We start from the raw sequence: 55344 nt of genomic DNA, 5'->3' as shown, positions 1-55344 counted from the left end.
CAGGGCGCGGTCCAGGTCGAGCCCGCTGCGGGTGCCCGACAGCGTGTCATCGAGCAGCCCGCGCAGCGGCATCGGCACCTGCTGGCTGGCGGTCTGGAAGGACATCTGCAGGCTGTTGCCGAGTCCGGTCAGCCGCACCAGGTTGTCCAGGAAGTCGGGAAGCTGGCGCAGCAGGCGGCGCTGCAGGGCCAGGATGCGGCGCGAGATCCACAGCCCCAGCAGCAACGCGCACAGCCCCAGGGTGATCGGCCACATCCACGCGGTGCCGATGCGCGCGGCCGCGGCCCAGCCCAGCAGTGTCGCGCCCAGCAGCCACAGGATCGGCAGGCGCCAGCCAGTGCGCAGCGCGGCGCGTTGCAGCAGCGCATCCCACGGCAGGCCATCGGCGCGGCGGGTGCCGGTGGGCAGTGCAGCCGGTGCCGTGGGCCGCGTGGGCATGCCGGCCAGTTGCGGCGTGGCGGGTGTGGCGGCCAGCCGTTGTTCGGTGTGCTGCAGCGAGGCGCGCAGGCGTTCGCGCCGGGCCGCGCCCATCCACAGCTCGATGGCCACGGCCACCAGCACCAGGATCGCACTGCATAGCAGCAGCACCGTGGTCATGCTCAGTAGCCTCCGTCCAGTGCCTCGCGCAGCTGCCGCCGGAACGGCTCGAGCTTGTGCGAATGCGGGTGGAAGCCGAGCCCGATCCAGCGGTCGATCTCCTTGCCGTCGGCATCGATCTGGATTTCGTGGCGGAACATTTCCTGGGTGCTGATCAGGTTGTCGCTGACCCCGGTGATTTCCGTGATGGACACCAGCACGCGGCGACCACTGCCAAGGCGCGAGATCTGCACGATGAAGTCGATCGCGCTGGCAATCTGCCGGCGCAGGCTGTCTTCGCTGCCCTGGAAACCGGCGAAGCCGGCCAGCATCTCGATCCGGTACAGGCAGTCACGTGGCGAGTTGGCGTGGATGGTGGCCATCGAGCCGTCGTGGCCGGTGTTCATGGCCTGCAGCATTTCCAGCACTTCGGCGCCGCGCACCTCGCCCACCACGATGCGGTCCGGACGCATGCGCAGGCTGTTGCGGACCAGGTCGCGGATGCTCACCGCGCCCTGGCCGTCGGCGCCGCCGATGCGGCTTTCCAGGCGCACCACGTGCGGATGGTTGAGCGAGAGCTCGGCGGTGTCTTCCACGGTGATGACGCGTTCGTCGGCCGGGATGTAGCTGGCCAGCGCATTGAGCAGCGAGGTCTTGCCCGAACTGGTGCCGCCCGAGACCAGGATGTTGCAGCGGCCCAGCACCAGTGCATGCAGCAGCGCCTGCATGGGGCGGTCGAAGGTGCCCATGCGCAGCAGTTCATCGGGGGTGAACGGGTCCTTGCGGAACTTGCGGATGGACACCATGGGACCATCCACCGCCAGCGGGGAGATGATCGCGTTGAGGCGCCCGCCGTTGGGCAGGCGCGCATCCACCATCGGGTTGGACTCGTCCAGCCGGCGCCCCAGCGGTGCCAGGATCCGCCGCAGGATCCGCAGCAGGTGGCTGTCGTCGCTGAAGCGCTGTGGCGCGCGCAGCAGGCGGCCGCCCTGGGACACGTGGATGTCCTTGTAGCCGTTGATCAGGATGTCTTCGATGCTGGGATCGTGCAGCAGGTCGTCGAGCGGGCCGAACCCGGTCAGTTCCTTGACCAGCGCCGCGGCCACCACCTCCATCTCGGACTCGTTGACCGGGATGCGCCACTCCTGCACGAAGAGGGCGGTCTGGGTGTGCACGTAGCGCGCCACCGTGTCCGGCGCCCAGGCATCGATGTCGATGCGTTCGTCTTCGATGCTGTTGAGCAGGTGCTCATGGGCGGCGACCAGTACCTTCTGGTACTCGTCGGACTGGGCAAACGGGGAGACCACGGCATCGTCCATCGTGCCGGCATCGGCACGGGCATGCGGCGGCGCGAACGGCATCACTTTGTCTTCCATGGGAGACCACTCAGGCGGAGGACGAGTTTTTCCCGCCAGCCACGCGGCAGGACGCCGGCGAGTGCCGGGTCCAGTCGCGCCAGCAGCGGGGTGAGGGCACGCAGGTACGGGTCGCGCGGGGCATCCTGCAGCAACAGATGGCCGTGGTTGGCGCTGGCGCGCAGGCGGTTGCAGTCGGGCAGGGTGGCGAGCAGCGGCAGGCTGAAGCGCGCGGCGATCTGCTGGGGTGCCAGGCCACCGGCTTCGTCGTGGCGGTTGACCACCAGCTGCAGGCGACCGTCGCGCACGCCCAGTGCCTCCAGCTGTTTCAAGGCCAGGTCCAGCGATACCAGTGTGCCGATGGCCTGGTCGGCCACCAGCCAGATCTCATCGGCGCTGTTGAGCAGCGAGCGTGGGATCTGCCGGATGGGCGCGCCACCGAGATCGCACAACACGCTTTCGAACACGCCGCGCAGGCGCTGCACGAGCACGGCCGGGTCGGGGATCGGGCTGGCTTCGCTGCCCGCCGGCTGGCCGAGCAGGGCCAGGCCACCGGGGTGGCGGGTCATGGCGGTGCGGACGAAGGTGGCATCGATGCGGGTGGCGTTGCGCAGCGCATCGGTGTAGTGGAACTGGCTGTCCAGGTTGAGGTACAGCGCGGCGTCGCCGGCCGGCAGGCCGAGGTCGAGCAACAGCAGGCTGTTGTCGGGCGGGACCGGGTCCGCGTTCGCGGTGGTCGGGGCCACCGGATGGCCCAGCTGCTGGGCCAGCACGCCCACGTGCGCGGCCAGGGTGCTGCTGCCGACCCCGGCGCGGACGCCCAGCACCAGCACCAGGTGCGCCTTGCGGGCCGTCTCGGGCGCCACGCTGCGCATGCCTGGCGTGCCGCCGGCGCGGCGCAGCACGGCGTCGATGTCGGCGGTGGGCGCGTCCAGGTCGAGGATGTCGCGGATGCCCGCGCGCAGCGCGGCGACCACGCCGTCAAGTTGATCGTTGGCGGTGGAGCCGACCGCCACCAGCGGCAGGTCGGGCAGGGCGCGCTGCAGGTGGCGGGTCAGGTCGCTGGTGGCGCTGGCCTGTTCGTGCCGGAAGTCGAGCAGCACCACGCAGGCCCCGGTGCGCCGGTGCACCTCCAGCGCTGCGATCGACTCGCGGCTGTCCTCCCAGTGCACGCGGGTACCGGCCGGCAGCTTGGCGCCGAGCACGTCCAGCAGGCTGCGGTCAGGCGCGACCAGTACCAGGCTCATCGGCGGCGCCATCGGTTGCAGCAGGTGGAGGGTGGCGGTGGACATGCGGGCTGGTCTCCTGGCATCGGGTCAGCGCGAGAAGCCGGGCAGCTGGTCCGACGAGGCCGGGCTGAGCAGCCACGCGCCCCAGACCGGCAGGTTGGGCTTGGCCTCGCGGTCGCCCGGCAGCGGCACCACCGTGTTGCGGGCCAGCGGCTGCACCAGTCGTGGGGTGACGATGATCACCAGTTCCTTTTCCTCGCGCTTGTAGTTCAGGCTCCGGAAGAATGCGCCGATGATCGGCAGGTCGCCCAGCAGCGGAATCTTGTCGACGCTGGAGCTGACCGTGTTGCTGACCAGTCCGCCGATGATGAAGGTTTCGCCGTCGCCCAGCTCGACCGTGGTATCGGCACGACGGGTGGTGATCGAGGGGATCTGCACGCCGTTGTAGGAGATGCCCGCGGCGTAGTTCAGATCGCTGGCTTCGGGGGCCACCTTGAGCGCGATGCGGTCGGGGCCGAGCACCGTCGGTGTAACCGTGAGGCCGATACCGAACGGCTTGAAGGTGACCGTGGTGGTACCCAGGCCCTGCGGTTCCAGGATCGGCAGTTCGCCACCGGCCAGGAAGCTGGCGCTCTGCCCGGACAGGGCCACCAGGGTGGGCTCGGCCAGCACGCGGGCCATGCCGTTGTTCTGCAGCAGGTCGATGTTGGCGTCCCAACCGTGGGTGAGCGACTTGAACACCAGGCCGAACGCGGACGACAGCGGATTGGTGACCACCACGTTGTCCGGGCCGGTGCCCGGATCGGTGGCCGGCGGTACGCCCGGCAGCGTGCCGCCCGGCCGGGTGATGCCGTAGAAGAAGCCGTTGCTGCCGCTGAAATTCTTGTTGGCAAAGCTCATGCCGATCTGGCGCAGCACCGACTTGTTGAACTCCACCACCTTCACGTCCACCTGCACCACGCCGCCGCTGGCGATGGTGGACACATCGGCGAGCTGGCCTTCTTTGCCCAGTGCCATGGTCGCTGCCTTGCGGCGCTGCTCATGGTCCAACAGGCCGGCCGCACTCCCTTGCAGCAGGCCCTGGCCATCCTGCAGCGTGAGCTGCAGGTCCCCCGACGGTGGCAGCGCCCCCTGGATTGCGCTGCGCACTTCGATCTGCATCCGCTGCGGCTCGCTCTGCTGGCGCCGCCACAGCAACAACGTGGTGGTCCCTGGCGCCTTGCCCACCAGCAGCGCCTGGCGCGGTCCCCGCAGCATCACCACATCGGCGACCCCCGGATCGGCGATGGCGACCCGGTCCAGGTCGGCCGGCAACGTCCACGGGCGCTGTTCGCGCGTCTGCAGCACCACATCGGCGTTGGCCATGCCCACCACCGGGCAGAGGCCCAGCACCAGCAACAGCAGCAGGCGGGTCGGCCAGTGGCGGGAACGGTGCAGGCGGGCAGGGCGTTGGGTCATGGAAAGTCTCGGCATGGCTCAACGCGAGCCGCTGTGGGAGGAAACATCGCCGCGGATGATTTCGACACCGCGGTCCAGGCGCGGTGCCTGGCGCGGTGCACTGGCGCGTACCGGCGCGGGCGACCGGGCCGGGCTGCGGGTGCTGCGGCCGGCCAGTGCGTCGCTGTCGATGCCGGCGTAGGCGTCGTTTTCGGGAGACTGCAGCGCGAGCCGCTGTTCCGGGCTCAGCTCGCGCCGTGCATCCAGCACGCCGCCGGGCTGGGCGAACAATTCCTGGTCGGGTTGGCCCACATCGGCCGGGTTGCGCAGCGCCAGGAACAGGCGGCCCTGCTGTGCGCCCAGCAACAGGCGGTTGGCCTCGGCGACCGGCACCGCCAGCACCGCGCTGCGCACCGGTGCGCTGGTGCTGGTGCTGGTGCTGCTGGTGGACGATGCGCTGCCCTGGATGTCCTGCGCGCGTGCGTCGGTGCTGGCTTCGCCGGCGGTGTCGGTGGGCGCGGCCTGGCCCGGTGCGGTGTCTGCGGCGCCGTAGCTGAGCACCCGCATCCGCGACAACAACAGGCGTGCCTGCGCCTGGCCTTCGGTGCCCATGCCCTGGGGCGCGCGCAGGTTGAGGAACACGTCGACGTAGTCGCCCGGCAGGATCCGGTTGCCCGCGGCCACCAGCTCATCCACCGGCACGGCAAGGGCGCGCTCGCCCGGATTGAGCCGCAGCGCGTAGCCGCGTGCCATCAGGGCACTGTTGAGTGGGGTACCTGCGGCAATGGTGTGCACGGGTACGGCGCCGGTGGCCTCGGCGATGCTGGCGTAGCCGCCCTGCGGTGCCTGCGGCGCGCTGCCGATGCGCAGGTCGGCGGCGCTAATCGGTCGGCCGGCGGGCAGCTCGCCCGCGGCTTCCACCACCGGCCACTGTTGCGGCTGGCCAGCCACCTGCGGCGCGGCCACCACGGTGGGGGCGGCACGCCGACTGACCAGGAAGGCCACCACGGCCAGCAGCAGGGCCAGCGCGATCAGTGCGACGGCGGCAATGCGGGTCAGCTTGAGCATGCAACAGCCTCCATGGTGTCGGTGCGGCCCATCACGGTGTACCCAGGTCGAGCTGGGCCACGGCGGTGCTGCGGATGGGTTCGGTGATCAGCCAGCCATACACCCGGCCGGTACCCGGCAGAAACGGCTTGCTGCGGTAGTCATAGCTGACCGACACCTGCATGCACTGCGCGCTGGCCAGGCCCGCGCAGGGCGCAGGTGCACTGACCACGATGGGCGGCGCGCCGGCGGTAGTGCAGTTGGCCTGTTGCCCGGCGAAGTTCAACAGCCATTGCATCGAGCGCTGCGCCGCCTGGCAGGCGGCCACACGGCGTTCATTGGGGCTGGCATAACGCAGCGAGGCGCGCGCGCCTTCGGCCGATGCCTGGGAAAGGGTCTGCTGGGCGGCCATGATCATCACCCCGGTGTAGGTCAACAGCAGCAGCGGGACCACGCCGAGGATCAGCATGAACGCAAATTCGAGGGTCACCACGCCGCGTTGCCGTGTGCGTTGGCGGTGCAACCGTGCGTACGCGGTCATGACGATGCTCCATAGGTGCCGTAGGCAATGAAACCCACGGTGGCAAAGGCCAGGTACGCGGCATAGGGAATCCCGGCGCGGCCCTGGCGCGATGCGTGGATCTGGCGCACGAACGGCCGTGCCTGCCACTGCTCCTGTGCACGTGCGTGCAGCCATTGCACGCGCAGCGGCAGTGCGGTGCGCAGGCCGGGCGCCAGCAGCACGCAGCCCGCGTGCGCGCCGGCCAGCAGGCTGCTTGCCACCCAGATCGGCAGCAGGGCCGGCATCCCCAGCAGCAGGCCCAGTACCGCGAAGTACTTCACGTCCCCGGCACCCATCCAGCCGAGCGCATAGAACGGCAGCAGGGCTGCCAGTCCCACCACCGCGCCGGCCAGATGCATACCGGGGAACGGTGCCCCGCGCACCGCCCACATCCACAGCAACCCGCCCAGGGCCACCATGCCCACGCACAGCAACCAGCGGTTGGACACGCGCCGGGCGTACAGGTCGCTGATGGCGACCTGTGCACTCAACAACACGGCCAGTACGGGCAGCAGTGACATCCGAGGGCTCCTCCATGGCGCATCGAATACGGGGTGCGGGGCACGCCGTTGGCGTTGCCGCAGGTGCGGGCCTGCGGTCGTCCATTAACCGGGTGAAGCGACTATCAGCCGGTAGGCGGGGTGGGCGTGGTGCCGCCGCCAGCGCTGTCCACCAGCGTCTTGAGCTTGTCGAACAGCGCGGTGAACATCTCGTTGAGGCCGGTTCGCGCGGCAACCACGAGTACGCCGGCGATCACGGCGGCGAGAATGCCGTACTCGAGCGCGGTGACACCATCTTCTTCAGTGAGAAACGTGCGGATTGAGCCTTTCATGACGGTCTACTCCCTGTTCCGTTCAATCGATTGGACTGCCTGCATGTGGATGGTGCGTCCCGGCTCCGCCGGTTCCATCCCGTAATCTGCGCGATCCCTGCGCAGGGGGCGGCTGCCGAAGCAGCCGCCGGCCTACCTGGATGCGTCCAGGGCGGCCGGGTTCGGATGGCGGGGAGCAGGCGGCAACGACAGGCGCGGCGTGATCGCCTGCGCATGCGGGGAAGAGAACAGCCACGTAGCAATGAGCGTCTGCATCGGTATCCCCCCTGTCGTACATTCCCGGTTTCCGCCACGGAGCTGCCGGGTGATGCCTGCCATAATGATCGGCGCCAACAAAGTCCTTCAATACACATAAACGGCAGACGTCGTTCCAACTTGAGCGCCTGCACTTTCACCCGTTATTCGAGCCGGGTGTTTTGACAACCATTTAATGTTTATAAAGTGAAGGTGGCGTGTTTATAGGGTGAAGCCCGGGTGATGACGGTTTTTTGACGCATTCGCGGCGCAATCACAGCGGTTTGCAGGCATTGCGCGCGCACGTGGATTCAATTGTTGGCGACGGGTTTACCGCGCGCCCAGTTCATGCATACTTGCCGAAAATGCGCATCGATAATCCGGGGGTAATCAGCTCCGGTCGCGCGGATAAACTGTTCATGTAGATGCTGTGTCCAGCGCACCTGCGCGGGCCAGAAAGTTCAGACGCCGTGTGGCGTTGATTGGCAGCAACAGGAAGTAGCACGGGTGGCGGCAATGGGCTGCCCGCATCCAGGCCAACGGGGGCATCACTGTCATGGTGGATGGTGCAGTGGACGGAAAAGCAGGCGAGCACGGCGCGCTACGGTCCCATGACCTGGCCACGCTGAGCGCGGTGCTGCGCGTCTGCGATCTGGAAACCGTGCTGCTGGATGGCAACGGCCCGCGGGCGGCACTGCACTCGCGCGTGCATGACGAAGCCCTGTTCCTTGCCGCGCACTGTGGCTTCCACTTCCGCGGCCGCTTCATGCTGCCGCAGGACTGGTGCCTGCTTGGGTTCATCCACGCCACCGACGAGGCGCAGAGCTGGTGCCACGGCATTCCGCTCAGTGCCGGCATGGTGGTGACCGTGCTGCCGGAAGGCATCAGCGAGTTCACCTTGAGCGCGGGCACGCGGCTGAGCCTGCTGCTGGCACCCATGCAGCGCGTGCAGCGCAAGCTGACGGCACTGAGCCTGCGCAGCACGCTGCCGTCCGGCCAGGCGTTGTCGCTGTTCAATCCCGACGTCTCGCGCGCCGGCGCCAGCCTGGTCGAGCGCTACGCGGGGCTGCACGCCACGCTTGCCGACCCCGGCGCGTCGCTGGCCGCAGACGCGGTCGAATCGCTGCTGCACGACCACATACAGGCCTTGCTGGGGGCGGGCAATGAAGATCGCCCGTCCAACAGCCGGGCACGGCGCGCGCACTACCTGATCGCGCAGCGTGCGGAGAATTTCATGCGGCTCAATCTGCGTCGCTATATCTACATGCATGAAATCTGTGACGCGGCCGGCGTAAGCGAGCGCGCACTGCGCTATGCGTTTGAAGACCTGTTTGGCACCTCGCCGAACCGGTATCTGTCGATGCTGCGGCTATGCGCGGCGTGCCGTGGGCTGTCCATGGCCGACTCCAGCCGCAAGTCGGTCAAGGCGGTGGCGTTGAGCTGCGGCCTGTGGGATCTGTCCCGTTTTGCCGACAATTATCGTCGTGTATTTGGTGAGCTGCCGCGCGACACCCTGATGCGTGCGCCGGCGCAGATCGGCAGCCCGGCCTGACCACGGCGGCCATCGCCGCTTCCTGCAGCCCCCCCTGAAATGCACGTTTCCGGCAATCTGCCGGAATTGCGCATGCCACTGCCGGTTTTCGTTCTTGTCTTGCCGGAACGCACGCAGGTGCTGCCGGAATGAAGTGCCCCAGCGACGACGTGGCGACTGTAATGACCTCCAAGTGCCAACAGGCATGGATGCAGTCCACATCGTTCGTACACGGGGGAATACCTGATGAACCGTATCTTTCGACTCGTATGGAGCCACCGGCTGAATGCCCTGGTGGTCGTCTCGGAAGTGGCCACCTCGCGTGGCAGCCTGGTGGCCGGCCCGGTGGTGGTGCACCTGAAGGTGCCGCTGTCGATGCTGTCGATGGGCCTGGCACTGGCCCTGTGCAGCGGAACGGCGTGGGCAGGTGAGAGCCAGACCCGCAGCGATCTGGATGCGCTGACCAACAAGTACGCGCCGCTGCCGGTCAAGGTGGACGCCGAGGCCGCGCTGGCCGCGATGGTGCGCACGGGCGACAGCACGCCGGCGTTGAGCGCGGCCGCCAACGTCAACCTCAACCTGGGGCTCGGCAAGCCCGCCGCCGCCACGTCGGCGCAGGCGGCCGTGGACGTGGGGGTCAAGATCAAGGCGGCGCTGCCGCGGCAGCTGGCGGCGCCGGAGCGCGCAACGCCGGTGGCAGCGCATGCGGCCGTGCACGCCGACGTTGGCGCGGCCGTGGCTGTCGCCGCGCCGAAGCTGGCCGCCAGCGTGGGGGCCGATGCCACGGTGGCGCTGGGCAGCAATGAAACGGTCAGCGAGGGTATCGACGATGCCATCACCTCCACGTTGGCCACCGGCGTCGCCGGCGGGGTCAAGGTGGATGCGCTGGCCCATGCCGTCGTGGTGGCCGACCGCAACCAGAAGCTGGTGGATGCCAATGCCGCGGTGTCGCAGACCAGTTCCCTGGCGCTGTCACCGACCGCCGCGTCCGGCGGGTTGCTGGGCGGCGTGGGCGATCTGCTCGGCGGCGTCGGCAATACGCTGGGCAACGTGGTCGGCGGCGTGAGCAACACCGTCGGCAACGTGGTCGGCGGGGTCAGCGATACGCTCGGCAACGTGGTGGGTGGCGTGGGCAGCACGGTCGGCAACGTTGTGGGCGGTGTGGTGGGCGGGGTGTTCCCGGCACCGACGTCGCTGCCGCCGGGCCATCCCAAGGCCCCAGCGGCGCCGGACCCCGATGCCGGGCTGATCATCGGCACCGGCGGCCTGGTCGGTTCGCTGTCGACCCTGGTCGGCCCGACCGCGCAGGGTCTGCTGGGTGGGGACGGGTACGTGCGCAACGGCAAGCTGGCCGTCAGCAGTGCCAACGTGATGCAGACCTACTCGGTCACCAACGTGCTGGGCGTGCCGCTGGTCAACCTGACCCCGGTGGGCACCCTGCTCAACGGGCTGGGCGGCGCCACCACGGGCGGGAGCTCGCACCTGACGTTGATCGGCGGGGTCACCTCGGACAGCTACATCTACAACATCAACAACGGCAACCCGAACGGGTTGCTGGGCCTGCTGCTGCCGGACCAGGCGCCGGGTTGGTCCAACACGTGCGTGGACCTGCTGGTGGCCAGTGTGGATTGCTGGGCCGTCAACGCCGCGCAGGACTACCAGGTGCTGGTCGGTGACGGTGCGTATGCCAACGGTTCGCGCGAAGTGGTGATCGGTGCCAACGCCCGCCACGAGCTGGCCAAGGTGGATGCCAACGTGGCGTTCCCCGGCGCGGGCCAGAACGACCCGAACGATCCGACCGGCGTGCCCACCGCCGACTATGCCGCGCGCATGGGCCATTCGGTGGTGGTCGGCGACAGTGCCATGGGCACGGCCAACGGCCAGGTGCTGCTCGGTGCCGAAGCCACCTCCAGCCAGGCCAACAGCGTGGCGCTGGGCTATCGCACGGTGGCCAACCGCGGCGCGCAGGCCAGTTACAGCGCCTACGGGCTGACTGCGCCGCAGGTGTCGGCCGGTGAAGTATCGGTCGGCTTTGCCGGCGGCGAGCGGCAGATCACCAACGTCGCGGCCGGCAGCGCGGCCACCGATGCGGTCAACGTGCGCCAGTTGCAGGGCGCGATCAACCAGATCGACGCGCTGGACGTGTTCGCGGTGACCTACGACGACGACGGTGCCGGCGGCGCCGATTACCGCCGCATCACCCTGGGCGGCGGCACCGGCACCACCACGCTGGCCAACCTGGCCCCGGGCGCGATCGGCGCAGCCAGTACCGAAGCGGTCAACGGCGCGCAGCTGTTCGCCAGCAACCAGGCCATCGTCGACTACTTCGGCGGACTGACCGCCTACGACCCGGCCACCGGCGCCTGGACCGCGCCGAGCTTTGCCATCACCACGGTGTCCAACAGTGGCGCCGTCGCCCCCGGCGTGTACGACAACGCCACCGATGCCTTCTCGGCCGTGGATGGCTCGCTGGTCAACCTCAACACGCAGATCACCGACATCCGCAACGGGGTTGGCAGCCGCTTCCTGAAGATCAACTCGACCGGACTGGATGCCGTGGCGACCGGTGCGGACAGCATTGCGGTAGGCACCGGTGCCACGGCGATGGCGGCCAATGCCATTGCCGTGGGTGCCGGCGCCATGGCCGATCGCGATGGCACGGTGTCGGTCGGTGCGGTGGGCAGCGAGCGCCAGGTGGTGAACGTGGCCGCCGGTACGCAGGCGACCGATGCGGTCAACATGGGCCAGATGCTGGCCTCCGAAGCGGGCGCGCTGCGCTATGACGAGAATCCCGACGGCAGCGTCAACTATGCCAGTGCCACGCTTGGCAACGGCACCGGCACCACCAGCCTGCGCAATCTGCGGGCCGGTGCAATCAGTGCCATCAGCACCGAGGCCATCAACGGCGCCCAGCTGTTCGATGCCAACCAGGCGCTGGCCACGCACCTGGGTGGCGGTGCCGCGGTCGATGCCAATGGCGTGATCACGGCGCCGACCTACACCATCAATGCGGTGTCCAGCACCGGCCAGGTGGCCCCGGGCGACTACAACGACGTGGGCAGTGCCTTCGATGCGGTCAGCCAGTCGTTGGCCAACGTGGCCGACCAGACCGACGCGGTGGACAAGCTGGCGGTGAAGTACGACGTGGACGGCGCCGGCAACGCCACCGACAGCATCACCCTGACCGGCAGCGGCGCGGGCGCGGCGGTGGCACTGACCAACCTGGCCGATGGCAGCGTGCTGGCCGGCAGCCGCGATGCGGTGACCGGCAACCAGTTGTTCCAGACCAACAACGCTCTGGTGGGCTACTTCGGCGGCACCACCAGCGTCGACCCGACCACCAACATCTGGACCGCGCCGACCTTCAGCATTTCCTCGATCGCCACCGACGGCAGCGTGCTCAGCAATGACTACAGCAACGTCACCGTGGCCTTCGCCGCGGTGGACAATTCGCTGCTCAACCTCAACACCCGCATCGACCAGATCCAGCCGGGTGCGGGCAGCCCGTTCGTGCAGGTCAATTCGACCAAGGCCGCTGCCAGTGCCACCGGCGCCGACAGCATCGCGATCGGTCCGCTGGCCTCAGCCAGCGGCAGCGGCAGCACCGCGATCGGCGATGGGGCTACCGCCAGTGCCGACAACAGCGTGGCGCTGGGCAGTGGTTCGGTGGCCAGCGTGGGCGCCGAGAGCGGCTATACCGGCGCGTTCGGCGCGGCCGGCGGCAGCAGTTCGGCCGGTGAGGTGTCGGTGGGCAGCACCGGCGGCGAACGCAAGGTCACCCATGTGGCCGACGGCTCCGAGCGCTACGACGCGGTCAACGTGGGCCAGCTGCAGAACGGCGTGAACTACGCCATCGACCAGTCCAAGGCCTACACCGACACCCAGATCAACAACATCAACAACGGCACGTCGGGCATGTTCCAGGTCAACAACAGCAACAACCTGGCGGCCCCCGCAGCGACCGGGGCCAATGCGGCCGCCGGGGGTGCCGGCTCTAGCGCCGCCGGTGCCAACAGCACCGCACTGGGCAACGGGGCCAGTGCACAGGGCAGCAACACGGTGGCCCTGGGCGCCGGGTCGGTGGCCACGCGCGACAACACCGTGTCGGTGGGCAGCGCGGGCGCGGAGCGCCAGATCACCAACGTCGGCGACGGCTCGGCCGCCACCGATGCGGTGAATGTGCGGCAGCTGCAGGCATCGCAACAGGGCACCATCCGCTACGACAGCAACGTCAACGGCACGACCAACCTCAACAGCGTCACCCTGGGCAGCACCAGCACCGGGCCGACCACCGTGCGCAACGTCGCGGCCGGCACCGCCGGTACCGACGCGGTCAACGTGGACCAGCTGCGTGCCGGCATGAACCAGACCCTGGACTGGTCCAAGGCCTATACCGACGAGCGGTTCGATTCGTTCGACCGCAACCTGCGCCGTACCGACGACCGTGCCTCGGCCGGCGTGGCCGCGGCGATGGCGGTGGCCGGGCTGCCGCAGCCGTACGAGGCCGGGCGCAGCATGGCCGCGGTGGCTGCCGGCAGCTACAACGGCGAGTCCGGCGTGGCCGTGGGCATCTCCGGGGTGTCCGAGGGCGGGCGGTGGATCTACAAGGTGGCCGGGACCACCAACAGCCGTGGCGAGGGCGGGGTGTCGGTTGGTGCGGGCATCCAGTGGTAAGCACGCCGTACTGAACCGTTCGCAGTGATTCGTTCCCGGTGCCGGCAGCCTGCCGCACCGGGGATTCCAGCGCGGCGTCGCGCACCAGGGGGAAACCATGTCCGCATCATCGATTGCACACGACCACACGCCGTTGCTGCGCTCACTGTCGCTGGGATTGGCGGTGTTGCTGTTCAGCGCCTGCGCCAGCGGTGGCAAGCACAAGGGCGACATGCCGGAAGGCGCCGCGGTCACACCGGAGGCGGGGGAGGTGAGCTTCCCCGATCCGAAGCGGGCCACGCTGAAGGAAGGCCTGTTCGTCGACCTGGACAGCCTGCGCCTGTTCGCGCGCGGCATGACCAAGCGCCAGTTGTACACCCTGCTGGGCACGCCGCACTTCGGCGAGGGCATGTGGGGCGTGCACGAGTGGAACTACCTGTTCAACTTCCGCAGCAATCCCGGCGGTGATTACTTTACCTGCCAGTTCCAGGTGCATTTCGACGGCAAGGGCGTGGCCCAGGCCGGCTACTGGAAGCCGCAGGCCTGCGCCGCGCTGCTGCAGCCGCCGGCACCGCCTCCGCCGCCCCCGCCGCCTGCACCGATGCCCAGTGAACCGGTGCGCCTGTCGGCCGATGCATTGTTCGCCTTTGACAGCGCCACCCTGACCGAGGCCGGTCGCCGCAGCGTGGATGCGCTGTTGCAGCAGGTGCGCAGTGCCAGCCAGGTGCAGACCATCCAGGTGCTGGGCTACACCGACCGGATCGGCAGCGATGGCTACAACCAGGTGTTGTCGCAACGGCGCGCGCAGGCCGTCCGCGATGCGCTGGTGCAGGGCGGGGTGCCGGCTGCGGCGATCGTGGCCGAAGGGCGCGGCAAGGCCGACCCGCTGGTGCAATGCGCACAAGGCAACCGCCAGGCGGTGATTGCCTGCCTGGCGCCGAACCGTCGCGTCGAAATCTCCGGCCTCGCGCAGACGCGCTGAGCCCTTGCGTGGCGCACGGCCACGCGTCTTCCCCCGTTGGTACCCCGCGTCGATGCATCTCTCCCGCATCGACCGGGGTGTTCTTTGACCTGGCTCGTCGCCCCCGCAGGATGTCTCCCCCGTCATCGCACCGGGGCGGCGGGCCAGGTCATCCTTTACCGGTCCCGCGGCGACGCCCGTTCCTGCAGCGTCGCCGCCCGCCGTTGCGCGGCGGGTGGGTCAGGGCATCAGCACCTTGTCCACCACGTGGATCACGCCGTTGCTCTGGCGCACGTCGGCAATGGTGACCCGGGCGGTGCCGCCCTTGCTGTCAGTCAGGGTGATGCCCTTGCCAACCTGGCGGGCAGTGAGCGTTTCACCCTGCACGGTGGTCAGCGCCGCCTTGCCGCCGCCCTGCTTGATCCGGGCCATCAGTGCGGTGCTGTCGAGGTTGCCGGCCACCACGTGGTAGGTGAGCACCTTGGTCAAGTCGGCCTTCTTCTCCGGCTTCAGCAACCCGTCGACCGTGCCCTTGGGCAGTGCGGCGAAGGCGGCGTTGGTCGGTGCGAACACGGTGAACGGACCCGGGCCCTTGAGCGTCTCGACCAGGCCGGCGGCCTTGACCGCGGCAACCAGGGTGGTGTGGTCCTTGGAGGCGACGGCGTTGTCGATGATGTCCTTGGTGGCGTACATCGGCGCACCGCCCACCATGGGGTTGGCGGCCATGGCGTGGTCGTGGCCTGCCATCGGCGCCTGCGCGAACGCCAGCGGCGCGGCGGCGGTGGACAGGCAGGCAAGCAGAAGCAGACCGGTCAGCGAGCTTTTCATGTGCAGGGTCCCAGCAGGAGCGTCCAAGTGACGCAGCAGGATCTACGCGTGAAGCAGCGTGGCGGATGCAGCGGCGGTCGGCTTTCTGCGTTTGTTATCGGCAGGTGAGGGCGATCAGGCCGGGCCGCGTTCGCTGGTAATGGTGGCGCCCTCGCGCATCACCAGGGTCACCGGGGTCTTTTCGACCACGTCCAGCAGGCGCTGCCACTGCGCATCACTCAGCGCCCCACTGGCATGCAGGATGCGGTGCACCACCAGCTTGCCGGCGGCATCGCGCGAGGAGCTCAGCTCGGCGCGGAAGGTGCCCAGATCCCACCCTTTCTTCTCCGCATACATGCGCAGGGTGATCGCGGTACAGGCCGACAGCGATGCCAGGTACAGGTCGAACGGGGCCAGGCCTGCGCCCTGGCCACCGAGTGTGGCCGGTTCGTCGGCGATCACCTCGTGCACGCCGCTGCGGATGTGGTGGCGGTAGTTGGGGCCGTCGGAAACGATCTGGACCTGTGCCATGGGGGGGGGCGCCGTGCGGTGGTGGGGAGGCGCGCAGCATCGCACGCTGCCGCGCGCCGCGCTCAGGGCGTGCGACGCGGGTCGCCACCGCCGGCGGCAATCCAGCCGTCCACCGCCTGCGCCACCACGGTCATCGGCATCGCGCCGTTGCCCAGCACCAGGTCGTGGAAGGCGCGGATGTCGAAGCGCGTGCCCAGCCCCTGGCGTGCGCGTTCGCGCAGGGCCAGCAACTGCAGCTGGCCCATCTTGTACGACGAAGCCTGGCCCGGCTGGACCAGGTAGCGGTTGATCTCCACGCGCACGTCGCTGGCCTTCATGCCGGTCTTTTCCTGCATGTAAGTGGCGGCCTGCTCGGGCGTCCAGCGCTTGCGGTGCAGGCCGGTGTCCACCACCAGCCGCACCGAGCGGAACATCTCGGCCTGCAGCCGACCCAGGTCGCCGACCGGGTCGTCCTTGTACACGCCGGCCTCGGCCATCAGCTGCTCGGCATACAGCGCCCAGCCTTCGCTGAAGGCGCTGGGATTGAGGCTGCGACGCAGCAACGGCAGGTCGGTCAGGGTCTGCCCGATCGAGATCTGGAAGTGGTGGCCCGGCGAGCCCTCATGGTAGGTGAGGGTGGGGATGCTCCAGCGCGTGTTGGACTCGATGTCGCCCAGGTTGATGAAGAACGTGCCCGGCCGCGAACCGTCCATTGCCGGTGGGTAGTAGTAGCCGCCCGGTGAGGTCTTCTGCATGTGCGCCGGCACCGGCTGCACCACCAGCTTCTGCGGCGGCAGGTGGCCGAACCAGGCGGGCAGGATCGGGTCGAGGTCGCGCAGGCGCTGTTCGATGTCGCCCAGCAGTTCCTTGCGTCCCGCATCCGTGTCGGCATACAGGTAGCGCGGGTCCTGCCGCAGCTGCTGCACGCGCGCGGCCACGCTGCCCTCGCGCAGGCCCAGCTGGTCAAGCCGCGCGTCCATCAGCGTCTCCACCCGCGCCACCTCGTCCAGCCCGACCGCATGGATCGCATCGGCGTCCAGGTCGGTGCTGGTGTACCAGCGCAACGCGGCGTCGTAGTAGGCCTTGCCCTGCGGCAGCGCCCACACGCCCTTGTCGCCCAGGTGGCGCGCCTGCAGGCCCTGCACATCGGCCAGCAGGCGCTGGTAGCCCGGGTTGACCGACTGCTGCACCGCGCGCGTGGCCTGCGCGACCAACGCGGCGCGGCGTGCGGCGGAAATCGCCGGCAGTTTCTCCAGTTTGCGCTGCAGCGACTGCACCCACAGGCTGTCCTTCGGCGCAGGTTCGAGCAGCATGCGGAACTGGTCGGCGGCACCCTGCAGCGCCACTTCGGGCGGCACCACGCCCTGCGCGGCCTGCATGTCCACGTTGGCGCGCACCTGGTCCAGCTTGGGTCCCATCGCCTGCAGGCGGGCGATGTAGTGCGCCGCGCTGGTCTCATCGGTGACCGCATGCTGGTTGTCCATGAACTGTGGCAGGTTCACCGGCAGGCTGAACAACTGGTCCACCGCATAGGTGCTGCCGCCCACCGGCAACCACGCCGCCGACCACGGCACCGCCATCAGGTCGATCTGGGTCTGGTAGAACCAGCGCGCCAGGCCGTTGCTCAGCTGCTGCTGCGCATCCAGCGGGGCGCCCTGCCACTGCGTGATCGCCGCCAGATTGTCGGCCAGGAACCGGCGGTTGACCTCACGCCGTGCCAGCGACACATCGGTGAGCTGGTCGGAGCTGTCCGCCTGGCCGTCGCCGCTGATGCCGAGCATCGTGCGCAGCTCCGGGTCGGCGTTGATCGCGGCCATGGTCTGTGCGTCGAGCAGGGCATTGAAAGACACCGGCATGGGTGCGCCGGGTACCGTCGCCGGCGGCATCGACGCGGCAGCGGCTGCCTGCGCGTGCGTGGACGGCGCGCTGAGCGCCAACGCCGCGCCGATGGCGAGCGACAACAGGGCGGGGAGGGCGGAAGCGGTCGGGAACGGCATCACGGGACATCTCCGGTGGCGGGCTGCCCGCAGGCTACGCCAGGCCAGCAGGGGCTGCACGTGCAGGGGGTCACGCGCGCCCTGCCGTAGGCGGCGTCTGCGCGCCCGCCGAGAACGCCCGCGCGCGCCTGAGCGAAGCGTCAGCCGCTGCGCGGCGCGAAGCCGTCCGCGCTCCAGGCCTCGCTGCCCACGCCGTGATGGATCACGAACAGCCCGTCCGGGTCGTAGCGCTGCTTGGTCGCCAGCAGGCGCGGGTAGTGCGGGCCCCAGAAGGCCTGCTGCCAATCGGCCTGGAAGTAGTCGCACTCGGACACATACGCGGGCGCCTTGGGCACCAGCACCGACAGGGCGTCGTAGGCACGCCGCACCCGTAGCGCGCCCCGGCGCGCGCCGGGTTCGTCCACGCGGCCGCCATAGCCGGGATAGACCGGGCCGCCGGCAGTGCCGATCAACGCCAGCGCGAAGGCGTCCAGCAGTGCCGGGTGGGTGGCGGTGTCGGCACTTGCCGCGATCGCGTCGGCGGGTGCGCCGAACAGGCCCTTGTTGCAATGCAGGCCCACGTCCATGTGCACCGCGGCGGCACACAGCGCCGTCGCGGCGGCCACCACCTGGTCTTCGCCGAGCAGGGCCGACGGCATCCACGCCGAGGCATACCCGTGCAGGAACCAGCCGACCTGGCCCTGGTCGCCCTTCCACAGCATGTGGTGGGCAGGCGCATCGGCACGGGTGTCCTCGGCGATGATCGTCGGCGCATGCTGGCGGAAGAAGTCCGCGTCCCAGAAGTCGCGCGCCGGCATCGCCAGCGCCTGCAGCGGTTCGCGCACGGTGTACCCCGGGTGTGCGGTGATCCAGTCCAGCAGCGGCTGCCACGTGGCTGCCGCCGCCTCGCGGCTGAGGCCCTGGAACACCATCGAGATGGACAGGGTGCGGTCACCGGCGAAGGTGATCTGCTCGCCCCAGTGGGCGTTGCACAGGCGGTCCCGGTAGAAGCGCAGTACCTGCGCCGCCAGCGCACGCCACTGTTCTTCGGTGCTGGCCTGCACCTTGAAGGAGAGTCCGCCAAACGTATCGGGCAGGGCATGGGTCTTCAGGGTCATCCGGGTGACGATGCCGAAGCTGGCCGCACAGCCCCCCTTCAATGCCCAGAACAGGTCCGGGTCGTTGTCCGCATTGACCACCCGCACCCGGCCGTCAGCGGTCACCACCTCGGCTTCCAGCAGGCTCGCTGCCGCGCTGCCGAATGCCTTGGAGAAACTGCCGAAGCCACCGCCGGTGACCAGCCCGGTCACGCCCACCGACGTGCACCCACCGCCCTGCACGTAACGCCCGCCATGGGTGGTCACGGCGTTGTAGGCGTCGATCCACATCGCCCCGGCGCCCACGCTCACCGCCGGCTGCGCCACCGTGCCGAGGCGCGCGCCCTGTGGCACGAAGGCGTCGTGCAGCTGGACCTGGTTCATCGCCCGGGTCCAGACCAGCAGCGAGTCCGGCGCGCACGAGGTGCCGTGGTAGCTGTGGCCGCCGCCCTTGACCACCAGCCGCAGCCGATGGGTGCGGGCAAAGTTCACGGCCGCGGCGACGTCGGCGCTGCTGGTGGCGGCCACCATCTGCGCGCTCGCCACCGAACGCCATGCGCCGAAGTACCCGCTGGTCTGGGTCAGGCCCGGTTGGTCCCCGATGTAGAAGGGGTTGTGGATCTGCGCCAGCGCTTCGGCACGCGTGGCTGCATCGCTCAGGAACGGCGATTGCGGCACCGACAGCCGCCCGCCGACCGCCTGCGACAGCCGGGTCCAGTCGGCCCGGCCCGGCCACCCGGCAGTGCCCGGCCGTACCCGGGGGCCAGACAGGGGTGCGGCGGCCGCTGCCTTCAGGACCAGCGGCAGCAGGGGCAGGGCCAGGCTGGCCTTGAGGCAGTCACGTCGTTTCATCGGAGTGTTCCCTGGCGCTGAGCCGGTAGCGATGGGACCGAGTGTGTGCCCGCCACACCCCGCCGTCATGGGGCGCGGGACGAAGGGAGGGGGCAAGGGACCAACGGCGGCCGGCTCGGGACCGGTGGGGCCGGGCAGGGTGTGCGCACGGCGGGGAGAGGGATTACGCTGCGTGCTGGGCGGCGCCTGCCGCCCCTGTGCTGGACGGCCACCCGCTGGCCCCATCGTCGAGGAACGACAATGCGCTGGATCCTGTTGGTGATGGGCCTGTTCTGCATGCTGGCCGGTGTCGCGCAGATGGCGTTCGGCATGTACACCTTTGACAGCTCCGATCACGGCGGATCATGGATCAACGTCCGCGGGAGCTTGGACCGCTACTTTGTCGATCACCCCCAGCGCGATCTTGTCCACTACCAACGCCATGTCGCACTGAAGGTGATGAAGGCGCTGGACACCAGCGTCGAAGTGCATCTGCTCAGTGGCCTGGTGTTCCTGGCGATGGGCACGGTGTTGCTGGTGATGTTCTGGTGGTGGGAGCGACGCATTTCCTTGCGCGGGGGTGCGGCGTACCGCGCCGGCCCGGGGTAGCGGTCTCGGGCTGCTGCCGCTGGTGTGTAATCGGCCGGCACACGGAGATGACAGATCCGACGAGGAGTTCGACGCCGAAAAAGCCAAGCTCCTGGGCGAGCAAGCGTATCGCAGCATCGGCGGTCCATTTGAATGCCTTGGGCTGAGGTGGATTGCCACAGCCAACAGACGATCTACGGGCGGACTTGACCTTCCCATCGTGGGAATCTTTATGGTGGTGGATAACTCCCGCACACCAGGCGCATCACAATGGCCAGCCCAGCCTCCCGTCCGATCCCGCCGCCCTCCGCCGGCCTTGCACGCCTCAGCCTGCCGGTAGAAGGCATGACCTGCGCTTCGTGCGTCGGGCGCGTCGAGCGTGCCCTGCAGGCGGTGCCGGGCGTGCATAGCGCAGCGGTCAACCTGGCCACCGAGCGCGCCGACGTGGCCTTTGCCGGCCCGGCCGACGCACAGGCGGTGGTGCGTGCCATCCAGGGCGCCGGTTACAGCGTGCGCGAGGAGGTGACCGAACTGTCGATCGAGGGCATGACCTGCGCTTCCTGCGTGGGCCGGGTGGAGAAGGCCTTGTCGCAGGTGCCCGGGGTGCTGGAGGCCAGCGTCAACCTGGCCACCGAGCGCGCGCGGGTGCGCCACCTTTCCGGCGTGGTGAGCCTCGCCAGCCTCGATGCGGCCGTCGCGAAGGCCGGGTATACCGCGCGCCGCGCCGGTGCCGCGACCGCCAGCGCGGCAGACCAGGACACCGAGCGGCGCGAGCAGGAAGCGCGCGAGCTGCGGCGCGCCTTGTGCATCGCCGCGGCTCTCACGCTGCCGGTCTTCGTCCTGGAGATGGGCTCGCACATGGTGCCGGCCATGCACCAGTGGGTGATGCACGTGCTGGGCCAGCAGACCAGCTGGTACATCCAGTTCGCGCTGGCCACCCTGGTCCTGTTCGGGCCGGGCATCCGCTTCTTCCGCAAGGGGGTGCCGGCGCTGCTGCGCGGTGCGCCAGACATGAACTCGCTGGTGTCGGTGGGCACGGCGGCGGCCTACGGCTATTCGGTGGTGGCCACGTTCCTGCCGGGGGTGTTGCCGCCCGGCACCGCCAACGTCTACTTCGAAGCCGCCGTGGTGATCGTCACCCTGATCCTGCTCGGCCGCACGCTGGAAGCGCGCGCCAAGGGCCGCACCTCGCAGGCGATCAAACGGCTGGTGGGGCTGCAGGCCAAGACCGCGCGGGTGGAACGCAACGGCGCTACGGTGGAGGTCCCGCTGGAGCAGGTGGTGACCGGTGATGTGGTGCTGGTGCGGCCGGGCGAGAAGGTGCCGGTGGATGGCGAGGTGGTCGACGGTGCGTCGTATGTCGACGAAAGCATGATTACCGGCGAACCGGTGCCGGTCTCCAAGGAGGCAGGCGCCGCCGTCGTCGGCGGCACCCTCAACACGACCGGTGCTTTCCGCTTCCGTGTCACCCAGGTGGGTGCCAACACGGTCCTGGCGCAGATCATCCGCCTGGTGGAAGAAGCGCAGGGCTCCAAGCTGCCGATCCAGGCGCTGGTGGACAAGGTGACCATGTGGTTCGTGCCGGCCGTGATGGCGGGCGCGGCGCTGACCTTCCTTGCCTGGCTGGTGTTCGGCCCGGCCCCGGCGCTGACCTTCGCGCTGGTCAACGCGGTGGCGGTGCTGATCATCGCCTGCCCGTGTGCGATGGGGCTGGCCACGCCCACCTCGATCATGGTGGGCACCGGTCGTGCCGCCGAGCTGGGCGTGCTGTTCCGCAAGGGCGAAGCGCTGCAGGCGCTGCGCGATGTCAGCGTGGTGGCGTTGGACAAGACAGGCACGCTGACCAAGGGGCGCCCCGAGCTGACCGACCTGGTGCCGGCCGACGGCTTCAGCCATGACGAAGTGCTGGCGCTGGTGGCCGCCGTGGAAAGCCGCTCTGAGCACCCCATCGCCGACGCGATCGTCGTCGCCGCCACGCAGCGCGGCCTTGACGTGGCGGCRATGGAAGGCTTCGAAGCGACGCCCGGGTTCGGCGTGGCCGCCACGGTGGGCGGGCGTCGGGTCGCGGTGGGGGCCGACCGCTTCATGACCCGGCTTGGGCTGGACGTGGGGGCGTTCCAGACGGCGGCGCAGCGGCTGGGCGCCGAAGGCAAGAGTCCGCTGTATGCGTCCATTGACGGGCGCCTGGCGGCCATCATCGCGGTGGCCGATCCGATCCGCGAGACCACCGCCGAGGCGATCAACGCATTGCACGCACTGGGCCTGCGGGTGGCCATGATCACCGGCGACAACGCCGCCACGGCCGCGGCGATCGCCCGCCAGCTGGGCATCGACGAGGTGGCGGCCGAAGTGCTGCCGGACGGCAAGGTGGCCGCGCTCAAGACCTTCCGCGCGAACGGAGCGCGGGTGGCCTTCGTCGGCGACGGCATCAACGATGCGCCGGCACTGGCCGAAGCGGATGTCGGTCTGGCGATCGGGACCGGCACCGACGTGGCGATCGAAGCGGCCGACGTGGTGCTGATGTCCGGCGACCTGCGCGGCGTGATCAACGCCATCGCGCTCAGCCACGCCACCATCGGCAACATCAAGCAGAACCTGTTCTGGGCGTTTGCCTACAACGCCGTGCTGATTCCGGTGGCGGCCGGCGTGCTGTATCCACTGAACGGCACCCTGATGTCGCCGATCTTCGCCGCCGCGGCGATGGCCTTGTCGAGCATCTTCGTGCTCGGCAACGCGCTGCGCCTCAAGCGCTTCCGCGCGCCGATGGCCACCGACGCGCGTGGCGCAACGGCCTGAGCACGTGCCAACTCCTGTCCCGGCACTGCCGGGGCAGGGCGGTCGGTGAGGATTCACATCCACGGTGGCATCGGCGCGATGATAGTCCCGTGGATGGCCGCGTAGAGCCGGGCTCTGCCCGGCTGGCGCCAAGCATGCACGGCACCCCGTAGAGCCGGGCTCTGCCCGGCTTGTGCCAGGCATGCATGGACCACAACGAAGCCCCCCCCCGCAGGGCCACAGGTTTCCCAGGAGCACACCATGTTCAACATTGGCCAGGCGGCCGCCTTCTCCGGCGTGTCGGCGAAGATGATCCGGTACTACGAACAGATCGGCCTGATTCCGCAGGCCGCACGCAGCGCAGCGGGCTACCGCACCTACAGCACGCAGGACGCGCACAGTCTGCGCTTCATCCGGCGCGCGCGTGACCTGGGGTTTCCGGTTGAACAGATCGCCGAGCTGCTGACGCTATGGAACGACCGCGACCGCGCCAGCGCGGACGTCAAGGCGGTGGCGCTGGCGCACGTGGCGGGCCTGCGCACGCGCATTGCCGAACTGGAGGCGATGGCGATGACCCTGGAACACCTCGCCGCGCACTGCCACGGGAATGATCGGCCGGACTGTCCGATCATTGCCGACCTCGCCGAGCAGGCCGCCGCCGCTGCCACACCGGGCACCGTGGCACCCCATCGCGCGCCGCGTTTCGGCACCGATGGGCCGGTGGCATCGCGCCGTCGTGCGGCAAAGTGAACCCTGCCTTGCCACGTGCACGACACCGCTTGACCTTGCCATGCTGTCAGGCCGGAAAGTAAGCGGACACTTTTCCCACAAGGCGTCCTGCATGTTCTGTTTCAACATTCCCACCATGACCTGCGGCGGCTGTGCCCGCTCCGTGACCAAGGCACTGATGGACGCAGACCCGAACGCGCGCATCGAGACCGATCCGGCGGCGCGCGAGGTGCGGGTGGAGAGCACCCTGAGCGAAGCGGTGTTCGTGGCGGCGCTGGCCGAGGCAGGCTTCCCGGACGCGCGCTGAGGCGACCATGCGAGGCAGACGCGTAGGGCCGCGCTTGGGTAGCATGGGCGGTCCACTCCCACGCTGCATGCCAAGGACGCCACCTCCATGCCTACTACCGACGACAAGACCGAACGCCGTGCCCAGCTCACCGCGGCCATGCAGGCAGCGGGGTGCACCGCCCCGCGCGACTGGGTGAGCAGCGAGCTGTCCGAGAACATCGCGCAGTTCGCCCGGTTCCGCGTGCTGCACGACGTCCACGTACTGGCCGACGACGTGGAGCACGTGCTGTCCGACGCCCTCTACGATCAGCCGGATCTGCAGGACATCCTGCAGACGATGCGCGCCGCGGTGGACCCGGCTGCGCTGCACGCGCTGCTGCGGGCCTATGCCAAGGCACTGGGCAACGCGTTCGTGATGGTGCTCGATGAGGGTGGCATGAGCGACGACCCGCGGATGCCGGGGTGGCAACTGATGGAAACCGGGCCCGACGGCCCGACAGGGCGGCTGGTGCAGGGGCTGCACGAGGACTACCTGGATTTCGAGGATTCCTACCAGCCGCTGACCGGCGCGGGCACCTGATTCCTACGACGGCGCGCGGCATCCGCGCCGCGCCGTCGCCGTGCATCACATGGCGTATCACCGTCGGCTGGCAGCATCGGTGGGGTCCGGACATCCGTCCATCTGGAGACCGCCGTGAACTCGACTGCCTTGCTGGCCCGCCCATGGGCCCTCCATCCTTTCCATGCAGCGGTGCTGGGCGGCGTACTGCCGTTGTTCCTGGGCGCGCTGCTGGCCGACTACGCCTACTGGAGCAGCTACGAGATCCAATGGAGCAACTTCGCGGCCTGGCTGCTGGTGGGCGCCATGGTGATCACTACCCTGGCGCTGCTGTGCGCCCTGGTGGGCCTGGCGCGCGGCAGCCGCGCGCGCGCCTACACCGCACTGCTGGTGCTTACCTGGGTGGTCGGTTTCTTCAACTCGCTGCACCACGCCCGTGATGCCTGGGCCATCATGCCCGGGGCGCTGGTGCTGTCGGCGAATGTCACGGTGCTGGCCCTGCTGGCCACCTGGGTCGGATTCGCCCGCCTGCGCGTGGGAGGTGCACGATGAAGCGTCCACAGACCGCCATGCTCACCGTATCGGTGCTGGCCATCGCGCTCTCGGCGTGCAGCAACAAGGCACCCGAGCTTGAACAGTACGGCGCCACCCCCGAACTGCCCGCGCCCAACCGCACCCTGATGCCGGACATGACCATCGCCAAGCCGGCCAGTTGGGGCGATCGCACGCCCACCGTGCCGACGGGCTACCGCATCGCGGCGATTGCCACCGACCTGGCCATTCCGCGGCAGACGCTGGTGCTGCCCAACGGCGACATCCTGGTGGCGGAAGGACGCGGCGGCAGCGCCCCGAACCTGAAGCCCAAGGACGTCATTGCCGGCCGCATCAAGTCCAAGGGCAACACCGCCGTGAAAAGCGGCAACCGCCTCACCCTGTTGCGTGACGCCGATGGCGACGGCGTGTACGAACTCAAGACCGTGTTTGCCGACCACCTCAATGCGCCGTATGGCCTGGCGTTGATCGGCGATGCGCTGTACGTGGCCAACCAGGACGCGTTGGTGCGCTTTGCCTACCAGCCGGGCCAGACCAAGGCCAGCGGCGCGCCGAGCAAGGTCACCGACCTGCCGGCGGCGATCAACCATCACTGGACCAAGTCGCTGGCCGCCAGTGCCGACGGGCGCTACCTGTACGTGGGTATCGGCTCCAACAGCAACATCACCGAGCGCGGCATGGCGGTGGAAATCGACCGTGCGCAGGTGTGGCAGGTGGATGCACAGACCGGCGCGCACAAGGTGTATGCCACGGGCCTGCGCAATCCCACCGCGCTGACCGTGCAGCCGGGCACGGGCGTGCTATGGGCGGTGGTCAACGAACGCGATGAGATCGGCCCCAACCTGGTACCGGACTACCTCACTTCGGTACGCGAGGGCGCGTTCTACGGCTGGCCCTACAGCTACTGGGGCAAGAACGTGGACGTGCGGGTGATGCCGCAGAATCCGCAGAAGGTGGCCACGGCCATCGCCCCGGATTACGCACTGGGGTCACATGTGGCCGCGCTGGGCGTGACCTTCTCGTCAGCGGCGATGGGTCCCGCGTTCGCCGACGGGGTGTTCGTGGGTGAGCACGGCAGCTGGAACCGCAACCCGCCGGTGGGCTACAAGGTGGTGTTCGTGCCGTTCCGTGACGGACGCCCGGCCGGTGCGCCGATCGATTTCGCCAGTGGTTTCCGCGGCGATGACGGCCGGACCCGTGGCCGTCCGGTCGGAGTCACGCTGGATCCGCGCGGGGCGGTGATCGTGGCCGATGACCTGGCCAATACGATCTGGCGCATCACCCCGGTGACGGCGCCCGCAGGTAGCTGACGCGCCCGTAGGGCATGACCAGCGGAATGCAGCAAGGCCGGCGCGTCATCGCGCGCCGGCATTGCTGCGGCCAGGCCTCAGGCGTTGCCCGACGCACCCAGGTGCTTTACCAGCACGGCCGCGGTCTCCGCCGACGAGCCCGGGTTCTGCCCGGTGATCAGCAGGCCATCGCTGACCACATACGAGCCCCAGTCGGGCCCCTTGGAGTACTGCCCGCCGGCCGCCTGCAGCATGTCTTCGACCAGGAACGGCACCACGTCGGTAAGGCCGACGCCGGCTTCCTCACTGTTGGTGAAGCCGGTGACCTTCTTGCCCGCCACAAGCGGCGAGCCGTCCGCGGCCTTGACGTCACGCAGCACGCCCGGGGCATGGCAGACCAGCGCGACCGGCTTGTTGGCGGCAATGAACGATTCGATCAGCGCGATCGAGTGGCGGTCATTGGCCAGGTCCCACAGTGGGCCGTGGCCGCCGGGATAGAACACGGCGTCGAAGTCGCCCTGGTTGACGCTGTCCAGGCGCACGGTCGCGGCCAGCTGCGCGGTCGCGGCCGGGTCGGCCTCGAAGCGACGGGTGAGGTCGGTCTGGAAGTCGGGCTCGTTGCTCTTGGGATCCAGCGGCGGCTGGCCGCCCTTGGGCGAGGCCAGCACGATCTGGGCGCCGGCATCGGTGAAGGCGTAGTAGGGCGCGGCAAGCTCTTCCAGCCAGAAGCCGGTCTTGCGGCCGGTGTCGCCAAGCTGGTCGTGGGAGGTGAGGACGATGAGGATCTTCATGCGGTAGCTCCAAGTGGGTGGGGTGAGGAAAGTAGACCAGTCGTCTACGATGCGGGCGAATGAAAAGGCACGTCGTCATGGCGTGCCTCCGGGGTGTTCCGGCCGGTCAGGCCGAAGGGTGAAGTGCTTGCCGGGTCGCGCTCAGCGCCGTATCGAAGGGCTGCAGGGTACGGGTGATTTTGACCATGATGCTGGCGCCCAGCCACAGCTGGTACAGGCTCTGGGCCACCGTAGTGGGATCGCCGTGGATGCGGAGTGAGCCGTCGGCGACGCCGGCCTCGATGGCCCGCGCCAGGCGCTCGACGATGCCGGCCGTGCCGCGTTGCAAGGCCGCGCGCATGCTGGCCGACAGGTCGGCCACTTCGGCGCCGAGCTTCACCGCCAGGCACTTGCCCTGGCAATCCTCGAACGACTGGGCACCCCGCCAGGCGCGGAAATACGCCTCCAGCTGCTGCGCCTTGCTCAGGCCGGGCTGGCGGAAGGTGGCGTCCATCTCGGCCAGGTAGTCCGCGAAGTAGTCCTCCAGCAGGGCCTCGCCGAACGCTTCCTTGGAGCCGAAGTAGTGATAGAACGACCCCTTGGGCACGCTGGCGGCGGTGAGAACCTCATTCAGTCCGACCGCTGAAAAGCCCTTTGCGCCCATGATCCGCTGGCCGGTGGCCAGGATCCTGTCGCGGACGTCATGGAGTTCAGGGGCAGTCGCTGTGCTCATGGGTTGCACTCTACGCCCGATTAGACCGGTCGTCTAGTCCTGTTTTGCCGGCGGTGGAGCGGGCAGGGTGTGCAACACGGCCTTGTCCAGTTTCGCGGCGACGCCCACGCTACGGCCGGCCAGGTTCGCGACGTGGTACTGCACCGCCACGCCCAGCACCTGGGTGGCTTCGGACAGGGTCAGCCCATAGCCCTGGCGCAGCCACTGCAGCATTCCCGAGGTGGCCACGCGCAGGGCGTCGTCGCTGGAGCCGGCCTGCCCAAGGGTCATGATCTGGGTGGGCGACTCGACCCGGGGCGTGGCGATCGACTGCCGCTTCACCAGCGCCACCCGCACCTCGACATCGAGCGAGGTTTCCAGCGCCCACTGGGTGGTTTCGCCATCGCCCTGCAGGGCGTGGCCATCGCCGAGATACAGCAGCGCGCCGGGTTGCTGCACCGGCAGGTAGACGGTGTTGCCTTCCACGACCGCGTTGAAATCCATGTTGCCGCCGAAGTCGGCGGTGTCGCCGGTGGAGAACGGTGGGTAGCCGAAGCCCGGTGCCACCGCCAGCCCGCCCAGCATCGGCTTCACCGGCACTTCGAACTGTTTCAGGGCGCCGCTGGCGTCCTTCGGCCGCGCCATGCCGCGCACCCGGTCCAGTTCCCAGCGCACCGGCTTGCCCAGCCCGGTGGTTTCGGCAGCGACCCGCGGCGTCTTCAGCCGGCCGACCACGCCGTCCAGGCTGTCGGCATAGTCGCGGTTGAGTTTGAGCGAGGTGAGGGTGATGGCCAGGGTGTCGCCGGGCTCGGCGCCGACCACGAAGAACGGCCCCACCTGCGGGTTGCCGAACAGGGCACGGGTGACGCCGTGCTCGTCGACCCCGCCGGAGTCGAGGGTCTTGGTCCGCACCGAATCGCCGGGATGGATGATCAGCACCGGGGCACGGTCGGCACTGAAGGTGTTGGAGTAGTCGACCGGGGTGAACACGTGCCGTTGCGCGGCCGTGCCGGTGCGCGCGGGCACCCGCCAGGCGCTGAAAGCATGCTGCGCACGCACGGCGCGGTTGTTGGTGTCCGGCTGGTCACTCTGGCCCTGCATGCGTGCCTCGTCGATGCGGCCGCTGAAGTGGTAGACCTGACCGTCGTTGCCGGTGGCGGTGAAGTGCACGTCGCGGTTGCGCAGCGTGCCGCTGACGCGGTCGCCGTCGAGGGTGCCGGTGAGCTGGGTTCCCTGCACGTCCAGCTGCAGCGTCTGGTAATTCGTGTTGCCCCACAGATCGGTCGCCACGATCCATTGGTCGGCCGCACGTGCATTGAACGGTAGCGCGGCGAGCAGCAACGAAGACACTTTCCAGGACATGGTCACGGTATGCGGCGTCACGAAGGGCCCGGCGGGCGGATGCCGCAGCCTAGCCGGTCGCCGCCGCACGCCCACAGTGTCGAAGGTAACCCGGGCGCGGCACGCCGCGTTGCGCGTGCGTGCCGTGCCTGCTCAGGGAATCAGCCGCTGTGCGCGCAGCTGCGTGAACAGGGCGAAGAACGCATCGTCGCTGGGCTGGTAGTCCAGGAAGCCCAACCGGCGGCTCTTGGACATGTCGGTGATCACTTCCAGCGGGCGCCCAAGGTCGGCGTCGGTATGCCAAGGTGAAATCAGCCGGTGGATGTCGGGCTCTCGCAGGCCATGCTCAGCGGCCAGCGCCGACCATGCAGCCGCATCGTCAGCCATCTGCTGCTCCAGCGGCCGCACCTCGCCAGTGAACGGGGCAGGCTCAAGATCGAACCACGCCGCAATCCGCTCCCACATCCAGCGCCAGCGGAACACATCGCCGTTGACCACGTTGAAAGCCTGGTTGAAGGCCGCCGGGGTCTGCGTGGCCCAGAGCAGGTGCCTTGCCAGCAGTCCGGCGTCGGTCATGTCGGTCAGCCCGTTCCACTGCGCCGGCGAGCCCGGGAAGTAGAACGGACGCCCCAGGTGCCGGCACAGCGCGGCGTAGACCGCCAGCGTGGTGCCCATGTTCATGGCATTGCCCACCGCCGCGCCGATCACTGTGTGCGGGCGATGCACGCTCCAACTGAACCCATCGCGCGCGGCGGCGGCGAACACTTCGTCCTCCTGCGCGTAGTAGAAGTTGTCCACGTCCAGGCGCGGCTGCTCCTCGCGGAACGGTGTCTGTGGCAGCGCACCCTGCGCGTAGGCCTCGAAGGGCCCCAGGTAGTGCTTCAGGCCCGTCACCAGCGCCACGTGCCGGACCGAACCGGCCGGGCGCAGTGCATCGAGCAGGTGCCGCACCATCGCTGCGTTGACCCGGATGTTCTCCGCCTCATTGGCCTGCCGCGACCAGGTGGTGATGAACACGTGGGTAGGCGCCAGGCCCGCCAGTGCGTCGCGCGTGGCCTGCGCGTCGCGCAGATCCGCCGCCACCGCGCCGACCCCGGCGGGCAAGGCGGCGGGCGAGCGCGCCAGGCCGTGTACTGCCCAGTCCGCTCCCTGCAGTTCCCGGATCAATGCGCTGCCGACGATGCCGGTTGCGCCCACCACAAGTGCCGTGTTGTTCATGCTGCCGCCTTTCCATCCACTATCAGGCGCACACAGTAGGATAGGTGCGCACGCCTCGAAAGAAGGCACCAAATGGTAACCAGGCAATGAAAACCGGCAGCGAGGAAGATCAATGGCGTGAAGACTGCGCCCCGCGGCGGGTGCTGGAGCTGTTCAGCACCAAGTGGACCTCGATGGTGCTGCATACCCTGGCGGTGCGCCACGACGGCACCGCGCGCAGCAATGCGCTGCACCGCAGCCTGCCGGACATCTCCAAGAAAATGTTCAGCCAGACCCTGCGCCAGATGGAGGCCTCAGGCATCGTGCTGCGCACGGAGTTTCCCACCATGCCACCCACGGTGGAGTATTCGCTCACGCCGCTGGGCCGGCAGCTGGTGGAGCCCATTGCGCTGATCTACGACTGGGCACGGCGCAACGCTGGCGCACTGGATGCCCTGCAACCCCGCGCCACATCACGCCGCCGGTAGTGCCACACCGTGCGTGGCGGCGTGAGGCAACCTGCCAGCTGCGCCCTGATCGCGGTATATTTCGCGCCCTCCCCACCGCCCGCCCTGAGCGTTCGTCATGAGCACGACCCGGAAACACTATAAGCACCCCGCCGAATCGGACATCGGCCACGGGACGATTTACCTCGAGGTACAGGGCGACGTGATCGTCCGCCAGGTCGAGAGCTACCGGAGCGTGCTGGTCTGGGCCGACAAGGGTGGACAAGCCGATGAGCGCTTCCCGCTGTCCGATCAACCCCTGTCCTGGCTGGACCTGGATTCGGATGACAGCATCACGGCCAGCGAATTTGAAACCGTCTGGAAGCGCGCTAAAGCCGTTTCTGGCTGAGGTCCGCGCCCAATGCGCGTGGATCTCAAATGGTCCATTCCGTGCTGCCGCTGCTGGCTACGTGCATCAACTGATCCAGCTGCCGCAAGGCCCGGTGCAGTTCCTGCCGGCTCGACGCCGCGCCCAGTGAGATCCGCACGGCGTCATTGATCGCCACGCCCTGCGGGGTGAACGCCGACGACGGGGCGATACCCAGCCCCTGCAGCCGCGCCGCATGGGTCAGGCTGGCGTCGGTCCACTGTGCGGGCAGGCGGCACCACGCATGCACGCCGGCACAGTGCTGCAGGAACCGCGGCGACAACGTGGACTGCGCCAGATAGCGACGCTCGGCGGCTTCTTCCTGCACCAGCTTCAGCAGGGTGGCCGCCGACCCGTCCAGGATCAGCTGGGTCACCAGCGCGTTCATCAGCGGCGGCGCCATCAGGTTGACCGCGCGCAGCGCATCGAGCACGCGCTGCCGTGCCACGCCATCGGGCAGGTGCACGAAGCCGGTGTGCAGGCCCGGGCTGAGGCACTTGGACAAGGTGGAGATGTAGCAGGTGTGCTGCGGCGCCAGCAGGGCGAGCGGGGCCGGGGCATCACCGACCAGCAGCCAGTACGGGTCGTCTTCGATCAGCCGCAGGTCCAGGCTGCGCAGTACCTCGGCCAGCGCCATCCGGCGTGCTTCGGGCATGGTGCGCGCGGTCGGGTTCTGCGCAGTAGGATTGAGGTAGACCACGCGTGCACCGCTCGCACGCGCGTGGCGGCGCAACGCGCTGGGCAACATGCCGTGCTCGTCGCACTCCACCACCCGCAACGTGCGCTGCAGCACCCGCGCCGCGTGCAGCAAGCCGGGATACACCAACGGTTCGCACAGAATGACGTCGCCGGCATCGGTGAGCGCCAGTAGCAGCGCCGACAGCGCGGCCTGCGCGCCTTCGGTGACTACCAGCCGGTCGCTGTCCAGCCTGCCCAGGATCGGCTTGAGCCATTGCTGTGCGGCCAGGTGGTCGGCGCGGCTGCCACCGCCGACGTGGTAGGTCATCAGGTTGCTGGCGTCGCTGCGGCTGAGCACGGTGGCCAGGCCACGCTGCAGCATGTCGGCCACCTGTCCGCCGCCGGGGCTGGGCGGCAGGTTCATGCTCAGGTCCACCAGCTGCGCCAGCTCCACCTGGGGCGGGGCGACGAACGTTCCCTGGGGCCCGCGTGCATCGATCAGGCCGCGCTTGCGCGCCTCGGTGAAGGCACGGGTGACGGTGGTGAGGTCCACGCCCAGCGCGCTGGCCAGCACGCGCTGCGCCGGCAGGCGCTGGCCGGGCCGCAGCGCGCCGGACCAGACCGCGCGTTCAAGCGCCTGCACGATGCGCAGATAGACCGGCCCGTGGCCGTCGGCGATGAGAGTGTTCCACTGCATCGGCGCATCTTACGCCCGGGTGCGCGCTGCCCTGCGACAGTGTGTCGCATCATGTATGGATCATGTCGTTGCCTAACGTACGCGGCTGCGGCGGGCACCCCCCATGCATATCGGTCATGCAGGGGGGTGTTCGCCACTTTTCATGATCCGGGCCGCCCGGCCCGGCACTGCGTTGGAAGGGCCGACCCGCATGAACCCCGCTACACACCCCGCTCGCCGCGCCGCCATGGCCGGTGCAGCCCGCGCCGGACGCTGGTTCGGACTGGCAGCGTTGCTGCCATTGCTTACCGGGTGCAAGAACCTGGAACTGTTCAATCCCATGGGCAGCATCGCCGAACAGGAGATGCAGCTGATCCTGGTGTGCACCGGCCTGATGCTGCTGGTGGTGATCCCGGTGATCATCCTCACCCTGTACTTTGCCTGGCGTTACCGCGCCTCCAACACCAAGGCCACCTACGCGCCGGACTGGTCGCATTCCACCGCCATCGAGGTGGTGATCTGGACCATTCCGTGCCTGATCATCGTGGTGCTGGCCCTGTTGATCTGGAAAAGCACGCACGCGCTGGATCCCTACAAGCCGATCGCATCGGACAGGGCCCCCCTGCGCGTGGAAGTGGTGTCGTTGAACTGGAAGTGGTTGTTCATCTACCCCGACCACAACGTGGCCACGATCAACGAGCTGGTGATGCCGGTGGATACGCCGGTGGCCTTCAAGCTCACCTCCGAGTCGATGATGAACGCCTTCTTCGTGCCGCAGCTGGGCAGCATGGTCTACACCATGCCGGCCATGCAGACGCGCCTGCACCTGATCGGGCATACCCCGGGCACCTACGCCGGGATGTCGTCGGCCTACAGCGGTTCGGGCTTCTCGGACATGAAGTTCCCGGCCCGCGTGGTCACCGACGCCGACTTCCAGGTCTGGCTGGAGCAGGCGCGCAGCAGCAACGACCACCTCGGCGCCGCGCGCCTGGCCGCGCTGGAAGTGCCTACCCATGGCGCGCCGCTGCAGCGCTTCAGTGGCGTGGATACCGGCCTGTTCGACAGCATCGTCGCCCGTTACCACGGCATGGCCGATGACGAGATCTGCCTGCCGGGCGAAGAGCCCGGGGCAACACCCCAGACGTTGAGCCTGGCCGCGCCTGCCAGCCGTACCGCGGAGAACTGATTGTGCTTGGAAAGTTGAACCTCGAAGCAATTCCCTACCACGACCCGATCATCATGTCGGCGCTGGCAGGCTCGCTGCTGCTCGGCGCGGCGATCGTCGCGGCGATCACCTACTACAAGAAGTGGGGCTACATCTGGACCGAGTGGATCACCTCGGTGGACCACAAGAAGATCGGCGTGATGTACATCCTGCTGGCCCTGGTCATGCTGGTGCGCGGCTTTGCCGATGCCCTGATGATGCGCGCCCAGCAGGCGATCGCGGCCAATGACGCGGCCGGCTACCTGCCCCCGGAACACTACGACCAGATCTTCACCGCGCATGGCGTGATCATGATCTTCTTCGTGGCAACCCCGCTCATCGTGGGCCTGATGAACCTGGTGGTGCCGCTGCAGATCGGGGCGCGCGACGTCGCCTTCCCGTTCGTCAACTCGCTCAGCTTCTGGCTGTCGGCGGTGGGCGCGGTGCTGGTGATGCTGTCGATGTTCGTGGGCGACTTCGCCGCCACCGGCTGGGTGGCCTATCCGCCGTTGTCGGGGATCGAGTACAGCCCCACGGTTGGCGTGGACTACTACATCTGGTCGCTGCAGGTCTCCGGCATCGGCACCACGCTGACCGGCCTGAACTTCATCGTCACCATCCTCAAGATGCGTGCGCCGGGCATGGACCTGATGAAGATGCCGGTGTTCACCTGGACCGCGCTGATCACCAACATCCTGATCGTGGCGATCTTCCCGGTGCTGACCGCGACCCTGGCGCTGCTGACCATGGACCGCTACTTCGGCATGCACTTCTTCACCAATGACGCCGGCGGCAACGCCATGATGTACGTCAACCTGATCTGGATCTGGGGCCACCCGGAAGTCTACGTGCTGATCCTGCCGTGCTTCGGCGCGTTCTCCGAAATCATCGCCACGTTCTCGGGCAAGCCGTTGTTCGGCTACCGCTCGATGGTGTACGCGACCTGTTCGATCGGCGTGCTGTCGTTCTTCGTCTGGCTGCACCACTTCTTCACCATGGGCTCGGGCGCCAACGTGAATGCCTTCTTCGGCATCATGACCTCGATCATCTCCATTCCCACCGGCGTGAAGCTGTTCAACTGGCTGTTCACCATGTACCGCGGCCGGATCCGCTACCACTCCTCGACGATGTGGACGATCGGCTTCATGGTCACCTTCGCGCTGGGTGGCATGACCGGTGTGATGCTGGCCATCCCGGGTGCGGACTTCGTGCTGCACAACAGCCTGTTCCTGATCGCGCACTTCCATAACGTGATCATCGGCGGCGTGGTGTTCGGCTGCCTGGCCGGCATCACCTTCTGGTTCCCGAAGGCGTTCGGCTTCACCCTCAACGAGCGCTGGGGCAAGATTTCGTTCTGGTGCTGGCTGGTGGGCTTCTACCTGGCCTTCATGCCGCTGTACGTGCTCGGCTTCAAGGGCATGACCCGGCGCATGAACCACTACGCGGTGGAAGGCTGGCAGCCGTGGTTGATCGTGGCGGCCATCGGCGCGCTGGTCATCGCCGCCGGCATCGCGGCCATGTTCATCCAGTTCTACGTAAGCGTGCGCGACCGCAAGGCCAACCTGGACCTGACCGGCGACCCGTGGAATGCACGCAGCTTGGAATGGGCCACGTCCTCGCCGCCGCCGTTCTACAACTTCGCCAAGGTGCCGGTCATCACCTCGCTGGAGCAGCATTGGGACGACAAGCAGGCCGGCAGTGCCTGGCAGCGCCTGGACCACTACGAGGACATCCACATGCCGCGCAACACCGGCGCCGGTGTGGTGATCTCGGTGTTCAGCCTGGTGCTGTGCTTCGCCCTGGTCTGGCACATGTGGGTGCTGGCGGCGATTGGCCTGGTCGGTGTGATCGCCACCTTCGTGCTGCGCTCCTACGACCGTGACGTGGACTATTACGTGCCCGCCGCCGAGGTGAAGCGCATTGAAGAGGCGCATTTCGCGCGGATGCAAGGAGCCAAGGCATGAGTGGCGATACCCTGACCGCTGCCACGCAGCACGGGCAGCTCGCGGGCGGTCATCACGACCACGCCCATGAGCACCACGACGACGGCAGCAAGACCGTCGTCGGGTTCTGGATGTACCTGATGGGCGACTGCCTGATCTTCGCGGTGCTGTTTGCCACCTTCGGGGTGCTGCTCAACGGCACCGCCGACGGTCCGTCGGGCAAGGAACTGTTCAAGCTGGGTTTCGTGCTGTCTGAAACGGTGGTGCTGCTGTTGAGCAGCTTCACCTTCGGCCTGGCGATGCTGGGTCTGCAGGCCAACAAGCGCAACCAGGTGGTGGGCTGGCTGGCCACCACCGGGCTGCTCGGCGCGGTGTTCATCGGCATGGAGCTGTATGAGTTCGCCGAGTTGATCCATGAAGGCGCCACCCCCGACGTGAGCGCCTACCTGTCGGCGTACTTCACCCTGGTGGCCACCCACGGCCTGCACGTCACCTTCGGCTTGCTGTGGCTGGCGATCATGATCCACCAGGTGCTGAAGTTCGGCCTGGACGGCATCGTCCGCCGCCGCCTGGCCTGCCTGAGCCTGTTCTGGCACTTCCTGGACCTGATCTGGATCTGTGTCTTCACCTTCGTCTACCTGCGGGAGTTCGTATGAGCCCGAGCGCTTCTGAAACCGATCACGGTGGCAGCCACGCCACCCTCAAGGGCTACATCATCGGCCTGCTGCTGTGCCTGGTGCTCACCGGCGCCTCGTTCGGCGTGGTGATGGGCGGGTGGGTGCCACAGCCGTTGCGGCTGACCGCCATCGTGGTGCTGTGCGTGGTGCAGATGGTGGCGCAGCTGGTGCTGTTCCTGCACATCGGCGCGGGCCGCAGCCAGCGCGAGAACACCGGCATCTTCCTGTGCACGGCGTTCCTGATCGCCATTGTCGTCGCCGGTTCGTTGTGGGTCATGCACAACGCCACCCAGAACATGATGCCGATGCAGGTATGAGCAGGGTCATGGTCCAACGTGTGTGCTGCCTTGGCCTGGCCGCCGTGATGGGGCTGGCGGCGTCGCCGCCGGCAACCGCCGCCGCCGGGCGCGACAGCGCGTCGGTGGTGGCCAGCGAAGCCTGGGTGCGGTTGCCGCCACCCGCCGCGGCCGTGGCAGCCGGCTACGTGGAACTGCACAACGGCGGCGCCGCCAACCGCCTGGTGGCGGCCAGTGCGGCCGGCTTCGGCCAGGTGCAGATCCATGCGATGCGCATGGACGGCGAGGTCATGCGCATGCAGGCACTGCCCGACGGCCTGCCGCTGCCGGCAGGGAAGATCACCTCGCTGCGGCCCGGCGGCTACCACCTGATGCTGATGATGCCCAAACGCCCGCTGCAGGAGGGCCAGCACGTGCGGGTGCGCCTGCAGTTCGCCCATGGCGACGCGCTGCCCGTGGAGTTCGTGGTGCGCGATGGCATGGGTGGGCCCGCCAGCCAACACGGAGCCAACCGGTGATGCGCGGCGCGCTGGCGGCGTTGCTGGGCGGCCTGCTGCTGGCCGGCTGCGGCAGCGCGGACGCGCCGATCATGGGCCAGGCCGCCTTGGATGCGGTGGCATTGCAGGCCAGTGATGGGCGCACCCTTTCAATCCGGGACCTGCGTGGCAAGCCGACGTTGCTGTTCTTCGGCTTCACCCACTGCCCGGAAGTGTGTCCGTTGAGCCTGCTCAAGGCGGTGCAGCTCAAGCGCCGTCTCGGGTCGCTCGGGGAGTCGCTGCAGGTGGTATTCGTGACCATCGATCCGCGGCGCGACACGCCAGCCCACCTGCGCGAGTACCTGGCCGCGTTCGATCCGACGTTCATCGGCTTGAGCGGCGATGACGCCGGCACCCGTGCCATCGCCGAAAGCCTGCGGGTCAGCTACCGGCAGGTGGGCGAGGGCGATGCGGCGACCTTTGAACATACCGCGTCGTGGTTCCTGCTGGGCGCCGACGGTACGCTGCAGGACGTGCTGGGCTATGCGCTCACCGATGCGGAGATGGACGCCCGGCTGCGCGCGAAACTGACGGTGCCCGGCGCGTGAGCCGCCGGGAGTGAGCACTGCCGGAGCCACAACGCCACGCACCGATGCCGTGCTGTTGCTGGCATCGGCCGGCTGCGCACTGACGGTGCTGGACACCAACGTGGTCGGGGTGGTGCTGCCCACCATCGCACGTGACCTGTCGGCGTCGTTCGCGGACATCGAGTGGGTGGTCAGCGCCTACGTGCTGTGCTTTGCCTCGCTGCTGCTGCCGGCCGGCACCCTGGCCGACCGCATCGGTCGGCGGCGCCTGTATCTGATCGGCCTGGTGCTGTTCGCGCTCACCTCGGTGGCCTGCGGGTTGGCAGCACAGGCGGGTGCGCTGTACCTGGCGCGGGCGGGGCAGGGTGCGGCGGCGGCGTTCATGCTGGCCCCGGCGCTGTCGCTGATCGGCCATGCCCACCAGGACCCTGCGCGACGCGCACGGGCCTGGGCGATATGGGGCGCGATCATGGGCCTGACCATGGTGCTGGCCCCGTTGATCGGCGGCGCGATTGCCACCTGGTTGGGCTGGCGGTGGGCCTTCCACATCAATCTGCCGTTGTGCCTGCTGCTGGCGGCGATGAGCGGGCGCTTCGTGCCCGAATCGCGCGACCCCGTGCGCCGTCGCATCGATGTGGCCGGTGTGGTGCTGTTTGCCGGCAGCATGCTGTCGTGGACGTGGGCACTGATCCGCGGCCCGGTGCAAGGCTGGACCAGCATCGCCGTACTGCCGTGGCTGGTGTCCGGCGTGGCGCTGGGAGCCGCCTTCATCCGCGTTGAACAGTGCCGCGCCCAGCCGATGCTGGACCTGCGCCTGTTCCGGATACCGGCGCTGGTGGGTGCGGTGATCGGGATGTTCGCCTACGCCGCCGCGGTACAGGTGATGGCCTCGCTGCTGCCGTTGCTGCTGCAGAACGTGCGCGGCGACAGCGTGCTGCGGGCCGGCGTGCACATGCTGCCGTTCGCGCTGGCGATGCTGCTGCTGCCGTTCCTTGGCCGGCGTCTGGGTGCGCACTGGGACTCGGGAAAGATCCTTGCGCTGGGATTGGGCGTGGCCGTGCTCGGGAACCTGGGCATCGCGCTGTCGCTCTGGCAGCACAGCGGGCCGGGGCTGTTGGTGGCCATGGCGGTGCTGGGCAGTGGCGGCGGCCTGCTCAACGGTGAAACGCAGAAGGCGATCATGAGCGTGATTCCCCCGGACCGCGCCGGCATGGCCTCGGGCATCAGTACCACCGCGCGCTTCTCCGGCATCCTGATCGGGTTTGCGACGCTGGGGGCGGTGCTGTCCAGCCATGTGCGGGCCGCCGCCGAAGCCCGCCTGGCCGCGGCCGGCCACGCGGCATCGCCGGCGTTGCTGGAACGGGTGGTGGTGGGCGAGTTGTCGACCTCGACGGATGCGCTGGGTGTGCTGGCACGCGCGGCCTATGCGCAGGGCGCCGGCTACGCGTTCGTCGCCGCCGCATTGATGGCCCTGTTGGCGATGCTGGCGACGCGCTGGTTGATGCGTCTGCCGCCGCGCTGAGTGTCGCCTGCAGGACGGCAACCACCGGCCCTGCGATCAGGCTGCCACCGCGCGCAGCGCCCAGCAGGCGGCGACGAATTCAACGCGGTCGCCCTGCACGAACGGGGCGAAGGCCTGCTCCACCACCTGCAGCACCCGGGTACGCAGCGCCGCGTCGATCTGCGGATCGCGCAGCATCCCACCCACCGGCCCCAGCAACGACACGTACCGGTGCAGGTCGGCGGTGCGGATGCTGCAGACCTGGTCCAGCGCCGTCACCTCGATATCGCGCCAGCCACTGTCGGCCAGGATGTCGCGCACATGCTGACGATCGGCGAAGGCGAACTGCCCCGGGCCATCGGCCGTGCGCGGGGGCAGCGCCAACAAGGGCGCGGCGGCGCGTTCGGCAGTGGTCATGAACGGGTTCTCGGCGGCACTGCGCCAGGCCAGCGCGTGCAACGTACCGCCGCTGCGCATGGCCTGACGCAGGTTGGCGAACGCCTGCACCGGGTCGTCGAAGAACATCACCCCGAAGCGCGAGACGATGCGATCCAGGCGGGCCGGCGCAAAGCGGTGCCGCTGCGCATCGCCCACCGTGAAGTCGATCTGCAGACCCGCCGCGGCGGCGCGTTCCACCGCACGGGCGATCATCGGCGCAGAGATGTCCACGCCACTGCAGCGGCCGCCTTCGCCGAGCCGGGCGGCGATGGCCAGACACACCGCACCGGTGCCGCAGCCCACGTCCAGTACCTGTGCGGGCTGGCCTGCCGGAACAGCCCCGGCAAGCTGTTCGGCCAGCGGCGCGAACATGCCGTCCAGCAGCGCTTGTGCCTCCACCCATACCTCGCCGGAGGGGCCGTTCCAAAGGGCGTGTTGGGAGGTGTCGGTCATGACGGTCTCGATCTGGGCTTGCCAGCAGGGAAGGGAGCCCGCACTCTGGCACTTCAAGTGCACTTGAGGTCAAGCGATGCGTGAGCTGGATATCGCCGAGGTGGCCCGTCGCTCAGGCCTGGCCGCATCGGCACTGCGTTACTACGAAGCGAAGGGCCTGATCCGGCCGATGGGTCGGCATGGCCTGCGCCGCGTGTATGCCGATGCGGTGCTGGAGCAGTTGGCGTTGATCACGCTGGGGCGCGCAGCGGGACTGTCGCTGCAGGAGATCGGGACGATGCTGGCCGTCGAAGACGGCACCGGTATAGATCGCACGCGGCTGGCGGCCAAGGCCGATGCGCTGGACCTGCGCATCGCGCGCATGACCGTGATGCGTGACGGTTTGAGGCACGCGGCGGCGTGCCGTGCCCCCAGTCATATGGAGTGCCCGCGCTTTCGCGCACTGATGCGGCTCAACCGGCCACCGTGTCCACCAGCAGCTTCACGTTGAGCACCAGGATGATCGCGGCGATGACCCACGCCAACGCGATCAGCCAGCGTGGCGCCACCAGCGCGCCCATCTTCCCCTTGTCCGACACGAACCGCACCAGCGGAATCACCGCGAAGGGCAACTGCATCGACAGCAGCACCTGGCTGAGCACCAGCAGCCGCGCGGTGCCCTGTTCGCCATAGATCGCGGTGACGATCACCACCGGCACGATCGCGATGCCGCGGGTGATCAGGCGGCGTGCCCACGGGGCGATGCGCAGGCGCAGGAAGCCCTCCATCACGATCTGACCGGCCAGCGTGGCGGTCACGGTGGAGTTGATGCCCGAGGCGAGCAGGGCGACCGCGAACAAGGTCGAGGCCAGTCCCACGCCGAGCATGGGCGCCAGCAGTTCGTAGGCCTGCTCGATCTCCTGCACATCGGTGCGGCCGTGCGCGTGGAAGACCGCTGCGGCCAGGATCAGGATCGAAGCATTGATGAACAACGCCAGCATCAAGGCGATGGTGCTGTCGGTCACTGCCCAGCGCAGCGCGCTGCGACGACCGGGGTCGGTGCGCGGGTAGGCGCGGGTCTGCACGATGGACGAATGCAGGTACAGGTTGTGCGGCATCACCGTGGCGCCGATGATCCCGATGGCCAGGTACAGGGCATGCGGGTTGGTGACCACCTCGGCGCGGGGAATGAAGCCGCCGAGCACGGCCTGCAGCGGCGGCGCGGCGAAGGCGATCTGGATCGCGAAGCAGGCAAAGATCACCAGCAACAGCGCGATCACGAACGCTTCCAGCGCACGGAACCCGCGGTTCATCAGCCACAGCACCAGCACCACGTCGATGGCGGTGATGATCGCCCCGGCCAGCAGCGGAATGCCGAACAGCAGCTTGAGTGCGATGGCCGTGCCGATCACCTCGGCCAGGTCGCAGGCGATGATCGCGATTTCGCAGAGCAGCCACAGGCCCAGGGTGACCGGGCGCGAATAGTGGTCGCGGCAGGCCTGGGCCAGGTCGCGCCCGGTGGCGATGCCGAGCCGGGCCGACAACCCCTGCAGCACGATGGCCATCAGGTTGGATAGCAGGATCACCGACAGCAGCAGGTAGCCGAACTGGGCGCCGCCGGCGATGTCGGTGGCCCAGTTGCCCGGGTCCATGTAGCCCACCGACACCATGTAGCCCGGGCCCAGGAACGCCAGCAGCCGGAACCACCAGTGCCCGCCGTGGGGGACGGCGACGCTGGCGTTCATGTCGCCCAGGCTGGGGCTGTGGCCGTCTGAAGCGGGCCAGGCAGGCGCGGTGTCGGGGCGGCGTTGGATGTCCACGGCCGCAATATAGCAGAGGCTATGTTAGTAAGGCTTTGCAATTTCCGGCCATGCCATGGCGGCCGCCGGCCACGCCTCAACGCGGGGGTGGGGGCGGGATGCGCATGCCGTGGGTATGTGGCAGGCAGGCTTTCATCGCATCGATGAAGGCCCGCAGCCGGCTCGGAATCTGCCGGGCAGACGGGTACACCAGGTGCACGGGCAGCGGCGGTGCTTCGCGCTCGGGCAGCAGGCGCAGCAACCGGCCCGTGCGCAGCTCATCGCTGACCAGCCACGCCGACACCACCGCCGCGCCCAACCCGGCCAGCGCGGCCTGGCGCACCACGAACAGGTTGTCGGTGAGCAGCCGCGGCTGGATGTCGACCTGCAGCGCCGGACCCCCATCGGCCGCCAGCAGGGTGACGCGCTCGCGGTAGTACGTGGTCAGCGCGATCCATGGCAACGTGCCCGGCAACGCCGGGTCGCGCACATCGGCCGTGCCGACCAGGGACGGCGCGGCCACCGCGATACGCGGCACTTCGGCCAGCGGCACCGCGACCAGGTGCGGGGCGTCCACCGCCCCCACCCGGATCGCGCAGTCGATGCCCTCGGCGATGAAGTCGGGATGGCGGTCTTCCAGCATCCATTCCAGCGTGACCTGCGGATAGCGCGCCAGGAACTGCAGCATCGGTTCCAGCAGCTGGGCCTGCCCGAAGGCGTGCGGCACCACCACGCGCAGGCGCCCGCGCGGCACGTCCACTTCGCCGCGCAGGTCGGCCTGGATCGCCTCCCAGTCGGCTACCAGCGACTGCGCATGCACAAAGCAGCGTTCGCCGTCGTCGGTGAGCGTCATGCGGTGGGTGGACCGTTTGAGCAGCTGCAGGCCAAACAGCCGCTCCAGCGCCTGCAGACGGCGGCTCACGGTGGGCTGGGTGGTGCCCAGCTGCACGGCAGCCGCAGACAGGCTGCCACTTTCAACGATGCGCACGAAGGTGCGCAGCAGGTCGATCCGATCGGCACCGGCGGCGCTGGTTGGGATGGTCATGCGGGGTGCGTATAGGTGATATGTGCGCCAGCCTACTACACGGGCGGATCTTCAGGGCCGATGCTGGCGCCATCGTCTTCCCCGCTTGGAACTGCTCATGTCCAGTACGCATATCCCTGCCGTGGCACCCGCCACGCACGCCGTTGCGCCACGCCTGATCCTGGCCATGGCGGCCGGGGCCGGCTTCTCGGTCGCCTCGATCTACTACAGCCAGCCGATGCTCGGGGTGATCGGCCCAGACCTCGGCGCCGCGCCCGCCGCCACCGGCATGGTGCCCACGCTGACCCAGCTCGGCTACGCGCTGGGGATCCTGCTGCTGGCCCCGCTGGGCGACCGCTTCGACCGGCGCCAGCTGATCCTGGCCAAGGCCGTGTTGCTGGCGCTGATGCTGGCCGGGGCCGCGCTCGCCGGCAGCCTGCCGACCCTGCTGCTGGCCAGCCTGCTGATCGGCGTGACCGCGACCATGGCCCAGGACGTGGTGCCCGCAGCGGCCAGCCTGGCACCGGCGGCCGAGCGCGGTAGCGTGGTCGGCAAGGTAATGACCGGGTTGCTGCTGGGCATCCTGCTCTCACGTGTGGCCAGCGGACTGGTCGCGCAGTGGCTGGGGTGGCGCAGCATGTTCGCCCTGGCGGCGGTCTCGGTGGTGCTCATCGCCGTGGCACTGGCGCGCGCGTTGCCGCGGTTCGCGCCCACCACCACGTTGCGCTACCCGGCACTGCTGGGCTCGCTGGTGGCCTTGTGGCGCGGGCAACCGGCGCTGCGTCGGGCGGTATTCGCGCAGGGGCTTCTGGCAGTGGGGTTCAGCGCTTTCTGGTCGACCCTGGCGCTGATGCTGCACAGCCGCTACCAGGTGGGCAGCGCCGTGGCCGGCGCATTCGGCATCGCCGGCGCCGCCGGTGCGCTGGCCGCGCCGCTGGCCGGGCGCTGGGCCGACCGTCTCGGCAGCCATGCGGTGGCACGTATTGCGATCCTGGTGGCGCTGGCGGGCTTTGCGATGCTATTGCTGGAGGCATGGCTGCCACGTGCGGCGATCCTGCCGCTGCTGGCGGTCAGCGCGGTGGTGTTCGATTTCGGTTTCCAGTCGGCGCTGGTGTCGCACCAGACGCTGGTCTACGGCCTGGTGCCGGAGGCGCGCAGCCGGCTCAACGCGCTGCTGTTCACCGGGGTGTTCCTGGGCATGGCCAGCGGCGGTGCGCTCGGCAGCCTGGCACTCGCGCACTGGGGCTGGACCGGCGTGGCGTTGCTGGCCACCGGTGCGGCGGCGCTGAGCCTGGTGGTGCGCCGCCGCTGAGCGACGCGGCGGTCAGCCGTCGCCATCGGCTTGGGCATCGTCCAGGCTGATGATGCCGCGCTTGAGTGCCTGGGTCACCGCGTGGGTACGGTCGCGTGCGCCCAGCTTCTCCATGATGTTCTTCATGTGCGCCTTCACCGTCTGCTCGGAGATGCGCATCTGCTCGCCGATCGCCTTGTTCGAGCGCCCGGCGGCCACGTGGCCCAGTACTTCGGTTTCGCGCGGGGACAGGCTGTCTTCGACCACGTGCGCGGCGATGCTGGCCGCGAGCGTGGCGGGAATGCCGGCACGGCGACCGCCATGCACGGTGCGGATGGTGTCGATCAGCTCGTGGCGCAGCATGTCCTTGAGCAGGTACCCGCTGGCGCCCGCCTGCAGGGCGCGCACTGCCCGCACGTCGCCACGGTAGGTGGTGAGCACGATGATGCGTGCGCGCGGGTCGTGGCGGCGGATCCGGGTGATGGCCTCCACGCCGTCCACGCGTGGCAGCTGCAGGTCCATCAGCACCACGTCCGGGCGCAGGGCCAGGTACTGGGCAACCGCTTCTTCGCCATCGGCCGCTTCGCCCACCAGCCGCATGTCGGCCTGCATGCCAAGCAGTGCCGCCAGGCCATCGCGCAGCAGGGGATGGTCATCAACAACGAGCACGCCGATGGGGGCGGGCGACAGGGTCATGCAGACTCTCCAGTGAAACGCGGCCAACGCCAGCGGCGCGGCGAACGGCGGTAGATGCGGTGGCGCGTCAGGAACAGTTCCACTTCGGTACCCAGCCCCGGGCGTGACCACAGGCGCAGGCGCGCGCCCAGGCGTTCGGCACGTTCGCGCATGCCCACCAGTCCCCAATGGCCTTCGGCCATCGATTCGGGCAGGCCGCGTCCATCGTCGCGCACATGCAGGCGCAACCCGCGCAGGCCGTAGCCCAGTTCGATCTCGATGGCGCCGGCGTGTGCATGCTGCAGGGCGTTCAACAGCGCCTCGCGGCCGATCAGATACACCTCTTCGGCCGCTGCGCGGCGCAACGGCAGGGGCGTGCCTTCCACGCTGAGGCGCAGCGCCGGGCTGCTGGCATCGCTGGCGCGCTCGCCGTACACCTGCACCAGTGCCGCACCGAGGTCCTGGTAGCCGTCACTGTCGTCGCGCAGCGCGCTGACCCGGTCGCGGCCTTCGGCCAGTGCGGTTTCTGCCTGCTGCATGGCCGCTTCCAATGCGGCCCTGACCGGCGGCGGGGTGTGGCTGGCCTGGCTGACCGCATGCAGGCGCAGGATCAAGCCTTGGGTGCCCTGCAACAACGTGTCGTGCAGTTCACGTGCGATACGCTCGCGTTCGGCGTGACGCTCCTGCAGCCGCGCACGTACCAGCTGGGTCAGGCGGCGGCTGCGCAGGCGCATGGCCAGCAGGATCAGGGCCAGCAGCAGCAGCACGCAGGCGGCGTTGAACCACAGCGTCTGGTACCACATCGGCGCGATGCGGAAACTGCGGGTCGCCGCTACCGGGCTCCACACCATGTCCTGGTTGGCGGCCACCACCTCGAACCGATAGCGACCCGGCGGCAGGTTGGTATAGAACGCACGGGTCAGTGTGCCGGCATCCTGCCAATGCGCGTCCAGCCCGATCAGCCGGTAACGGTAGCGGGTGCGTTCGGGTCGGCTCAACGCCAGTGCCAGGTAGTCGATCTGCAGCTGGGCGGTGCCCGCGGGCAATACCATGCCGTCGCGCAGTGGCTGCTGCGTCTGCCCATGGGAGACGTCGCCGATACGCGGCTGCAGTGCGGGGCCGGCGCGTTGTGCCACGCCGGTGTCGATCCACGCCAGGCCCTGGTTGGTGGACAACCAGAGCAGGCCATCGGCCGCCAGCATCGCGCTGGGCATCGGGGTGGTCTGCACGGCGATGCCGGGCATGCCGTCGCCACGGTCGAACAGCCGCGGTTCCACCGGCCTGCCGTGCAGCACCGACTGCTCCAGGGTCGATGCGTCGATCCGCAGCAGGCCGCGGCTGCCGTTGAACCAGTAGTAGGCGGTGTGGTCGCGGACGATGCCGGTGATGCCTTCCAGCAGGCCGGGGGTGTCGGTCTGTGCCGCATGGAAGCGGTCGTCGTCGCCGAGCAGGGCCAGCCCGTTCTCGCCGGCTACCCAGATCCGCGTGCCGATCATGGCGGTGGCGGTGATCGGCCCCACCTGCAGGCCATCGGCACGGGTGTAATGCCGCCACACGTGCTGGCGGCGTACGCGCAGCTCGCCGTCGGGATAGCCCATCAACACGGCACCGGCCGGGCCGGCCGCCAGGGTGGTGCAGGCGTGCCCGGGCAGCGCCGGGTCGCTGTCCCAACGGCCGCGAAGATAGTGCATCACGCGCTGGTCGCCGAAGCAGAACCACGCTTCATCGCGACCCAGTGGCAACACTGCGCGCAGTTCGCGCGGCGCGGGCAGCCCGGGCGGGTGCAGTTCGTGCGACTGGCCATCGCGTATCAGCCGCAGCGCCTCCCAATCGACCACCCACAGGGGTTGGTCGCTGGCGAGCGCGGCGCGGTGCAGGTCGGCCGACGGCACCTGCAGCAGCGTGCGGCGCAATGCCATCGGGCGCAGGTCGGCGCCGTAGGCGAACACCTGTCCGTCGGGTGCGTGGTGCAGCGTGCGCAGTGGATCGGCCGGGCCCGGCAGTGTCAGGCTGCGGACCTGATGGGCGCGGAACCGGTTGAGGCCCAGGTTGGTGCCGACCCACAAGGTGCCTTCACGATCAGCCAGCACCGGCACCGCCGTGGTCGACGCCAGCCCCTGGGCAGCATCGAAGCGCTCGACCGGGGCCGCCGCCGACGCGGCGACATCCAGGCGGAAGATGCCGGCGCTGTCCACCAGGCTGCCCCACAGGCTGCCATCGGCGGCGAACCGGATGCGTTTGGCCAGCAACGCGGGCCGACGCAGCGCTTCGCGTTCGGCGGCGGGCAGCAGGCCGCGGGCATCGGCCACCGGCATGAGCCCGCGCTGGCGATCGGCCAGCCACACCTGGCCGTTGTCGCGCAGGGCCAGCGATGAGAACGGCGCAACCGGCAGCGCCAGCGGTTCGAAGCGCGCGCCGTTCGCCGGCAGTCGCCACAACCGCTGCGCAGCAATCACCCACAGCGTCCCGTCCCGATCGCGCAGCAGCCACTGGGCCGGTACATCGCCGATGCCCATTGCGGCGGTGGGTACCTGCCAGCGTTCACCGTCGAACCAGCGCAGCCCACCATCGGCCGCGGCCCACAACCGGCCGCTGCCATCGCGCTCGATCCGCGGCACCAGCCCGGGCGGCAGGCCCTGTGCCTGCGCGTAGTGGGTGAGACCGTGGCGGTCGAGCCGGCTGATCCCGGCGTTGTAGTAGGCAATCCAGAGCGTGCCGTCTGGATCCAGCGCCAGCGTGGTCATGTTCGAGGACGGGAACGTGCTGCCGTTGGGCGGCGCCGGGCGTTCGAACTGGCGCCCATCGAACCGGTACAGCCCGGTGCCGGTGGCCAGCAGCAGGCTGCCGTCGGCGGGCTGGACGATATCCCACACATCCCCGGGCGCGCCCTGGCCCACCACCCAGGCGGTGTGTTCGTACGCCGACAGCGGTGCCGCCAGCGCCGGCCATGCAGCCAGCAGGAGGCACAGCAGCAGCCAGCCGGCGGCCACGCGGCGGCGCGTGCGGGCGAGGGCGAGGGCGGGGGCGGAAACGGCAACGGGCATGCCACATTCTCTCAGGGATGGGGGCAGCAGCTGCTTACTCTTTCGGGGCAGGCGCCGCGCCCGGCAGTGCGGTACCCCTGCCGGGCCCGTTCTGGACCGCCCCCATGCAACGACTGTTCGTGATGTTCCCCGACCGCGCGCCCGGCGTCGGTCTGGTACTGCTGCGGCTCGGCCTGTGCGCGGCCGTGCTTACGCTGCCGATGGCGCCGACAGGCTGGCTGCAGCTGGCGTCGCTGGCGGCGGCGTGCCTGCTGCTGGTGGGCGTGTGGACCCCGCTGGCAGCGGTTGCGCTGCTGCTGATGATGGGCCTGCACGCGGCATCGCACTGGGCCTGGCTGCCGCTGCCGGTGGCGTTGCTGCTGCTGGGCCCCGGCGCCTATTCGCTGGATGCACGCCGTTTCGGTCGACGCGTGCTGCGGCAGCCGCTCGGCGGCAGCAGCGGGCGCGATCACCCGAAAGAGTAATCACCGCGCCCACCGATGGAGGGTAGGGCCAGGCGCATGTCGCGGCGACCATGGCACACCCCGTCGTGGAGCCCGCTGATGGCCGCTTCGTCCCCCCCGACGCCGCCCACGCCTGTCGCCTTGCCGCCCACCCAGGTGGCGGCGCTGCGGCGTGCCTTGGCCTACATCGATGCCAACCTGCAGCAACCGGTGCTGGTCGAACAGATGGCCGCCGCGGCCTGCGTCAGCCGTTTCCACCTGGCACGCCTGTTTCGTGCCGGTACCGGGATGAGCCCGACCGCGTACCTGCGCCAGCGCCGCATCGAACACGCCCAGCAGCTGCTGCACGCCGGCGGGCTGAAGGTCAGCCAGATCGCCAGCAGCCTGTGCTTCTTCGACCAGAGCCATTTCGTGCGCAGCTTCCGCGCCGTGACCGGCTGCACCCCCCGTCATTTCGCCCGGCGCAGCCTGCGCCCGGGTGCCTGAATCCCCTCGATCCCAAGGAATGCCCATGAACAAGGCCACCGCCGTCGCCGGCACCTCGCTGCTATCGCCCACCGATCACGCCCTGGTGCTGATCGACTTCCAGTCGCAGATGGCATTTGCCACCCACACCATCGACATCTCCGCGCTGCGCAACAATGCCGCGCTGATCGCCAAGGGCGCGGCCGGCTTCAACGTGCCGGTGGTGCTCACCACGGTTGCCGAGAAGTCGTTCTCCGGCCCGATGTTCCCCGAGCTGCCCGCGATCTTCCCGGGCCAGACGGTGTTCGACCGCACCTCGATGAACACCTGGGAAGACCAGCCGGTGATCGACGAGATCAACCGCATCGGCAGGCGTCGCCTGGTGCTCGCCGGCCTGTGGACCAGCGTGTGCATCGTCGGCCCGGCGTTGTCGGCGATCGACCAGGGCTTCGAGGTCTACGTGGTCACCGATGCCTGCGGCGACGTCAGCGTGGAAGCGCACGAGCGCGCCGTGACCCGCATGGTGCAGGCCGGTGCAGTGCCGATCACGGCGGTGCAGTACCTGCTGGAACTGCAGCGCGACTGGGCACGCGGCGCAACCTACGACCTCACCACCGGCATTGCCCGTGACCATGCCGGCGGCTATGGCATCGGCATCCAGTACGCCAAGACGATGTTCGGCGCGCAGGAAGGCGGCCACTGAGCATGGCCGGCGCCACCGGCCTGGACCTGGCGCTGTTGCTGCTGCGCATGGCGGCGGGCGGGTTCCTGCTGCCGCATGCGCTGGGCAAGCTGTTCGGTTGGTTCGGTGGGCCCGGCCTGGCCGGGTTCGCCGACGAGCTGCGCGGCTTCGGCCTGCCGGCGCCGCGGCCGATGCCGCTGCTGCTGGCGGCGGTGCAGGTGCTGTGCGGGCTGGCGGTGCTGCTGGGGTGGCAGACCCGGCCCGGCGCGGTGATCGCGGCGGTGTTCCTGCTGTCCACTGCGCTGCTGGCGCTGCCCCATGGCTGGTTCTGGATGCGCGGCGGTGCCGAGTATTCCCTGTTCTGGACGCTGACGCTGCTGGCCATCGCCCTGGCCGGTCCTGGCGCGTTTGCACTGCAGCCGTCACTGGCCGGGGCAGGGTGGCCATGACCGCCGATCCGCACCATCCCGGTCGCCGCGACCTGCTGCTGGGCGTCGGCGCAGGCCTGGCACTCGCCGCAGGCGCCGGCACCTTTGCCTCATCCCCGGAGAAACGCATGTCTTCGCTGCTCATCCGCAATGCCCGCATCACCACCCTTGACCCACGCTGCCCGCAGGCCGACGCGCTCGCGGTGGTGGACGGGCGCATCGCCGCCGTCGGCACCGAAGCGCAGGTGCGTGCCGGGCTGGACGTGGGCACCGTCATCGATGCCGGCGGCCGTCGCGTGGTACCGGGTTTGAACGACAGCCATACCCATCTGATCCGCGGCGGCCTCAACTACAACCTGGAGCTGCGCTGGGACGGGCTGCGCTCGCTCAGCGATGCGATGGCCATGCTGAAGGCGCAGGTGGACAACACGCCGGCCCCGCAATGGGTGCGTGTGGTGGGCGGGTTCACCGCCGAGCAGTTCGTCGAAAAGCGGTTGCCCACCCTGGCCGAGCTCAACGCCATCGCCCCGGACACGCCGGTCTTCCTGCTGCACCTGTACGACCGGGCGCTGCTCAACGGCGCCGCGCTGCGGGCCTGTGGCTATGACCGCAACACGCCGGACCCGCCGGGCGGTCAGATCGCGCGCGACAGCCTGGGCAATCCCACCGGCCTGCTGCTGGCCAAGCCCAACGCGCTGATCCTGTACGCCACGCTGGCCAAGGGACCGCGCCTGCCGATGGAGTACCAGGCCAATTCCACCCGGCATTTCATGCACGAACTGAACCGGTTGGGCATCACCTCGGTGATCGACGCCGGGGGTGGCTTCCAGAACTATCCGGAGGACTACCAGGTCATCGAGCAGCTGCACCGCGATGGCGAACTCACCGTGCGCATCGCCTACAACCTGTTCACCCAGAACAAGGGCAAGGAGAAGCAGGACTTCCAGCACTGGAGCGAGATCGTCGCCCCGCGCCAGGGCGATGACCTGCTGCGTCACAACGGTGCCGGCGAGATGCTGGTGTTCTCCGCAGCCGACTTCGAACTGTTCAACGAGCCGCGCCCGGAACTGCCGCCCGGCATGGAGCCGGAGCTGGAAGAGGTGGTGCGGCTGCTGGTCGAGAAGCGGTGGCCGTTCCGCATCCATGCCACCTACGACGAAAGCATCGACCGCATCCTGGATGTGTACGAGCAGGTCAACCGCGAGATTCCGTTTGACGGCCTGCACTGGTTCATCGACCACGCCGAGACCATCACCCCGCGCAACATCGACCGCATCCGTGCGCTCGGTGGCGGGCTGGCCATCCAGCACCGCATGGCCTACCAGGGCGAGGCGTTCGTGCAGCGCTATGGCAGCGAAGCGGCACGCCACACCCCGCCGGTGCGGCGCATGCTGCAGGCCGGCGTGCCGGTGGGCGCAGGTACCGACGCCACCCGCGTGGCGAGCTACAACCCGTGGGTGGCGCTGTCGTGGCTGGTCACCGGGCGCACGGTGGGCGGGTTGGCGCTGTATGGCGAAGAAAACCTGCTCGAGCGCGAGGAAGCGCTGCGGCTGTGGACGCAGGGCAGCGCGTGGTTCTCGGGCGACGAAGCCCACAAGGGCACGCTGGGAGTCGGGCAGCTGGCCGACTTCTGCGTGCTGTCCTCGGACTTCTTCGCGGTGGACGATGCCGCCATTGCCGACATCACCAGCCTGCTGACCGTGGTGGGCGGGCGGGTGGTGTACGGCGACGGCGACTTCGCGCCGCTGGCCCCGGTGTTGCCGCCGGCCATGCCCGATTGGTCGCCGGTCAACCGCTTTGGCGGCTACCACGTAGGCGGCGCGGCCACCGGGCTGACCGCGCACGCGCATGCCCACGGCGCAGGCGGCTGCCGCACCCATGGCGCGCACAGCCATGCCGCCGCGCACGCCGTACCCACCGACGCGCCGAATGCGTTCTGGGGTGCATTGGGATGTTCGTGCTTCGCCTTCTGACCCTGGGCCTGGCCGCTGCGTCGCCGGCGCTGGCCTGCGAGGCGGACGGCCGCGGCCAGTGCATGGCGCTGGACGGCGGTGGCGCGCTGCAGATGGATGCCGCGCTGCGTCTGCGCAGCATGTATTACGACCCGACCCGCTTCGGCGTGCAGGGCGGGCAGGAGGACGGTTACGGGCTGCTGCGGGCGCTGGCGTCGATCCGCGCCCAACGCGACGGCTGGCAGGCCGTGGCGCAACTGGGCGTGCATGCCGAGCAGGGCCGCCGCGGGGGTGCCGGTGGCACTGATCGGGGTGCGCTGGATGTGCAGCAGGCCTACGTGCACTGGCAGGGCGAACACGTTGGCTGGCAGCTGGGCCGCCAGGAGGCCGGCTATGGCAGCTCGCGGCTGCTGTCGGTGCGCGATGGGCCGAACATCCGGCTGGCCTTCGACGGCGTGCGCGGTCGCTGGCGCGCGCCGCGCTGGCAGCTGGACCTGATGGCGCTGCGCCCGGTCGACAACCGGCCCGGCGCATTCGATGACCGCAGCGACCACGGCCAGTATCTGCTGGGCGGATATGCAACGCTGCAGGGACGCAGCGCGGGCAGTGGGCTGGATCTGTACCTGTTGGGCTATGGTCGCGACGATGCCCGCTTTGCCGGTGCCCAGGGCGACGAGCGGCGCACGACCCTTGGGGCACGCTGGTTCGCCCGGCAGCCACGCTGGGATGCCAACGTGGAACTGGTGGGGCAACGCGGCACCCTGTCCGCGGCGCAGGGCGACCTGGCCATCCGGGCGTGGACGCTGGCCAGCGACACCGGCGTGCGCTGGTCGCAGCGGGCCTGGCAACCGCGCCTGGGCGTGAAAGTGGACATCGCGAGTGGTGACCGCACGCCCGGCGATGGCCGCCTGCAGACGTTCAATGCGCTGTATCCCAAGGCGGCGTACTTCAGCGAGGCCAGCCTGCTGGCACCGGCCAACCTGATGGACGTGCAGCCGACCCTGACCCTGACCCCGCATCCGGCGATCACCACCGAATTCGGCTGGCAGCTGGCGTGGAAGCATCGCCGCGCCGATGCGATCTACACCACGCCCGCGCCGCTGGCCGCGCTGCCGGGCAGTGCTGGCACGCCGCGCCGGATCGGGCAGCAGTTCAAGTGGGAAACCACATGGCGGGCAAGCCCGCAGTGGCAATGGCAGGCGCAGTTGGCCTGGTTCGAGGCCGGTCCCGGCCTGCGCGCGGCCGGTGGCCGCGACACTTGGTTTGCATCGATGGTAGGAGCGTGGCAATGGTAAGCAACAATGAGGGCGCCGCACCCGGCGCATGGTCGCCGCTGAAGATCGGCCTGTTCCGCGCGATGTGGCTGGCCATCCTGGGCAGCAACGTGGGCACCTGGATCAATGACGTGGCTGCCGCCTGGGTGATGGCCGAGCGCACCGGGTCGCCGTTGATGGTGGCGCTGGTGCAGTCGGCGACCACGGTGCCGGTGGTGCTGCTGGCACTGGTGGCCGGCACCCTGGCCGACATCGTCGACCGGCGCCGCTACCTGCTGTTCACCCAGGGCTGGATGCTGCTGGTGGCGGCCACGCTGGCCACGTTGACGGGGCTGTCGATGCTGACCCCCGGGTTGCTGGTGGCGCTGACCTTCGCGATGGGCTGCGGCGCGGCGATGGCGATGCCGGCGCAGGCGGCGATCGTGTCCGAGCTGGTGCCACGGCCGATGCTGGCCTCGGCGGTGGCGTTGAATTCGATCGGGATCAACATTGCGCGCTCGCTGGGCCCGGCCATTGGCGGGTTGATCGTGGCGCAGCTGGGGCCAAGCTGGGCGTTCGGCCTGAACGCACTGAGCTTTGCCGCAATGCTGATCGTATTGACCCGCTGGACGCCGGACGCAACGGCCTCCACGCTGCCGCCGGAAGGCTTCGGTGCGGGACTGCGCGCGGGCCTGCGTTATGCACTGCGCGCCGGTCGCCTGCAGGCGGTGCTGGTGAAGTCGGCCGGGTTCTTCTTCTTCGCCAGCGCGGTGACGGCGCTGCTGCCGCTGGTGGTGCGTGGGGAGATGCACGGCGGCGCGGGCCTCTACGGGATCCTGCTGGGCTGCATCGGCATCGGTGCGGTGACCGGCGCGCTGGTGCTGCCGACGCTGCGTGCGCGCATGGACCGCGACCTGCTGGTACTGCTGGCCACGCTGGCCTGCGCGCTGAGCCTGTTCGGGCTGGCCTGGCTGCGGCACATGGCGCTGTTGCCGGTGGCGATGCTGGTCAATGGCTTTGCCTGGATCACGGTGCTGTCCTCGCTGCAGATCGCCGCGCAGACCGCGGTGCCGCCGTGGGTGCGGGCACGTGCGCTGTCGCTGTACATCATGGTGTTCTCGCTGGGCATGGCGGCCGGCGGCCTGAGCTGGGGCAGCATTGCCCAGCGCACGTCGATCCCGCTGGCGTTGACGATCGCCTCGGTTGGCGCGGTAATCGCCGGGCTGCTGGTGTGGCGGGTGCGCATCGCGGGCAGCGAGGAGCTGGACCTGCGTCCGGCCGGCTACTGGCCAGCGCCGGAGCTGGCGGTGCCGGTGTCGCATGATCGCGGTCCGGTGCTGGTCACGGTGGAGTACCGCATCGCCGATGCCGACCGCGCGGCGTTCCACGTGTTGATGGGGGAGCTGGGTCGCACCCGGCGCCGCGACGGCGCGGTGCTGTGGGGCGTGGCCGAGGACGTGGCTACGCCGGGCATTCACCTGGAGTATTTCGTGACCAGTTCGTGGGTGGAACATCTGCGCCAGCATGAGCGCGTGACCGCTGAAGACCGCGATCACCAGCAGAAGGTGCGGGCGCTGCACCGCGGCGAGCACGCGCCGATCGTGCGGCATTTCGTGGGTGGTCATGGCGCGCTGCCGACGTTGAAGCACTCCCACGAACTGGGCTGACGGGCGGATACAAAAATAGGTTCTTCCCACCTCTGAGGGGAGCGCCTTGTTGCAAGGGCCGTCACAGAGTGCGCACGACGGTACGCGGGTGCTCGGGTGTGCGGGCGCCGCGGCTGGCGTCTCCGATCGGGCCGGTCGCGAGCGTGAGGGCCCCGTAGAACCCGGTAGGCCCCTGGTGCAAATGTCCCCCGGCCGCGTGGCGGCCTCCTCCTTTATTTTGCCCAGGAGCCTACCGGCCGCTACGRGGCTCGGCTTGCGGTAAGCAGGGGAAGCCAGGCTTTTCTGGCGCTGTCGGTGGGTCGGGCGCTGGGYCCCCATGCCCTTGGAGGCGAAATAAAGGRGGAGGKGGCGGCCGCAGGCCGACGCCGGRSGACATTCGCCGGAAAGGGCATGGGGGCCCAG

Annotated in this window: 50 protein-coding genes (1 of these 50 only partly in view); 28 read left to right on the top strand and 22 right to left on the bottom strand. The window is 69.1% G+C overall.

Annotation, left to right across the window (positions count from 1 at the left end):
- The 8 genes from AC1DCJ_RS17485 to AC1DCJ_RS17450 form a co-directional block, all read right to left on the bottom strand.
- Positions 1-597, bottom strand: the 5' portion of a protein-coding gene (locus tag AC1DCJ_RS17485; RefSeq protein ID WP_478071520.1) for a type II secretion system F family protein. 354 nt of this gene lie to the left of the window's left edge; only the first 597 of its 951 coding nucleotides appear in the window; it begins with the start codon at positions 595-597; its stop codon lies beyond the left edge, outside the window.
- A gap of 2 nt (positions 598-599) precedes the next feature.
- Positions 600-1952 carry a TadA family conjugal transfer-associated ATPase gene (locus AC1DCJ_RS17480; protein WP_448135935.1) on the bottom strand — a complete coding sequence of 451 codons (1353 nt, stop codon included), beginning with the start codon at positions 1950-1952 and terminating at the stop codon, positions 600-602.
- On the bottom strand, positions 1937-3223 hold the full coding sequence (locus AC1DCJ_RS17475; RefSeq protein WP_478071519.1) for a CpaE/TadZ family protein: 1287 nt from the start codon (positions 3221-3223) through the stop codon (positions 1937-1939). Before AC1DCJ_RS17475 ends, AC1DCJ_RS17480 begins: the two co-directional genes overlap by 16 nt.
- A gap of 24 nt (positions 3224-3247) precedes the next feature.
- Entirely contained in the window at positions 3248-4618 is a 1371-nt protein-coding gene (locus AC1DCJ_RS17470; protein WP_137189618.1) for a type II and III secretion system protein family protein, read from the bottom strand.
- A gap of 18 nt (positions 4619-4636) precedes the next feature.
- Positions 4637-5665, bottom strand: coding sequence for a Flp pilus assembly protein CpaB (cpaB, locus tag AC1DCJ_RS17465; RefSeq protein WP_141057901.1), 1029 nt, complete (start codon positions 5663-5665; stop codon positions 4637-4639).
- A 31-nt stretch (positions 5666-5696) separates the two neighbouring features.
- Positions 5697-6185, bottom strand: coding sequence for a TadE/TadG family type IV pilus assembly protein (locus AC1DCJ_RS17460; protein WP_137189616.1), 489 nt, complete (start codon positions 6183-6185; stop codon positions 5697-5699).
- Positions 6182-6727, bottom strand: coding sequence for an A24 family peptidase (locus AC1DCJ_RS17455; protein WP_478071518.1), 546 nt, complete (start codon positions 6725-6727; stop codon positions 6182-6184). Before AC1DCJ_RS17455 ends, AC1DCJ_RS17460 begins: the two co-directional genes overlap by 4 nt.
- 104 nt (positions 6728-6831) lie before the next feature.
- Positions 6832-7038, bottom strand: a complete 207-nt coding sequence (locus AC1DCJ_RS17450; RefSeq protein ID WP_314402899.1) for a Flp family type IVb pilin — start codon at positions 7036-7038, stop codon at positions 6832-6834.
- A gap of 790 nt (positions 7039-7828) precedes the next feature.
- On the opposite strand from AC1DCJ_RS17450, the gene AC1DCJ_RS17445 reads away from it, so the two are divergent.
- From AC1DCJ_RS17445 to AC1DCJ_RS17435, 3 genes are all read left to right on the top strand, one after another.
- Entirely contained in the window at positions 7829-8824 is a 996-nt protein-coding gene (locus tag AC1DCJ_RS17445; protein ID WP_478071517.1) for an AraC family transcriptional regulator, read from the top strand.
- 225 nt (positions 8825-9049) lie between these two features.
- Complete coding sequence (locus tag AC1DCJ_RS17440) at positions 9050-13477, top strand: YadA-like family protein (protein ID WP_478071516.1); 4428 nt, start codon at positions 9050-9052, stop codon at positions 13475-13477.
- Positions 13478-13574: 97 nt separating this feature from the next.
- A complete protein-coding gene (locus AC1DCJ_RS17435) occupies positions 13575-14438 on the top strand; it encodes an outer membrane protein assembly factor BamE (protein WP_478071515.1) in 864 nt (287 codons plus the stop codon).
- A gap of 219 nt (positions 14439-14657) precedes the next feature.
- Here the strand turns inward: AC1DCJ_RS17435 and AC1DCJ_RS17430 are convergent, their stop codons facing one another.
- The 4 genes from AC1DCJ_RS17430 to AC1DCJ_RS17415 all read right to left on the bottom strand — a co-directional run bounded on the left by AC1DCJ_RS17430 (position 14658) and on the right by AC1DCJ_RS17415 (position 19659).
- A complete protein-coding gene (locus AC1DCJ_RS17430; protein ID WP_038688093.1) occupies positions 14658-15245 on the bottom strand; it encodes a fasciclin domain-containing protein in 588 nt (195 codons plus the stop codon).
- Positions 15246-15359: 114 nt separating this feature from the next.
- Positions 15360-15755 carry an OsmC family protein gene (locus AC1DCJ_RS17425; RefSeq protein WP_314402902.1) on the bottom strand — a complete coding sequence of 132 codons (396 nt, stop codon included), beginning with the start codon at positions 15753-15755 and terminating at the stop codon, positions 15360-15362.
- Positions 15756-15817: 62 nt separating this feature from the next.
- The gene (locus tag AC1DCJ_RS17420) at positions 15818-17731 is read right to left on the bottom strand and encodes a DUF885 domain-containing protein (RefSeq protein ID WP_478071533.1); all 1914 of its coding nucleotides are present in this window, start codon (positions 17729-17731) and stop codon (positions 15818-15820) included.
- A 140-nt stretch (positions 17732-17871) separates the two neighbouring features.
- Positions 17872-19659 carry an FAD-binding oxidoreductase gene (locus tag AC1DCJ_RS17415; protein ID WP_478071514.1) on the bottom strand — a complete coding sequence of 596 codons (1788 nt, stop codon included), beginning with the start codon at positions 19657-19659 and terminating at the stop codon, positions 17872-17874.
- Positions 19660-19899: 240 nt separating this feature from the next.
- Between AC1DCJ_RS17415 and AC1DCJ_RS17410 the strand changes: the two genes are divergently transcribed.
- The 7 genes from AC1DCJ_RS17410 to AC1DCJ_RS17380 all read left to right on the top strand — a co-directional run bounded on the left by AC1DCJ_RS17410 (position 19900) and on the right by AC1DCJ_RS17380 (position 26439).
- Positions 19900-20247, top strand: coding sequence for a hypothetical protein (locus tag AC1DCJ_RS17410; RefSeq protein WP_478071513.1), 348 nt, complete (start codon positions 19900-19902; stop codon positions 20245-20247).
- A gap of 249 nt (positions 20248-20496) precedes the next feature.
- Positions 20497-23022 (top strand): heavy metal translocating P-type ATPase, encoded by a 2526-nt coding sequence (locus AC1DCJ_RS17405; RefSeq protein ID WP_478071512.1) that lies wholly within the window; start codon positions 20497-20499, stop codon positions 23020-23022.
- 240 nt (positions 23023-23262) lie between these two features.
- Entirely contained in the window at positions 23263-23751 is a 489-nt protein-coding gene (gene cueR, locus AC1DCJ_RS17400) for a Cu(I)-responsive transcriptional regulator (RefSeq protein ID WP_478071511.1), read from the top strand.
- Positions 23752-23842: 91 nt separating this feature from the next.
- Positions 23843-24037, top strand: coding sequence for a heavy-metal-associated domain-containing protein (locus AC1DCJ_RS17395; protein ID WP_478071510.1), 195 nt, complete (start codon positions 23843-23845; stop codon positions 24035-24037).
- A gap of 87 nt (positions 24038-24124) precedes the next feature.
- Complete coding sequence (locus AC1DCJ_RS17390) at positions 24125-24598, top strand: hypothetical protein (protein WP_478071509.1); 474 nt, start codon at positions 24125-24127, stop codon at positions 24596-24598.
- 114 nt (positions 24599-24712) lie between these two features.
- Positions 24713-25129: a DUF2231 domain-containing protein gene (locus AC1DCJ_RS17385; RefSeq protein WP_478071508.1), complete on the top strand. Its 417-nt coding sequence runs from the start codon at positions 24713-24715 to the stop codon at positions 25127-25129.
- A complete protein-coding gene (locus AC1DCJ_RS17380) occupies positions 25126-26439 on the top strand; it encodes a PQQ-dependent sugar dehydrogenase (RefSeq protein WP_478071507.1) in 1314 nt (437 codons plus the stop codon). The genes AC1DCJ_RS17385 and AC1DCJ_RS17380 overlap by 4 nt, the downstream gene beginning before the upstream one ends.
- Before the next feature lie 77 nt (positions 26440-26516).
- Here the strand turns inward: AC1DCJ_RS17380 and AC1DCJ_RS17375 are convergent, their stop codons facing one another.
- The 4 genes from AC1DCJ_RS17375 to AC1DCJ_RS17360 all read right to left on the bottom strand — a co-directional run bounded on the left by AC1DCJ_RS17375 (position 26517) and on the right by AC1DCJ_RS17360 (position 30459).
- Complete coding sequence (locus tag AC1DCJ_RS17375) at positions 26517-27209, bottom strand: type 1 glutamine amidotransferase domain-containing protein (protein ID WP_478071506.1); 693 nt, start codon at positions 27207-27209, stop codon at positions 26517-26519.
- A 106-nt stretch (positions 27210-27315) separates the two neighbouring features.
- Positions 27316-27921 carry a TetR/AcrR family transcriptional regulator gene (locus AC1DCJ_RS17370; RefSeq protein WP_478071505.1) on the bottom strand — a complete coding sequence of 202 codons (606 nt, stop codon included), beginning with the start codon at positions 27919-27921 and terminating at the stop codon, positions 27316-27318.
- Between the two features lie 33 nt (positions 27922-27954).
- Positions 27955-29262, bottom strand: a complete 1308-nt coding sequence (locus AC1DCJ_RS17365) for an acetamidase/formamidase family protein (RefSeq protein ID WP_478071504.1) — start codon at positions 29260-29262, stop codon at positions 27955-27957.
- A gap of 132 nt (positions 29263-29394) precedes the next feature.
- Complete coding sequence (locus tag AC1DCJ_RS17360) at positions 29395-30459, bottom strand: SDR family oxidoreductase (protein WP_478071503.1); 1065 nt, start codon at positions 30457-30459, stop codon at positions 29395-29397.
- A gap of 86 nt (positions 30460-30545) precedes the next feature.
- Here AC1DCJ_RS17360 and AC1DCJ_RS17355 point away from each other — a divergent pair, with 86 nt between their 5' ends.
- Together AC1DCJ_RS17355 and AC1DCJ_RS17350 are read left to right on the top strand one after the other, a co-directional pair.
- A complete protein-coding gene (locus AC1DCJ_RS17355) occupies positions 30546-30926 on the top strand; it encodes a winged helix-turn-helix transcriptional regulator (RefSeq protein WP_313244359.1) in 381 nt (126 codons plus the stop codon).
- Between the two features lie 97 nt (positions 30927-31023).
- Positions 31024-31293 (top strand): hypothetical protein, encoded by a 270-nt coding sequence (locus tag AC1DCJ_RS17350; RefSeq protein ID WP_038688121.1) that lies wholly within the window; start codon positions 31024-31026, stop codon positions 31291-31293.
- A 25-nt stretch (positions 31294-31318) separates the two neighbouring features.
- Here the strand turns inward: AC1DCJ_RS17350 and AC1DCJ_RS17345 are convergent, their stop codons facing one another.
- Positions 31319-32686 carry an aminotransferase-like domain-containing protein gene (locus AC1DCJ_RS17345; RefSeq protein ID WP_478071502.1) on the bottom strand — a complete coding sequence of 456 codons (1368 nt, stop codon included), beginning with the start codon at positions 32684-32686 and terminating at the stop codon, positions 31319-31321.
- Positions 32687-32876: 190 nt separating this feature from the next.
- Between AC1DCJ_RS17345 and cyoA the strand changes: the two genes are divergently transcribed.
- The 7 genes from cyoA to AC1DCJ_RS17310 are packed head-to-tail and all read left to right on the top strand — an operon-like array spanning position 32877 to position 39370.
- On the top strand, positions 32877-33851 hold the full coding sequence (gene cyoA, locus AC1DCJ_RS17340; RefSeq protein WP_478071501.1) for a ubiquinol oxidase subunit II: 975 nt from the start codon (positions 32877-32879) through the stop codon (positions 33849-33851).
- A 2-nt stretch (positions 33852-33853) separates the two neighbouring features.
- On the top strand, positions 33854-35833 hold the full coding sequence (gene cyoB, locus AC1DCJ_RS17335; RefSeq protein ID WP_478071500.1) for a cytochrome o ubiquinol oxidase subunit I: 1980 nt from the start codon (positions 33854-33856) through the stop codon (positions 35831-35833).
- Positions 35830-36468: a cytochrome o ubiquinol oxidase subunit III gene (gene cyoC, locus AC1DCJ_RS17330; protein WP_038688126.1), complete on the top strand. Its 639-nt coding sequence runs from the start codon at positions 35830-35832 to the stop codon at positions 36466-36468. The genes cyoB and cyoC overlap by 4 nt, the downstream gene beginning before the upstream one ends.
- On the top strand, positions 36465-36806 hold the full coding sequence (cyoD, locus tag AC1DCJ_RS17325; RefSeq protein ID WP_478071499.1) for a cytochrome o ubiquinol oxidase subunit IV: 342 nt from the start codon (positions 36465-36467) through the stop codon (positions 36804-36806). The genes cyoC and cyoD overlap by 4 nt, the downstream gene beginning before the upstream one ends.
- An 8-nt stretch (positions 36807-36814) precedes the next feature.
- Positions 36815-37303, top strand: coding sequence for a copper chaperone PCu(A)C (locus AC1DCJ_RS17320; RefSeq protein WP_478071498.1), 489 nt, complete (start codon positions 36815-36817; stop codon positions 37301-37303).
- Entirely contained in the window at positions 37303-37869 is a 567-nt protein-coding gene (locus tag AC1DCJ_RS17315; RefSeq protein ID WP_478071497.1) for an SCO family protein, read from the top strand. Before AC1DCJ_RS17320 ends, AC1DCJ_RS17315 begins: the two co-directional genes overlap by 1 nt.
- 10 nt (positions 37870-37879) lie before the next feature.
- Positions 37880-39370: an MFS transporter gene (locus AC1DCJ_RS17310; protein ID WP_478071496.1), complete on the top strand. Its 1491-nt coding sequence runs from the start codon at positions 37880-37882 to the stop codon at positions 39368-39370.
- Positions 39371-39406: 36 nt separating this feature from the next.
- Here the strand turns inward: AC1DCJ_RS17310 and AC1DCJ_RS17305 are convergent, their stop codons facing one another.
- Positions 39407-40240, bottom strand: a complete 834-nt coding sequence (locus AC1DCJ_RS17305) for a class I SAM-dependent methyltransferase (protein ID WP_478071494.1) — start codon at positions 40238-40240, stop codon at positions 39407-39409.
- A 76-nt stretch (positions 40241-40316) separates the two neighbouring features.
- Here AC1DCJ_RS17305 and AC1DCJ_RS17300 point away from each other — a divergent pair, with 76 nt between their 5' ends.
- Positions 40317-40730 (top strand): helix-turn-helix domain-containing protein, encoded by a 414-nt coding sequence (locus AC1DCJ_RS17300; protein ID WP_478071493.1) that lies wholly within the window; start codon positions 40317-40319, stop codon positions 40728-40730.
- Here AC1DCJ_RS17300 and AC1DCJ_RS17295 read toward each other — a convergent pair.
- Positions 40693-41964 (bottom strand): Nramp family divalent metal transporter, encoded by a 1272-nt coding sequence (locus AC1DCJ_RS17295; protein ID WP_478071532.1) that lies wholly within the window; start codon positions 41962-41964, stop codon positions 40693-40695. The genes AC1DCJ_RS17300 and AC1DCJ_RS17295 overlap by 38 nt on opposite strands.
- Positions 41965-42115: 151 nt before the next feature.
- Positions 42116-43063, bottom strand: coding sequence for a LysR family transcriptional regulator (locus AC1DCJ_RS17290; RefSeq protein ID WP_141057955.1), 948 nt, complete (start codon positions 43061-43063; stop codon positions 42116-42118).
- A gap of 166 nt (positions 43064-43229) precedes the next feature.
- Here AC1DCJ_RS17290 and AC1DCJ_RS17285 point away from each other — a divergent pair, with 166 nt between their 5' ends.
- On the top strand, positions 43230-44354 hold the full coding sequence (locus tag AC1DCJ_RS17285) for an MFS transporter (protein WP_478071531.1): 1125 nt from the start codon (positions 43230-43232) through the stop codon (positions 44352-44354).
- A gap of 12 nt (positions 44355-44366) precedes the next feature.
- Here the strand turns inward: AC1DCJ_RS17285 and AC1DCJ_RS17280 are convergent, their stop codons facing one another.
- Together AC1DCJ_RS17280 and AC1DCJ_RS17275 are read right to left on the bottom strand one after the other, a co-directional pair.
- Complete coding sequence (locus AC1DCJ_RS17280; protein WP_448133757.1) at positions 44367-45029, bottom strand: response regulator; 663 nt, start codon at positions 45027-45029, stop codon at positions 44367-44369.
- Positions 45026-48052 carry a sensor histidine kinase gene (locus tag AC1DCJ_RS17275; RefSeq protein ID WP_478071492.1) on the bottom strand — a complete coding sequence of 1009 codons (3027 nt, stop codon included), beginning with the start codon at positions 48050-48052 and terminating at the stop codon, positions 45026-45028. Before AC1DCJ_RS17275 ends, AC1DCJ_RS17280 begins: the two co-directional genes overlap by 4 nt.
- Positions 48053-48156: 104 nt before the next feature.
- On the opposite strand from AC1DCJ_RS17275, the gene AC1DCJ_RS17270 reads away from it, so the two are divergent.
- The 7 genes from AC1DCJ_RS17270 to AC1DCJ_RS17240 all read left to right on the top strand — a co-directional run bounded on the left by AC1DCJ_RS17270 (position 48157) and on the right by AC1DCJ_RS17240 (position 54942).
- On the top strand, positions 48157-48516 hold the full coding sequence (locus AC1DCJ_RS17270) for a hypothetical protein (RefSeq protein ID WP_137189579.1): 360 nt from the start codon (positions 48157-48159) through the stop codon (positions 48514-48516).
- Positions 48517-48594: 78 nt separating this feature from the next.
- Positions 48595-48981, top strand: a complete 387-nt coding sequence (locus AC1DCJ_RS17265; RefSeq protein ID WP_137189578.1) for a helix-turn-helix domain-containing protein — start codon at positions 48595-48597, stop codon at positions 48979-48981.
- Between the two features lie 25 nt (positions 48982-49006).
- On the top strand, positions 49007-49663 hold the full coding sequence (locus tag AC1DCJ_RS17260) for a hydrolase (protein WP_478071491.1): 657 nt from the start codon (positions 49007-49009) through the stop codon (positions 49661-49663).
- 2 nt (positions 49664-49665) lie between these two features.
- Positions 49666-50091, top strand: coding sequence for a DoxX family protein (locus tag AC1DCJ_RS17255; protein WP_038688145.1), 426 nt, complete (start codon positions 49666-49668; stop codon positions 50089-50091).
- 107 nt (positions 50092-50198) lie between these two features.
- Positions 50199-52043, top strand: coding sequence for an amidohydrolase (locus tag AC1DCJ_RS17250; RefSeq protein ID WP_478071490.1), 1845 nt, complete (start codon positions 50199-50201; stop codon positions 52041-52043).
- The gene (locus tag AC1DCJ_RS17245; RefSeq protein WP_478071489.1) at positions 52022-53317 is read left to right on the top strand and encodes an alginate export family protein; all 1296 of its coding nucleotides are present in this window, start codon (positions 52022-52024) and stop codon (positions 53315-53317) included. The genes AC1DCJ_RS17250 and AC1DCJ_RS17245 overlap by 22 nt, the downstream gene beginning before the upstream one ends.
- A complete protein-coding gene (locus AC1DCJ_RS17240; protein WP_137189574.1) occupies positions 53311-54942 on the top strand; it encodes an MFS transporter in 1632 nt (543 codons plus the stop codon). Before AC1DCJ_RS17245 ends, AC1DCJ_RS17240 begins: the two co-directional genes overlap by 7 nt.
- Positions 54943-55344 lie beyond the last annotated feature (402 nt).

The sequence above is a fragment of the Stenotrophomonas sp. 10N36 genome (assembly GCF_056395005.1).
Note: the sequence above shows the minus strand (reverse complement) of the source record. Positions and strands in the feature narration are given on the sequence as shown.

What these genes read in the sequence shown, in the direction of transcription:
- AC1DCJ_RS17345 (WP_478071502.1), bottom strand. Translation starts at nt 32,686, where the DNA reads ATGCAGTGGAACACTCTCATCGCCGACGGCCACGGGCCGGTCTATCTG.
- AC1DCJ_RS17355 (WP_313244359.1), top strand. Translation starts at nt 30,546, where the DNA reads ATGAAAACCGGCAGCGAGGAAGATCAATGGCGTGAAGACTGCGCCCCG.
- AC1DCJ_RS17395 (WP_478071510.1), top strand. Translation starts at nt 23,843, where the DNA reads ATGTTCTGTTTCAACATTCCCACCATGACCTGCGGCGGCTGTGCCCGC.
- AC1DCJ_RS17435 (WP_478071515.1), top strand. Translation starts at nt 13,575, where the DNA reads ATGTCCGCATCATCGATTGCACACGACCACACGCCGTTGCTGCGCTCA.
- AC1DCJ_RS17455 (WP_478071518.1), bottom strand. Translation starts at nt 6,727, where the DNA reads ATGTCACTGCTGCCCGTACTGGCCGTGTTGTTGAGTGCACAGGTCGCC.
- AC1DCJ_RS17245 (WP_478071489.1), top strand. Translation starts at nt 52,022, where the DNA reads ATGTTCGTGCTTCGCCTTCTGACCCTGGGCCTGGCCGCTGCGTCGCCG.
- AC1DCJ_RS17380 (WP_478071507.1), top strand. Translation starts at nt 25,126, where the DNA reads ATGAAGCGTCCACAGACCGCCATGCTCACCGTATCGGTGCTGGCCATC.
- cyoD (WP_478071499.1), top strand. Translation starts at nt 36,465, where the DNA reads ATGAGCCCGAGCGCTTCTGAAACCGATCACGGTGGCAGCCACGCCACC.
- AC1DCJ_RS17475 (WP_478071519.1), bottom strand. Translation starts at nt 3,223, where the DNA reads ATGTCCACCGCCACCCTCCACCTGCTGCAACCGATGGCGCCGCCGATG.
- cyoA (WP_478071501.1), top strand. Translation starts at nt 32,877, where the DNA reads ATGAACCCCGCTACACACCCCGCTCGCCGCGCCGCCATGGCCGGTGCA.
- AC1DCJ_RS17315 (WP_478071497.1), top strand. Translation starts at nt 37,303, where the DNA reads ATGCGCGGCGCGCTGGCGGCGTTGCTGGGCGGCCTGCTGCTGGCCGGC.
- AC1DCJ_RS17260 (WP_478071491.1), top strand. Translation starts at nt 49,007, where the DNA reads ATGAACAAGGCCACCGCCGTCGCCGGCACCTCGCTGCTATCGCCCACC.
- AC1DCJ_RS17280 (WP_448133757.1), bottom strand. Translation starts at nt 45,029, where the DNA reads ATGACCCTGTCGCCCGCCCCCATCGGCGTGCTCGTTGTTGATGACCAT.
- AC1DCJ_RS17285 (WP_478071531.1), top strand. Translation starts at nt 43,230, where the DNA reads ATGGCGGCCGGGGCCGGCTTCTCGGTCGCCTCGATCTACTACAGCCAG.
- AC1DCJ_RS17410 (WP_478071513.1), top strand. Translation starts at nt 19,900, where the DNA reads ATGCGCTGGATCCTGTTGGTGATGGGCCTGTTCTGCATGCTGGCCGGT.
- AC1DCJ_RS17430 (WP_038688093.1), bottom strand. Translation starts at nt 15,245, where the DNA reads ATGAAAAGCTCGCTGACCGGTCTGCTTCTGCTTGCCTGCCTGTCCACC.
- cueR (WP_478071511.1), top strand. Translation starts at nt 23,263, where the DNA reads ATGTTCAACATTGGCCAGGCGGCCGCCTTCTCCGGCGTGTCGGCGAAG.
- AC1DCJ_RS17425 (WP_314402902.1), bottom strand. Translation starts at nt 15,755, where the DNA reads ATGGCACAGGTCCAGATCGTTTCCGACGGCCCCAACTACCGCCACCAC.
- AC1DCJ_RS17365 (WP_478071504.1), bottom strand. Translation starts at nt 29,262, where the DNA reads ATGTCCTGGAAAGTGTCTTCGTTGCTGCTCGCCGCGCTACCGTTCAAT.
- AC1DCJ_RS17450 (WP_314402899.1), bottom strand. Translation starts at nt 7,038, where the DNA reads ATGAAAGGCTCAATCCGCACGTTTCTCACTGAAGAAGATGGTGTCACC.
- AC1DCJ_RS17275 (WP_478071492.1), bottom strand. Translation starts at nt 48,052, where the DNA reads ATGCCCGTTGCCGTTTCCGCCCCCGCCCTCGCCCTCGCCCGCACGCGC.
- AC1DCJ_RS17265 (WP_137189578.1), top strand. Translation starts at nt 48,595, where the DNA reads ATGGCCGCTTCGTCCCCCCCGACGCCGCCCACGCCTGTCGCCTTGCCG.
- AC1DCJ_RS17460 (WP_137189616.1), bottom strand. Translation starts at nt 6,185, where the DNA reads ATGACCGCGTACGCACGGTTGCACCGCCAACGCACACGGCAACGCGGC.
- AC1DCJ_RS17270 (WP_137189579.1), top strand. Translation starts at nt 48,157, where the DNA reads ATGCAACGACTGTTCGTGATGTTCCCCGACCGCGCGCCCGGCGTCGGT.
- AC1DCJ_RS17305 (WP_478071494.1), bottom strand. Translation starts at nt 40,240, where the DNA reads ATGACCGACACCTCCCAACACGCCCTTTGGAACGGCCCCTCCGGCGAG.
- AC1DCJ_RS17440 (WP_478071516.1), top strand. Translation starts at nt 9,050, where the DNA reads ATGAACCGTATCTTTCGACTCGTATGGAGCCACCGGCTGAATGCCCTG.
- AC1DCJ_RS17375 (WP_478071506.1), bottom strand. Translation starts at nt 27,209, where the DNA reads ATGAAGATCCTCATCGTCCTCACCTCCCACGACCAGCTTGGCGACACC.
- AC1DCJ_RS17470 (WP_137189618.1), bottom strand. Translation starts at nt 4,618, where the DNA reads ATGACCCAACGCCCTGCCCGCCTGCACCGTTCCCGCCACTGGCCGACC.
- cyoC (WP_038688126.1), top strand. Translation starts at nt 35,830, where the DNA reads ATGAGTGGCGATACCCTGACCGCTGCCACGCAGCACGGGCAGCTCGCG.
- AC1DCJ_RS17415 (WP_478071514.1), bottom strand. Translation starts at nt 19,659, where the DNA reads ATGAAACGACGTGACTGCCTCAAGGCCAGCCTGGCCCTGCCCCTGCTG.
- AC1DCJ_RS17320 (WP_478071498.1), top strand. Translation starts at nt 36,815, where the DNA reads ATGGTCCAACGTGTGTGCTGCCTTGGCCTGGCCGCCGTGATGGGGCTG.
- AC1DCJ_RS17420 (WP_478071533.1), bottom strand. Translation starts at nt 17,731, where the DNA reads ATGCCGTTCCCGACCGCTTCCGCCCTCCCCGCCCTGTTGTCGCTCGCC.
- AC1DCJ_RS17360 (WP_478071503.1), bottom strand. Translation starts at nt 30,459, where the DNA reads ATGAACAACACGGCACTTGTGGTGGGCGCAACCGGCATCGTCGGCAGC.
- AC1DCJ_RS17350 (WP_038688121.1), top strand. Translation starts at nt 31,024, where the DNA reads ATGAGCACGACCCGGAAACACTATAAGCACCCCGCCGAATCGGACATC.
- AC1DCJ_RS17240 (WP_137189574.1), top strand. Translation starts at nt 53,311, where the DNA reads ATGGTAAGCAACAATGAGGGCGCCGCACCCGGCGCATGGTCGCCGCTG.
- AC1DCJ_RS17390 (WP_478071509.1), top strand. Translation starts at nt 24,125, where the DNA reads ATGCCTACTACCGACGACAAGACCGAACGCCGTGCCCAGCTCACCGCG.
- cpaB (WP_141057901.1), bottom strand. Translation starts at nt 5,665, where the DNA reads ATGCTCAAGCTGACCCGCATTGCCGCCGTCGCACTGATCGCGCTGGCC.
- AC1DCJ_RS17300 (WP_478071493.1), top strand. Translation starts at nt 40,317, where the DNA reads ATGCGTGAGCTGGATATCGCCGAGGTGGCCCGTCGCTCAGGCCTGGCC.
- AC1DCJ_RS17370 (WP_478071505.1), bottom strand. Translation starts at nt 27,921, where the DNA reads ATGAGCACAGCGACTGCCCCTGAACTCCATGACGTCCGCGACAGGATC.
- AC1DCJ_RS17295 (WP_478071532.1), bottom strand. Translation starts at nt 41,964, where the DNA reads ATGAACGCCAGCGTCGCCGTCCCCCACGGCGGGCACTGGTGGTTCCGG.
- AC1DCJ_RS17445 (WP_478071517.1), top strand. Translation starts at nt 7,829, where the DNA reads ATGGTGGATGGTGCAGTGGACGGAAAAGCAGGCGAGCACGGCGCGCTA.
- AC1DCJ_RS17480 (WP_448135935.1), bottom strand. Translation starts at nt 1,952, where the DNA reads ATGGAAGACAAAGTGATGCCGTTCGCGCCGCCGCATGCCCGTGCCGAT.
- AC1DCJ_RS17255 (WP_038688145.1), top strand. Translation starts at nt 49,666, where the DNA reads ATGGCCGGCGCCACCGGCCTGGACCTGGCGCTGTTGCTGCTGCGCATG.
- AC1DCJ_RS17250 (WP_478071490.1), top strand. Translation starts at nt 50,199, where the DNA reads ATGTCTTCGCTGCTCATCCGCAATGCCCGCATCACCACCCTTGACCCA.
- AC1DCJ_RS17290 (WP_141057955.1), bottom strand. Translation starts at nt 43,063, where the DNA reads ATGACCATCCCAACCAGCGCCGCCGGTGCCGATCGGATCGACCTGCTG.